The organism is Cytophaga sp. FL35 (genome assembly GCF_014349235.1).
GTDB lineage: Bacteria > Bacteroidota > Bacteroidia > Flavobacteriales > Flavobacteriaceae > Euzebyella.
The window spans coordinates 1-57,671 of record NZ_JACSOH010000014.1; the positions used below are offsets into that span (position 1 = coordinate 1).

Annotated in this window: 59 protein-coding genes (1 of these 59 running past the window's edge); 14 read left to right on the plus strand and 45 right to left on the minus strand. The window is 39.0% G+C overall.

The genetic code is table 11. The features are described from left to right. Nucleotides 1-376: helix-turn-helix domain-containing protein (locus BIZ36_RS12250; protein WP_187458202.1), on the plus strand; the 376-nt coding region annotated here is incomplete at its 5' end. A gap of 209 nt (nt 377-585) precedes the next feature. Here BIZ36_RS12250 and BIZ36_RS12255 read toward each other — a convergent pair. The 3 genes from BIZ36_RS12255 to BIZ36_RS12265 are packed head-to-tail and all read right to left on the minus strand — an operon-like array spanning nt 586 to nt 2,328. Further along, entirely contained in the window at nt 586-1,401 is an 816-nt protein-coding gene (locus tag BIZ36_RS12255) for an ImmA/IrrE family metallo-endopeptidase (protein WP_187458203.1), read from the minus strand. Next, nucleotides 1,382-1,684 (minus strand): hypothetical protein, encoded by a 303-nt coding sequence (locus tag BIZ36_RS12260; RefSeq protein WP_187458204.1) that lies wholly within the window; start codon nt 1,682-1,684, stop codon nt 1,382-1,384. The genes BIZ36_RS12255 and BIZ36_RS12260 overlap by 20 nt, the downstream gene beginning before the upstream one ends. Nucleotides 1,685-1,689: 5 nt before the next feature. Next, nucleotides 1,690-2,328, minus strand: a complete 639-nt coding sequence (locus BIZ36_RS12265; protein WP_187458205.1) for a sigma-70 RNA polymerase sigma factor region 4 domain-containing protein — start codon at nt 2,326-2,328, stop codon at nt 1,690-1,692. A 55-nt stretch (nt 2,329-2,383) separates the two neighbouring features. On the opposite strand from BIZ36_RS12265, the gene BIZ36_RS12270 reads away from it, so the two are divergent. From BIZ36_RS12270 to BIZ36_RS12285, 4 genes are all read left to right on the plus strand, one after another. After that, nucleotides 2,384-2,617, plus strand: a complete 234-nt coding sequence (locus BIZ36_RS12270) for a hypothetical protein (RefSeq protein WP_187458314.1) — start codon at nt 2,384-2,386, stop codon at nt 2,615-2,617. A 6-nt stretch (nt 2,618-2,623) separates the two neighbouring features. Next, nucleotides 2,624-2,896: a hypothetical protein gene (locus BIZ36_RS12275; protein WP_187458206.1), complete on the plus strand. Its 273-nt coding sequence runs from the start codon at nt 2,624-2,626 to the stop codon at nt 2,894-2,896. Between the two features lie 119 nt (nt 2,897-3,015). Further along, a complete protein-coding gene (locus tag BIZ36_RS12280) occupies nt 3,016-3,867 on the plus strand; it encodes a hypothetical protein (RefSeq protein WP_187458207.1) in 852 nt (283 codons plus the stop codon). A 918-nt stretch (nt 3,868-4,785) separates the two neighbouring features. Beyond that, complete coding sequence (locus tag BIZ36_RS12285; protein ID WP_187458208.1) at nt 4,786-5,019, plus strand: hypothetical protein; 234 nt, start codon at nt 4,786-4,788, stop codon at nt 5,017-5,019. Between the two features lie 221 nt (nt 5,020-5,240). Here BIZ36_RS12285 and BIZ36_RS12290 read toward each other — a convergent pair whose 3' ends face one another. After that, entirely contained in the window at nt 5,241-5,378 is a 138-nt protein-coding gene (locus BIZ36_RS12290) for a hypothetical protein (RefSeq protein ID WP_187458209.1), read from the minus strand. A gap of 141 nt (nt 5,379-5,519) precedes the next feature. On the opposite strand from BIZ36_RS12290, the gene BIZ36_RS21140 reads away from it, so the two are divergent. The 7 genes from BIZ36_RS21140 to BIZ36_RS12325 all read left to right on the plus strand — a co-directional run bounded on the left by BIZ36_RS21140 (nt 5,520) and on the right by BIZ36_RS12325 (nt 14,130). After that, nucleotides 5,520-7,184, plus strand: coding sequence for an RluA family pseudouridine synthase (locus tag BIZ36_RS21140; protein ID WP_187458210.1), 1,665 nt, complete (start codon nt 5,520-5,522; stop codon nt 7,182-7,184). A gap of 155 nt (nt 7,185-7,339) precedes the next feature. Further along, entirely contained in the window at nt 7,340-9,520 is a 2,181-nt protein-coding gene (locus BIZ36_RS12300; RefSeq protein WP_187458211.1) for a glycoside hydrolase family 43 protein, read from the plus strand. Between the two features lie 196 nt (nt 9,521-9,716). Further along, complete coding sequence (locus tag BIZ36_RS12305; protein ID WP_187458212.1) at nt 9,717-10,793, plus strand: sensor histidine kinase; 1,077 nt, start codon at nt 9,717-9,719, stop codon at nt 10,791-10,793. Continuing rightward, nucleotides 10,793-12,133, plus strand: a complete 1,341-nt coding sequence (locus tag BIZ36_RS12310; protein ID WP_187458213.1) for a sigma-54-dependent transcriptional regulator — start codon at nt 10,793-10,795, stop codon at nt 12,131-12,133. Before BIZ36_RS12305 ends, BIZ36_RS12310 begins: the two co-directional genes overlap by 1 nt. 254 nt (nt 12,134-12,387) lie before the next feature. Continuing rightward, nucleotides 12,388-12,807 (plus strand): GreA/GreB family elongation factor, encoded by a 420-nt coding sequence (locus BIZ36_RS12315; protein WP_187458214.1) that lies wholly within the window; start codon nt 12,388-12,390, stop codon nt 12,805-12,807. 10 nt (nt 12,808-12,817) lie between these two features. Then, the gene (locus BIZ36_RS12320) at nt 12,818-13,225 is read left to right on the plus strand and encodes a hypothetical protein (protein WP_187458215.1); all 408 of its coding nucleotides are present in this window, start codon (nt 12,818-12,820) and stop codon (nt 13,223-13,225) included. A 59-nt stretch (nt 13,226-13,284) separates the two neighbouring features. After that, complete coding sequence (locus BIZ36_RS12325; protein WP_187458216.1) at nt 13,285-14,130, plus strand: putative universal stress family protein; 846 nt, start codon at nt 13,285-13,287, stop codon at nt 14,128-14,130. A gap of 137 nt (nt 14,131-14,267) precedes the next feature. Here the strand turns inward: BIZ36_RS12325 and BIZ36_RS12330 are convergent, their stop codons facing one another. From BIZ36_RS12330 to BIZ36_RS12340, 3 genes are all read right to left on the minus strand, one after another. Further along, on the minus strand, nt 14,268-14,630 hold the full coding sequence (locus BIZ36_RS12330; protein ID WP_187458217.1) for a hypothetical protein: 363 nt from the start codon (nt 14,628-14,630) through the stop codon (nt 14,268-14,270). 232 nt (nt 14,631-14,862) lie between these two features. Continuing rightward, nucleotides 14,863-15,528, minus strand: coding sequence for a DNA-binding response regulator (locus BIZ36_RS12335; protein WP_187458218.1), 666 nt, complete (start codon nt 15,526-15,528; stop codon nt 14,863-14,865). 10 nt (nt 15,529-15,538) lie between these two features. Then, nucleotides 15,539-17,524 carry a tetratricopeptide repeat-containing sensor histidine kinase gene (locus BIZ36_RS12340; RefSeq protein ID WP_187458219.1) on the minus strand — a complete coding sequence of 662 codons (1,986 nt, stop codon included), beginning with the start codon at nt 17,522-17,524 and terminating at the stop codon, nt 15,539-15,541. A 235-nt stretch (nt 17,525-17,759) separates the two neighbouring features. On the opposite strand from BIZ36_RS12340, the gene BIZ36_RS12345 reads away from it, so the two are divergent. Further along, nucleotides 17,760-18,092 carry a single-stranded DNA-binding protein gene (locus BIZ36_RS12345; protein WP_187458220.1) on the plus strand — a complete coding sequence of 111 codons (333 nt, stop codon included), beginning with the start codon at nt 17,760-17,762 and terminating at the stop codon, nt 18,090-18,092. 66 nt (nt 18,093-18,158) lie between these two features. On the opposite strand, the gene BIZ36_RS12350 is transcribed toward BIZ36_RS12345, so the two are convergent. From BIZ36_RS12350 to flxA, 32 genes are all read right to left on the minus strand, one after another. Beyond that, nucleotides 18,159-19,817, minus strand: a complete 1,659-nt coding sequence (locus tag BIZ36_RS12350) for a C45 family autoproteolytic acyltransferase/hydrolase (protein ID WP_187458221.1) — start codon at nt 19,815-19,817, stop codon at nt 18,159-18,161. Nucleotides 19,818-19,832: 15 nt separating this feature from the next. Beyond that, complete coding sequence (locus tag BIZ36_RS12355; RefSeq protein ID WP_187458222.1) at nt 19,833-20,714, minus strand: cupin-like domain-containing protein; 882 nt, start codon at nt 20,712-20,714, stop codon at nt 19,833-19,835. Then, nucleotides 20,711-22,261 (minus strand): phytoene desaturase family protein, encoded by a 1,551-nt coding sequence (locus BIZ36_RS12360; protein WP_187458223.1) that lies wholly within the window; start codon nt 22,259-22,261, stop codon nt 20,711-20,713. Before BIZ36_RS12360 ends, BIZ36_RS12355 begins: the two co-directional genes overlap by 4 nt. Continuing rightward, entirely contained in the window at nt 22,258-25,935 is a 3,678-nt protein-coding gene (locus tag BIZ36_RS12365; RefSeq protein ID WP_187458224.1) for an MMPL family transporter, read from the minus strand. Before BIZ36_RS12365 ends, BIZ36_RS12360 begins: the two co-directional genes overlap by 4 nt. Next, entirely contained in the window at nt 25,928-27,127 is a 1,200-nt protein-coding gene (locus BIZ36_RS12370; protein WP_353616839.1) for a DUF2062 domain-containing protein, read from the minus strand. The genes BIZ36_RS12365 and BIZ36_RS12370 overlap by 8 nt, the downstream gene beginning before the upstream one ends. Before the next feature lie 147 nt (nt 27,128-27,274). Continuing rightward, entirely contained in the window at nt 27,275-27,769 is a 495-nt protein-coding gene (locus BIZ36_RS12375) for a hypothetical protein (protein ID WP_187458225.1), read from the minus strand. A 4-nt stretch (nt 27,770-27,773) separates the two neighbouring features. Beyond that, the gene (locus tag BIZ36_RS12380; RefSeq protein WP_187458226.1) at nt 27,774-28,139 is read right to left on the minus strand and encodes an ApeI family dehydratase; all 366 of its coding nucleotides are present in this window, start codon (nt 28,137-28,139) and stop codon (nt 27,774-27,776) included. A gap of 3 nt (nt 28,140-28,142) precedes the next feature. Continuing rightward, a complete protein-coding gene (locus BIZ36_RS12385) occupies nt 28,143-28,721 on the minus strand; it encodes a porin family protein (RefSeq protein WP_187458227.1) in 579 nt (192 codons plus the stop codon). Further along, the gene (gene lolB2 / locus BIZ36_RS12390) at nt 28,721-29,329 is read right to left on the minus strand and encodes a flexirubin biosynthesis protein LolB2 (protein ID WP_187458228.1); all 609 of its coding nucleotides are present in this window, start codon (nt 29,327-29,329) and stop codon (nt 28,721-28,723) included. Before lolB2 ends, BIZ36_RS12385 begins: the two co-directional genes overlap by 1 nt. Further along, nucleotides 29,310-29,867, minus strand: coding sequence for a flexirubin biosynthesis/transport protein LolA2 (gene lolA2 / locus BIZ36_RS12395; RefSeq protein WP_187458229.1), 558 nt, complete (start codon nt 29,865-29,867; stop codon nt 29,310-29,312). Before lolA2 ends, lolB2 begins: the two co-directional genes overlap by 20 nt. Before the next feature lie 79 nt (nt 29,868-29,946). Then, a complete protein-coding gene (locus BIZ36_RS12400) occupies nt 29,947-30,741 on the minus strand; it encodes a polysaccharide deacetylase family protein (RefSeq protein WP_187458230.1) in 795 nt (264 codons plus the stop codon). Next, nucleotides 30,735-31,808 (minus strand): beta-ketoacyl synthase N-terminal-like domain-containing protein, encoded by a 1,074-nt coding sequence (locus BIZ36_RS12405; RefSeq protein WP_187458231.1) that lies wholly within the window; start codon nt 31,806-31,808, stop codon nt 30,735-30,737. Before BIZ36_RS12405 ends, BIZ36_RS12400 begins: the two co-directional genes overlap by 7 nt. Further along, nucleotides 31,805-33,004 carry a beta-ketoacyl-[acyl-carrier-protein] synthase family protein gene (locus tag BIZ36_RS12410; RefSeq protein WP_187458232.1) on the minus strand — a complete coding sequence of 400 codons (1,200 nt, stop codon included), beginning with the start codon at nt 33,002-33,004 and terminating at the stop codon, nt 31,805-31,807. Before BIZ36_RS12410 ends, BIZ36_RS12405 begins: the two co-directional genes overlap by 4 nt. A 34-nt stretch (nt 33,005-33,038) precedes the next feature. Continuing rightward, nucleotides 33,039-33,296, minus strand: coding sequence for a phosphopantetheine-binding protein (locus BIZ36_RS12415; RefSeq protein ID WP_187458233.1), 258 nt, complete (start codon nt 33,294-33,296; stop codon nt 33,039-33,041). After that, complete coding sequence (locus BIZ36_RS12420) at nt 33,289-33,912, minus strand: 3-oxoacyl-ACP synthase (RefSeq protein ID WP_187458234.1); 624 nt, start codon at nt 33,910-33,912, stop codon at nt 33,289-33,291. The genes BIZ36_RS12415 and BIZ36_RS12420 overlap by 8 nt, the downstream gene beginning before the upstream one ends. Before the next feature lie 7 nt (nt 33,913-33,919). Beyond that, nucleotides 33,920-34,981 carry a methyltransferase gene (locus tag BIZ36_RS12425; RefSeq protein WP_187458235.1) on the minus strand — a complete coding sequence of 354 codons (1,062 nt, stop codon included), beginning with the start codon at nt 34,979-34,981 and terminating at the stop codon, nt 33,920-33,922. 88 nt (nt 34,982-35,069) lie between these two features. Then, entirely contained in the window at nt 35,070-36,212 is a 1,143-nt protein-coding gene (locus tag BIZ36_RS12430; RefSeq protein ID WP_187458236.1) for a beta-ketoacyl synthase N-terminal-like domain-containing protein, read from the minus strand. After that, nucleotides 36,205-36,654, minus strand: coding sequence for an acyl-CoA thioesterase (locus BIZ36_RS12435; RefSeq protein ID WP_187458237.1), 450 nt, complete (start codon nt 36,652-36,654; stop codon nt 36,205-36,207). The genes BIZ36_RS12430 and BIZ36_RS12435 overlap by 8 nt, the downstream gene beginning before the upstream one ends. Next, entirely contained in the window at nt 36,632-37,900 is a 1,269-nt protein-coding gene (locus BIZ36_RS12440; RefSeq protein ID WP_187458238.1) for an ABC transporter permease, read from the minus strand. Before BIZ36_RS12440 ends, BIZ36_RS12435 begins: the two co-directional genes overlap by 23 nt. Beyond that, nucleotides 37,893-38,636 carry an ABC transporter ATP-binding protein gene (locus BIZ36_RS12445; protein ID WP_187458239.1) on the minus strand — a complete coding sequence of 248 codons (744 nt, stop codon included), beginning with the start codon at nt 38,634-38,636 and terminating at the stop codon, nt 37,893-37,895. Before BIZ36_RS12445 ends, BIZ36_RS12440 begins: the two co-directional genes overlap by 8 nt. After that, nucleotides 38,633-39,628: a BtrH-related acyltransferase DarH gene (gene darH / locus BIZ36_RS12450; RefSeq protein ID WP_187458240.1), complete on the minus strand. Its 996-nt coding sequence runs from the start codon at nt 39,626-39,628 to the stop codon at nt 38,633-38,635. Before darH ends, BIZ36_RS12445 begins: the two co-directional genes overlap by 4 nt. Then, entirely contained in the window at nt 39,629-40,033 is a 405-nt protein-coding gene (gene DarG / locus BIZ36_RS12455) for a flexirubin biosynthesis protein DarG (protein ID WP_187458241.1), read from the minus strand. A gap of 71 nt (nt 40,034-40,104) precedes the next feature. After that, nucleotides 40,105-40,563, minus strand: coding sequence for a hotdog family protein (locus BIZ36_RS12460; protein WP_187458242.1), 459 nt, complete (start codon nt 40,561-40,563; stop codon nt 40,105-40,107). A gap of 1 nt (nt 40,564) precedes the next feature. After that, complete coding sequence (locus BIZ36_RS12465) at nt 40,565-41,002, minus strand: hotdog family protein (protein WP_187458243.1); 438 nt, start codon at nt 41,000-41,002, stop codon at nt 40,565-40,567. Beyond that, complete coding sequence (darB, locus tag BIZ36_RS12470; RefSeq protein WP_187458244.1) at nt 41,002-42,135, minus strand: dialkylresorcinol biosynthesis protein DarB; 1,134 nt, start codon at nt 42,133-42,135, stop codon at nt 41,002-41,004. Before darB ends, BIZ36_RS12465 begins: the two co-directional genes overlap by 1 nt. 3 nt (nt 42,136-42,138) lie before the next feature. Next, nucleotides 42,139-43,062 (minus strand): flavodoxin family protein, encoded by a 924-nt coding sequence (locus BIZ36_RS12475; RefSeq protein ID WP_187458245.1) that lies wholly within the window; start codon nt 43,060-43,062, stop codon nt 42,139-42,141. After that, entirely contained in the window at nt 43,059-43,943 is an 885-nt protein-coding gene (locus BIZ36_RS12480; protein WP_187458246.1) for a lysophospholipid acyltransferase family protein, read from the minus strand. The genes BIZ36_RS12475 and BIZ36_RS12480 overlap by 4 nt, the downstream gene beginning before the upstream one ends. Nucleotides 43,944-44,057: 114 nt before the next feature. Further along, nucleotides 44,058-44,306, minus strand: a complete 249-nt coding sequence (locus tag BIZ36_RS12485) for an acyl carrier protein (protein ID WP_286174736.1) — start codon at nt 44,304-44,306, stop codon at nt 44,058-44,060. After that, complete coding sequence (locus BIZ36_RS12490) at nt 44,306-45,529, minus strand: beta-ketoacyl-[acyl-carrier-protein] synthase family protein (protein ID WP_187458247.1); 1,224 nt, start codon at nt 45,527-45,529, stop codon at nt 44,306-44,308. Before BIZ36_RS12490 ends, BIZ36_RS12485 begins: the two co-directional genes overlap by 1 nt. Before the next feature lie 164 nt (nt 45,530-45,693). Continuing rightward, nucleotides 45,694-46,440 carry a flexirubin biosynthesis SDR family reductase FlxB gene (gene flxB / locus BIZ36_RS12495; protein WP_187458248.1) on the minus strand — a complete coding sequence of 249 codons (747 nt, stop codon included), beginning with the start codon at nt 46,438-46,440 and terminating at the stop codon, nt 45,694-45,696. 23 nt (nt 46,441-46,463) lie between these two features. Then, nucleotides 46,464-47,591 (minus strand): WG repeat-containing protein, encoded by a 1,128-nt coding sequence (locus BIZ36_RS12500; RefSeq protein WP_187458249.1) that lies wholly within the window; start codon nt 47,589-47,591, stop codon nt 46,464-46,466. 115 nt (nt 47,592-47,706) lie between these two features. Further along, nucleotides 47,707-49,239 (minus strand): flexirubin biosynthesis tyrosine ammonia-lyase FlxA, encoded by a 1,533-nt coding sequence (gene flxA, locus BIZ36_RS12505; protein WP_187458250.1) that lies wholly within the window; start codon nt 49,237-49,239, stop codon nt 47,707-47,709. 183 nt (nt 49,240-49,422) lie between these two features. Between flxA and BIZ36_RS12510 the strand changes: the two genes are divergently transcribed. Further along, on the plus strand, nt 49,423-50,673 hold the full coding sequence (locus tag BIZ36_RS12510; RefSeq protein ID WP_187458251.1) for an NAD(P)/FAD-dependent oxidoreductase: 1,251 nt from the start codon (nt 49,423-49,425) through the stop codon (nt 50,671-50,673). Between the two features lie 38 nt (nt 50,674-50,711). Here BIZ36_RS12510 and BIZ36_RS12515 read toward each other — a convergent pair whose 3' ends face one another. From BIZ36_RS12515 to BIZ36_RS12540, 6 genes are all read right to left on the minus strand, one after another. Next, nucleotides 50,712-51,323 carry a hypothetical protein gene (locus tag BIZ36_RS12515; RefSeq protein ID WP_187458252.1) on the minus strand — a complete coding sequence of 204 codons (612 nt, stop codon included), beginning with the start codon at nt 51,321-51,323 and terminating at the stop codon, nt 50,712-50,714. A gap of 60 nt (nt 51,324-51,383) precedes the next feature. Then, nucleotides 51,384-52,673: a serine hydrolase domain-containing protein gene (locus tag BIZ36_RS12520; protein WP_187458253.1), complete on the minus strand. Its 1,290-nt coding sequence runs from the start codon at nt 52,671-52,673 to the stop codon at nt 51,384-51,386. A gap of 59 nt (nt 52,674-52,732) precedes the next feature. Then, nucleotides 52,733-53,566 (minus strand): phosphatase PAP2 family protein, encoded by an 834-nt coding sequence (locus tag BIZ36_RS12525; protein ID WP_187458254.1) that lies wholly within the window; start codon nt 53,564-53,566, stop codon nt 52,733-52,735. A 76-nt stretch (nt 53,567-53,642) separates the two neighbouring features. Next, nucleotides 53,643-54,683 carry a nucleoside hydrolase gene (locus tag BIZ36_RS12530; protein WP_187458255.1) on the minus strand — a complete coding sequence of 347 codons (1,041 nt, stop codon included), beginning with the start codon at nt 54,681-54,683 and terminating at the stop codon, nt 53,643-53,645. Between the two features lie 72 nt (nt 54,684-54,755). Then, complete coding sequence (locus BIZ36_RS12535; protein ID WP_187458256.1) at nt 54,756-55,658, minus strand: histone deacetylase family protein; 903 nt, start codon at nt 55,656-55,658, stop codon at nt 54,756-54,758. Between the two features lie 2 nt (nt 55,659-55,660). Next, nucleotides 55,661-57,671, minus strand: partial view of a Tex family protein gene (locus BIZ36_RS12540; RefSeq protein WP_187458257.1) — the 3' portion only. 122 nt of this gene lie beyond the right edge of the window; the window shows 2,011 of its 2,133 coding nt (coding positions 123-2,133); the start codon falls outside the window, past its right edge; its stop codon occupies nt 55,661-55,663.

Genomic DNA, 57,671 nt, shown 5'->3' on the forward strand with positions numbered 1-57,671 from the left:
CCATATCGGAAGGAAGATCAGCAGGATCAGAGAGCTAAGGGGAATGAAGCAGGAAACCTTGGCCGAACAGTTGGGCATCAGCCAACAGGCGGTATCCAATATCGAGAACAGCGAAAAGGTGGAGGATTCGAAGTTGGGAGAGATAGCCAAGGCTTTGGGAGTCACCAAAGAGGGAATCCAACAATTCAATGAAGAGTCAATTTTCAATTATTTCAATAGCTTTCACGACAGCAGTGCTTTTAATACACACTGTACATTCAATCCACTGGATAAATTGATGGATGCTCATGAGGAGAACAAAAAACTTTATGAACGTCTTGTTCAAGCGGAAAAGGATAAGGTTGCTTATCTAGAAAAACTTCTCGATAAAAAATAATTCCGCCTCGCTCAGTAAATTAGTTTCGGTAAGATTTGGGCTTGCAGCACTTCACTTCGTTTCGTTCGCTTATTTATTTTTACAGGAAATGTGAGCCGATTAAAACTTCTATTCGGCTCAAATAAATGAATAAAATGATTTGAATGAGTTGTCATCATGGCTTGATTTGAAGATTGATCAATTTCTAAGCCATTAATATTCAATGTCATTTATTCTTCCCATATGATGCTTAGGGTATAATCTCCAACACATCGAGCATGCTCATAAAACTTCTCTATTGCCTGTTCCTCAGACTTTATATTAAACCAGTCCATGGCAAAAACTTCTTCAGTAGTTTTTGGTGACCTGCCTAGTTCAAAGTATTCTCCCGCCACTGTATCTTCTGGGATTTTATCCTTCCCATATTTTAACCATTTGTACCTAAAATCATATGAACTCCAATACCACTTTACTTTTCCTTTGAAACCACAGACTACTAAAATTGGATGATTTCCAATCGCACAGAACCTTAAAGCCGTAGCTGACAAACTTGTTCCAAATTTACTTGCAAGTTCTTCTATTATTCTGAACTGAAATTTTTTACTGTAATAAAAGGATTTAAATCGATTTTCAGGCATCAATAGACATGAAGAAAAATAATCGGCTTGCCTTTCTGCTCGGTTCTTGCTAACGAAACCTGTAAATGAACCATGGCTTGGTGACTTGCCTGATGTAAGCGCAACCCTATGGCTATCTATGAAATAGTGTCCAAGTTCATGTCCGAAAGTAAATCTTGATCTCTTAGAATAAGCGTGACCCAGTTTATCAATATTAATGTAGATGTGAAATTTTCCATTAAAGTGTTCCAGTAAGCCATCATAAGAATCATCATAGTTACCATAACTAAAAGTTATTTGGTTTTTTGTTGCGATTACACTTGGATCAATATGGCTCTCAGGGAAATAATAATCAGATATACTGCTTGCCAGCTCATTGATATTTATTACATCATCTCTTGTTAAAAATTCATTCGTTCTCTGCTGCATTACGGTCTTTATTCATCCTTTCCCGGACTTCCTTTGTGATTTTCTTACCGTCCCTTGCTGCCATAGCAAGATTACCCGATGCATCTAACGGTGAATCCTTTTTAATGTCAATAACCTTATTGGATTTATACGCAATAATATCCTTTATGTCTGGCCATTTTGCAGGTGATTCATATTCCTTTTCAAACTTCTCTTCAAATGCCTTTATTTCATCAGAAGTCTGGGGGATGGAATAACCGTACTTATTTAACAATTTTCCTATATCCTTCTTTTTTGATGGCATAATGCTCACTTTATTTTTAATTCCATCTTTTCTTTTATCTTTTTTTTGGCTCGACTTATTATTTGTCTAATATTAAGCCAAGTAGTCTCAAACTGTGATTCCATGAGGTTAATTATGGAATCAGGCATATTCTTTCCTTCTTCATAGTATGAAAAGAACATTTTTATGATGTCCCTGTCTCGTTCTTTAAACTCCATTAGGCACTTGTCCACTAAATTGTTTTTTAAAGGCATTTGGGTTTCCAATTCTTCATATTCCTCCTCCTCCAATTTCCAAAGCCAATCATTGTTCTCATCATCAACTTTAAGTTTTTCATTTTTTCTGACTTCTGCAAAACCTCTTAACTGTTCAAGTCTCTTTAATCGAGCAACTACAGCTAAATATACTTTAAATCCATCTATTTGGGTTTTGTGGGTCTTTTGGTTATAAGACCATTTAGTTGGATTGTTCCAAACATAATTGAAAACATCACTTACCACGGTAGTAGCAATTTCTTCGCGTTGACGCACATAATCAATGTTTTTTACAGTGATATTATATACAAACCTTCTGAATTCTTCGTACAAGGTACCTAATGCCAATTGTGCATCTTTAGGATTTTCATCTTTATCATCTATTTGCAAGAGTAGAAATTCTATATCCATACCCACCTATATATGTCAAAAGTGTTATAAAAAAATTCTGTCACGCTTTAATCATATGATTGTGTGGACCCAAAACCCACGTGACCTATTGTTTAATTTAAATATTGATGCCATGGCAACAAATGGAAAGTCCGGAGACGGCAGGAGACACGGGGCGGTAAAAAATCGTTCCCAAGTACAAAACCCAAAAACAGGAATTTGGGTGAAGCGAGATTCAGAAACGGGGAGATTTATGGATGGTAAAACATCCAGCGACAAACCCTTTAAAGGAGTACGAAAAGAAAAATAAGTAGACATGAAAAAAAACTTTATCCAAGAAAACACTATCCTTTATCCGGAAAACACTTCGGGAAGAATCAAGGTTGAAAAGCTATTAGGGTTATTAGATGAACATCCATACAAGAACGACCTGATAAAGAGTTTGAACATTGAACATATCATGGATGATTACATTACCATAGATTATGTTGATACAATCTATAGTGAAATCAAGAAAATACTTACTAAATATAAAGGTTTAACATTCTTGCGCAAACAAAACACATTGATGTTTTTGAAAAGAGTATAGATGGCGATGATGAGATTGTCTTCTTTTTTGAAGAATATGTTGAAGATGGAGTAGTTGGTAACAAGCTGGATGCAATTTCAATTTATGGAGCTAAAAACTCCTTTCTTGATGAGTATGTATTGACCAAGTATGCTAATAATCTTTTTAAAATTGGCCAGCCGGAATTAGCTCGTTACAACGTGCAATTTTTCAAAAGTTTGGCTTTAACTTCTGATGAATACAATAAAGAGAGGAATTACAGACTACTTTCTGATGGTGAAAATGTCTTTGTCCGTGGAATAGTCTCTACCCAACGGTATCATGAATATGGAGTCGATTTTGCATTTGTTGTGGCCATGATAGTTTTGCATGAGAACATGAAGCAAAATAAAGGTGTTGAATATGAAATTAGAAGTGCGGCGCTTAATGAATCCAAATTGGATATGATAATTGCAGAAAAATATACCCATGAGGCGGGCTCTTTTGGATATGTGTCTACTGCAATAAAAGTTTCCACCAATGATCTTGGAAACGGATCTTTGAATTTCACGAATGTTTTACAGGTTTTGCAAAAGAATCAAAAAGGCATTTATCTTATACCAAGACGTGACACCATTTTCGAAAATGACCCCTTAATTATTCCGCATAGTAAAAAGCCTGAAAACGTTTTTCCTTTGTTTAATGATATGGGATTCATTTTGAATACTTCAAAGGATTTTGTTCAAGAGCTTAAAAGTATTAAAACAATTAAAAATCCTGATGAACTTAGGGTGAAAATTCTTTTCAAATTGAACAATAGCCGAAGTTCTTTTAATGGCATCAAAAAACTATCAGATATTTTTAGCCGTAGGATTGATAATGAAATTAGCAACTTTACAAAACTCCTTGAAATGTGTAATAAAGCTGAAGAACTCAATCTGGAATATGATTTGAAAGAAAAGCTTCGATATATTATATCTGATATTATATTATACGGCAAGGCAAGAGATTAGGATATTGAAAGGCTTCATTTTAAGAGTGGACTGAACATTATTTAAGATTAATTGATGGTTTTGTTATCTTCATTGACAGCCTTGAGTGCCAATCTGCTTACAACTAATCTTACTAGAAATGACAGCAAATTTTACGCTTCGAGATTTTTTAGTTTATTTTTCTTCAGGAGCTTTTTTCATAGTATCCTTTGATTTTCTTTGAGACAGTTCTGAAAATAACTGAGGATTTCTTCACAAGACATAATTTCATTAAAGAGTTTTCTGGATTAATTATAATCCTAGCTGTTCCTTTGGTGTATATTGTAGGCCACTTGCTACATGGTATAGGTTTCCTGTCATTGCAAACATATAAAGTAATTCACTCTAATTTAGATAAATGGGGTTTGAGAAAGTTCAAGTTTGTTGAGTTAATATTGAGTATAACTCATCTCTTCATGTACAAAAATAAGGTTATTAATTCCGAAATTGAGGAAAACAAGAAAAACAAAACTTGGAATAGTCCTGAGGCCTTTTGGGAATCATGTGCGCTACTACAAGTTCAAGGAACCTTTGGCCCAGCAAATTATTGGTATACAATAAATGATTTATTTAAGGGATTGTATACAACAACGCTTTTCGCTACAATAATTTGTCTAATCTGCAGTAAATTGGTTCTTGGCACCATTTTCTGTGGGTTAATGCTCATGTGCCAATTTCGAGCTATACAGTTTGCCAATAGTTTTGTTTTGACTGTAAGAAGATTAAGTAAATTTGAAGTAAAGACTCAACAATAAATAACAAGCTTTAATTGATAGTTCCAAATCGATAATTACAAGATTAATATGACATAGGGATGCTTAGGCGCATATAAAATAGTGATTCAAAAATCCTTCTTAAGAACACATTAATACTTGAAAAATAATATTCAAAAAGAACAATATGCGTATATATAAAAAACATTTTTTGTTATTTAATAATGCGGGTGTTATTAATGCAACTACTCCTAAAAATTGGGCAAGAGCTCATCAAGATAGATTTCCAGATTATTCCTTTGTTGATGCCAAAAATACCCCTAGAACCAAGGAAATCGAAAAATTTCTTGAAGAAACCTTAAAGTTTAGAAGGGTTGAAAATGAAGAAATTGTAATTCTATATCCCTACGATAACCTATAATCTCTAATAAAAATCTAGAACAATCCTACATTCCTCATGTAGGAATTTTCTACAGATATATCAATTTCATACTTCCAAAATGGTGTAAAAGAACTACTTCCATTATCCGGTCATGAAAATGTAAATTTATGACTGAAAGCACTTTATGTAATTAATATTGAAATCAAAACCCTATTGCGTATCAAAATCTATCGTTTTTAATGTTAAATGGTTAAAATTTGTTAAAAGGTGAGCAATTCGGTTCCTCTCAAAAATGCCCCTCTGTGAGACCTTGAAAAATGGGATATTTCAACAAAAAATTCGAGTCCCGTCCAGACCGCAAAAGCCTCAACGAAAGTTGAGGCTTTTTTGGTTTTCATTACTACCCTTTTCTAGACAAAATGTTCCATCTAATGGTAATGAATATGTAGGCCGATTAAAATCCTAAATAAGAGTCGTAAATTTGCAAGACTAATAAAATCAAGCTTAGACTCGAAATCAAATTCTAAAATAGTCAGTTATTGGCAGCCCTTTCACATTCAAAAAAGCCCAAATTAGTTGATCTCAAAACAATAAGAGACTTTCAAATTCCAGAAAGTTTCGAATACCCACATTTCTATAGGCCCGCGCCTGTGGCGCAAGAAGCGGCACGCGACCTTCAAAAGAGATTAAAGTTGGAATTGCCTGAGCTAGAGAACCTATCAAAAGGTAGAATGCTTGGTGTTTTGGTAGTTCAAACAAAAGAGGGAGCATTTGGATATCTTTCAGCCTATTCCGGGGAGTTGCAAGCCGAATTGGAAATTATGCCTTTTGTACCTCCGGTTTATCAACTGCCAAAAGGGGAGAATTTTCCTAAAATGGCACAAATAAATTCCATAGGTAAGGAGGTGCATACCTTGGAATCAAGTGAAGGATACATTAGCGCTAAAATTGAACTTCAACAAATTCTCAAAGAAACGGAGGTAAATATTCTCGAGGCTAAAAAAAAGGCTAAGATTGCTAAGGAAAAACGAGATGAATTAAGAATAGAAGCTGCTGGTCTTCCTGAAAATGAGCGTAGAAATCAGCTTGACCAGCTAAACCTAGAAGGTGCACACCATGGAATGGATTTAAGGAGGTACATCCGGTCTGAAAACCTTAAATTGGAAAAGGCGAAAGAGGTAGTTCGGGAGATTGAAAAACATATTAACGCGTTAAAGGTCCTTAGAAGGGAAAAATCCGCGGAGTTGCAGGAAGTAATTTTCCAATCCTTTGTGTTCATGAATAAATTAGGGGAACGAAAGAACGCTATGGAAGTATTCAATGATTTTGGGGTTGAGGTTCCACCGGCAGGAGCAGGGGAGTGCGCCGCACCTAAATTGTTTCAATATGCATTTAAGCATTCAATGACTCCTATTGCCCTTGCGGAGTTTTGGTGGGGGGCATCTCCCAATTCTGAAATTAGGGAGCATGGAAAATTCTATCCGGCCTGTAAAAGAAAATGTCAACCCATCTTGGATCACATGCTAAAAGGCATGCAGGTAAAACCAAATCCCTTATTGGAGAATTTTGGGGAAGGTAAAGATTTGGAGGTATTATTTGAAGACGAGCACTTGGTCGTAGTCAATAAGCCCTCGGGAATGTTGTCTGTTTCCGGCAGATATATCAAAGACTCGGTCCAGACTCGTGTGCAACAGCGTTACCCAAAAGCTACGGGGCCAATGATTGTTCACAGGTTAGATCAGGACACTTCCGGGGTAATGGTTGTGGCGCTCAATAAAGTTTCCCATAAACGGCTGCAGCAACAATTTTTAGAGCGAAGTATTCAAAAGACCTATATGGCAATTCTCGAAAAGCCAATTCATAAATCCAAAGGAGTAATCAAGCTTCCCCTTATTTTGGATATTAACAATCGCCCCATGCAAATGGTTAGTTATAAGCATGGGAAACCGGCTTTAACCCATTACGAAGTAATGGAGGAATCAGCTTTAAGAACCCTAATAAGGTTGAAACCCATAACGGGGCGTTCCCACCAACTAAGGGTTCATTGCGCGCACAAATTAGGATTGCATGCACCAATTGTTGGGGATAATTTATATGGAACTCCTGAAAAGAGACTTTGTTTACATGCACAACAGATAAAGTTCTCGCATCCAATAACAGGACAAACTTTACATATTAAAACCGACCTGCCTTTCTCCCTGTGAGAGTAACTGATGAAAGAAGGGTAAATGCGTAGGTCACTTACTCAATTTATGAAATCTTACTCTATGGCGTATCTAATATGAGCTAAATACAGCTTTTTTATTTTAAGTGTAAAATAAACACCTTATATTTGGTTGCTTATATTAATCAATTTATTATGTATCCTTACCTCATTCTGCCAAGTTCACAAAAAGGAGCTTTTGCTAAGTCAATTCTTTGCTCACTTTTACTATTGTTTCTTTTTAACGGTTGTAGCTTTTCTTCAAATGAAACATATACCAACTATCTCTTTACCTATTTTGTGGGTAATGGAGAGGGAGAAGAAGCGGTACATTATGCTATTAGTCCAGATGGTTATCATTACTATGCGCTAAATAATAACATGCCTATTTTGGATAGTCATAAAATTAGTGTGACCGGTGGGGTAAGGGATCCCCATATTTTACGAGGTGAGGATGGTACTTATTATATGGTTTTGACGGATTTGCTATCTAAAAATGGTTGGACCAATACAGCTATGATTCTATTGACTTCAAAAGATTTGATTTCATGGACATCTACCGTAATTGATATACCTGAAGCGTACCCGGAAAAATTTGGGAATGTAAACAGGGTTTGGGCTCCCCAGACCATATATGACAAGGAGAAAGACAAGTATATGGTTTACTTTTCAATGTTGGAACCGGGGAGTTATGACAAAATATATTATGCCTATGCCAATGCAGATTTTAATGGCTTGGAAGCTGCCCCCGAGCAGCTTTTCTACAGTCCAAATGAAAAGGCCAATATTGATGGTGATATCATTTATAATAATGGAAAATATCATCTCTTTTATAAAACGGAGGGTACCACGGATAAAGGTATAAAAGTAGCCATCTCAGACAGTTTGACCGGTGGGTATAAGGCGTTGGAGGGTAACGTTGATCAAACAGATGAGGCCGTTGAAGGGTCGGGAGTTTTCAAGTTAATTGATGGTGATGAATACATTCTAATGTATGATATGTACATGAGCGGTACCTATCAATTTACCAAAAGCGCCGATCTCAAGAATTTTGAAGTGGTAGATGAAGAAGTTTATATGAATTTTCATCCGCGTCATGGAACGGTTCTTCCAATTACCCAAGAAGAGACAGAACGTCTATTACATAGTTTTCCGTCTAAAGATTTACCGTCCATATTGTCAGTCCGGTCCCCACAGGCCAAGCCCATCAATCTAGAAATCAATAAAAAGGATAAAGAAATTTACATTCCTGTAGAGGAGGGTACAGACATTTCTAATTTTGACCCTCAATTTAAAATGTTTCCGGGTACGGAAATGCTGCCTGCTGGAGCTCAAGATTTTAGTGGATCCCCAGTTTCTTATGTATTACATACCCTAAATGGAAAAGAAGAAAATTATAAGGTAAATGTCCAAATAGCGAATAATCCCGTTTTAAAGGGGTATTATGCAGATCCAGAAATTATTTATTCAGAAAAAAACCAAAAATATTATTTGTACCCTACAAGTGACGGTTTTACTGGTTGGTCCGGTACTTACTTCAAAACGTTTAGCTCCAAGAATCTAGTTCACTGGGAAGATGAGGGAACTATCTTGGATTTGAAAAAGGACGTTTCTTGGGCCAATAGAAATGCTTGGGCCCCCACCATGGTAGAGACAAAAATTGACGGCAACTATACATATTTTTATTACTTCACTGCAGCCCAGAAAATAGGGGTAGCCTACAGCAATGAACCTACGGGGCCCTTTAAGGATTCCGGCTCGGCCTTAATTGATTTTAAGCCTGACGGTATAACCGGTGGCCAAGAAATTGATCCGGATGTTTTTATCGATCCCAAGACTGGTACGCCTTATTTATATTGGGGAAATGGTTATTTGGCCGTGGCTGAATTAAATCCTGATATGCTTTCCATTAAAAAAGAAACCGTAAAGGTCTTAACTCCAGACGATACATTTAGGGAGGGTGCAGAAATTATCTATAGAAATGGAACCTATTATTTTCTATGGTCTCAAGATGATACCAGAAGTCCTGATTATAGGGTTCGGTACGCAAAGGCAAAATCACCCTTAGGACCCTTGGAAATTCCTGAAAATAATTTAGTAATTAAACGAGATGATAAGTTAGGTATCTATGGTACGGGCCATAACTCCGTAATACAAGTCCCTGATAGTGATGAATGGTATCTGGTATACCATCGGTTTAATAGGCCCAAGGGTATTACAATGGGAGATGCCGCAGGGTATAATAGGGAGGTTTGTATAGATAAGCTAACTTTTGACTCCAATGGGAACATAAATGAAGCCCAACCCACCTTAGATGGCATAGACCCGCTTAGGTAAAAAAGGCTTTTAAAGCCTAGAGATGGCCTTATATTACCCATACGGGTAAAAACTATCCGTTATACAATTTCTTTAGATGTTATATTTTGCTGAAATTCAGTGAGATATAATGAATGTTTCTTTCTCAGATTTCAAGGCATGGCCCTTGCTCTTCTTTCTTTTGCAATATTTCAAGCCAGCGATTTAGAAAGGTCATATGAATATTACCCAAGAGGCATTAAAGGAAAGAATTAAGGAGCTTACCTGTTTATATGAGGTTTCCTCTTTTATAGTCAATGCTTCGAAAGAGAATTTAGATGAAGTGTTAAGAGCCATTGCTTTTAGTGTAAAACGAGGCTTCCATCACCCAAATAAAACCCAGGTCGCTATAAACGTTTCCGGGATGAAAATTATTACCGGTAAAAGTATAGGGAACTGTAGCTTAAGCTCCCATATTCTGGTTTTTAACAAGAAGGAGGGGCATATAAAGGTAACCGTTCAAGATTTTGAATTAGGTTTTCTTGTGGAGGAACAGGCCCTCCTAGATAGTATCGCCCTAAAATTGGGTAACCTTCTTGAAAAATTACAAATACAGGAAAATGAACGTTCCCTTAGAAGGCAAATGGAACGGGCAAGTAGGTTAGCTATTTTAGGGGAAATTACTGCAGGAATTGCACATGAATTAAATACTCCTTTGGCCAATATTTTAGGGTACGCAGAACTTTTAAAGTCAGATTTGCAAGACTGTAATATGGGTATCCAAGACGTTGATAGAATCATCCAAAGCTCCATATTTACACGGGAGGTAGTAAAAAAACTCATGTTCTTTGCTTGCGAAATGCCTCAGGAAATGAACGAGGTCAATATTGTTCCTCATGTTAAAGGAGCAATGGACCTTTTGGATAATTCCTTTAAAAAAGAGGAAGTTAAGTATAAGTTGGTAATGGATAAGGAGAAGATTTGCTTAAAAGCAGATATCATACAGCTTACCCAAATCATTTTTAACCTGATGATCAATGCGCTCTATTTTTCACCAAAGAAGGGCTTGGTCCTGTTGGAAGTCCTGGATGGCAATAGCGGGATAACCATAAGAGTTTCTGATGAGGGACCGGGGTTGTCAGAAAAAGCATTGGATAAAGTTTTTGAACCCTTTTTTACAACAAAACCTATTGGTGAAGGTTCAGGGTTGGGGCTTAGCGTGGTTCATGGTATTGTTGCCAGCCATAAAGGAACTATTGAGGCCGATAACGGAAAGAAAAGTGGAGCGATTTTCACGGTAAAAATACCTAAGTAATGGAATTACGAAAAGAGAACGTACTTATAGTTGATGATGATATTGGTATATTAGAATTGTTGCAAAGGCATTTGCTGTCATGGAACCTCCATTGTTACAAGGCCATTTCCGTTAAGGAAGCGGTAGCTATTCTGCGTGATGCAAAAATTGATTTGCTTATTACAGATTTAAAAATGCCCCATGTAGATGGCTTTGAACTTATCAAATTTGTATCTGAACATTATCCTCAAATACCAAAGTTGGTCATTACGGGATATCCCTCTGTTCAGGGTTCCCTTCAATCCATTAAATCGGGGGTAGCAGACTACCTTACCAAACCTTTTACCAAACAGGAGTTGGCGCAGGCCATAGAAAAATCTATTGGTGGCTTGGAAGAAAACGTTCAACAAAAGGAAAGGGGAACATTACCACAGAATTATAACCAACCTAAACCCTACAAGGAAATTGTTGGAAAGTCCGATGCGATTAAAAAAGTTTTTCAGCTAATGGATCGTGTTAAGGATAATAAGGCAACGGTTTTAATTAATGGGGAAAGTGGTACAGGAAAAGAACTGGTGGCTCAAGGAATACATTTCGGGGGAAAGTTTTCAAGGGCGCCGTTCATTCCTGTCAATTGTGGGGCTATACCTGAGAATTTATTGGAATCGGAACTATTCGGTTATGTAAAAGGAGCTTTTACCGGAGCGGATACCACGAGAGATGGCTATTTTCAGGCAGCCAATGGAGGTACACTCTTTTTAGATGAAATAGGGAGTGCTTCCTTGGCAGTACAGACCAGATTGTTACGAGTTTTGCAGGAAAAGGAAGTAGTTAAAGTAGGCTCTAGAAAACCTGAAAAGATTGAGGTTCGGGTCATAGCTGCCACCAATGAAGAACTCGCCAAGTTAATTGAAGCAAAAAGATTTAGGGAGGATCTGTACTACAGGTTAACCGTTGTGGAAATTGAAATGCCACCCTTAAGAAAAAGGATAGGGGATATTCCACTTTTGGTAGACCGCTTTTTATTCAAATATGGAATGGAATACCGTAACGGTTTTGTCAAAATAGATGATGAAGCCCTGGGAGTGCTTAAAAGATACAGCTGGCCGGGAAACGTCCGGGAACTAGAGAATGTAGTACAGAGAGCGGTAATTATGGGAGATGGTAGCTTGGGACTAGGGCATTTACCGGACACTATTAAATATCAAATAGATTTTCCAGATGAGGATTTAATGCCTTTAAAGGAAGTGGAAAAGAGATACATTCAAAAAGTGTTGAATCGTATGGAAAATAACAAGACCAAGGCGGCTGAAATTTTGGGCATCACTAGAAAAACCCTTAGAAAAAAACTGGTAGATTAATTTCTAGAGAGACAGTGTTTTCCGTTTCAGAGGGTGCCATTATTTAAATAAGATACAAAATACCCAGCTGGGTCTTTAGGTTCCACTCTTATTAATTTCTTTTCAATTACGGAACAATGTAAGTTACTGTAATATAGTAAATTATGTTTGTATTAAATGGATGCTGGTATTACTGGCATAGCTATTGTCTTTTAGTAGGAACCATCATTTTCCAGGGTTAAAATTATCTTTTTAAAGCGATAACAATACGGCATATGAAATACGAAAGACTGATTATAGAGAAGAAAGAATATGTGATGCTCAAACGTCTTTTAAACGTTTCGGGACATACCGGAGATGAAAGCATAAAAACTTCCATTATTAAATTAAGTGCTGAGTTAACAGATGCAAAAATTATTGACAACCATGAGATACCTTCAGATGTTGTTCGGTTTAATAGTAACGTAACTATCTCCTCTTCTGAGGGGTGGGAGCGTACCATTCAATTGGTAATGCCCTCTGAAAGAAATTTCAAAGAAGGAAAAATATCGGTACTTACTCCTATGGGAGCGGCCCTATTTGGGTATGCTTCAGGAGATGAGGTAGAATGGCAATTTCCGTCTGGATTTAAAAAAATAAAAATTAAGCAGGTAGAACAGGAGCCGTATTATAATAGCTTGGATGTGTCCATTTAAATTCAAGGGTATGAAAAATGAATATTTGGAAATATATCATCATGATAGCGATAGAACAGTGACCCACAAGTTAAATTCATTAGAATTACGAGGCTGGATAACTAATTTAAAATATGTACAAAAGGAATTAGGAAGCCTATTAGACATCTGTTCAAATGAAATAAGAAGTAAGCTAAAGGATAGTGATCTTTTTGTAAAATTTGACAAGAAAAAGGAGGAGAACGCCAGAATTCTGGAAATACTCACCCGTTACTCCCATTCAAGGTCGTCTATAACGGAGTGCGATGAAATGGAATGTGATATGGCTTACATTAAAGAACATGAAATGTACAGAAAAAGCTATCACTACCACGTAGATAAGTATAGAATGCTAAAGGAAGAGTTCTTTGCTAAAATGAGGAACAAGCTGGTAGGGTGACCAATCGTACCAAAAAGTATAGATCAAGTCAATTATTAACTAACATAAAAAGTGAACTTATGAGTAAGAAGGTTTTAGTACCCGTGCATCATTTAAAGGAATCTGTAAAGGCGTTGGAATACCTTTCAAATCTTTTTGCCAGACAGGAGTGTACGTTCTACTTGCTCCACACCTATAGTTATAAAATGACCGGCCTTGATTCCCTTCAACTATTACATGAAGACGAAGCATTCTTTGCAAAACCCAAAGAGGCTTCGGAAAATCTTATTTTAAGTATCAAAGCAAGGTTTGCAAGTGCCCACCTGAATAATAGACATACTTACAAGGCTGTGTCTGAATGCTCCAACTTAATATCTTCTATTAACAGGAATGTTTCGAAATTTCAAATAGATATTGTTGCGGTATCCATGCAAGCTATTCAAAAAGGGCTATATAGCTTTTATAATTCCAAAACCAAAAGTATCCTGGAAAAGGTTCGTAGTTGCCCTGTAATGGTGTTGCCGTCTACGGTAGTACCCTCTAAGAGGAGTAAAATAGTATTCGCCTCTAATTTTACAGAACCTATGGGGCAAGGGGAGTTGGTACAACTGATCAATATTTTTGGGAACACCAATATAGATTTTAAAATTGTTCAAGTTGGAGATGAAAATTTTCTAACTGATGAGCAAATAGAGAATAGGGATACTTTGAAGGTTAGTCTATACGGTATTTCAAAATCCCCTGTTAAGGAAGTATTTGTAAACTCTCTTGATAGCCTTAAAGGTTACGGTCATGAACATGCCAAAAGTATTATATGTCTGTTAGACCGTAAGCCTTCATTTTTACGAAGATTAGGCTTTGCCAAATCTCCTATCACAACATTAGGCCCCATTAGTAAAATTCCTTTGATAGCCTTGCATGTATGAGACACAATAAGAAAAAGGATTTTACATTTAAACTTACGCTCATCGTTATTGGTATTATAATAGCAGTGGTATTATGTTTATTGGTGCCCGCTCCCATTTTTGCGAATTAATAACTATTAGGGCTGTTTCCTGTTCTTTTATCTCGCCTCTAACTCGGTTTCAATTCTTTTTTTTAGTTGACTTAGTTTTGCCTCGTTTTCCCGGTGTATGGACACTTCATGAAACAGCTCAAGGGCCAATGCCTTTTTTGCAGGTTGTTCATAGCGTTCTGGTTTGCACCTCTTGATCAGTGATGTATAGGTCTTTTGTATTTCATGAGAGTCTAGGGCTTCCTCCGTGGTAACAACTAATTTCCATTTTTTGATCTCATTATATTTTTTCTTGTCTTTCCTGAAATTTCTTTGAACGCCTATTAAAACACCTGTCATAATAAGTATGACCAGTACTTCTAATAAAATTGTGGCCTGCCACCAATTGATTTCTACCAGTACGTTCAACATGGGTTACTAATGCTATATCTTACTTATTAGGAAAGACCAAGTCCACCATTGTAAGGGATCCCCCAATCCTCTTAGTGGTAGACCGGTCTTATGCTGTTATTGCACTACTTTTAATAGGAATGCTTATTTTGTAAAGCTTTACTGTTTTCGGTTTGTTGGGTAAACCTAAGGAGATAAGAATTCAAAACTTTACGGATTTCTGTAAGGCGGTAAAAAATCTTTGAAAAGAGATTTATATTTTGCCCAGTTTCACCAATTTGGCAATTAGGTGGTGGGTATTCTTTGCGCCAAACTTATCAAAAAGCCGACCTACTTTTTTATCTATGGTACTCTCGCTACTGGGGCTTATTTTTTCATCTTTCAATTTCTGAGAAATTTCCTTTTTGGTAAGGCCTTCAGAAAGGTTTTGAAGAATAAAAAGGTCATAGGAATCCAGTTCCAGAACTTGGTTAGTGGTATTTATATTGATTTGAGGAGATACATAGGTTCTGTTCTGCAAGGTTTCCTGTATGGCCATCACCAGTTCATTTAAACTATTACGCCCTTTGCAGACGTATCCGTTGATTTTATAGTCCTTGAACAGAGAGTTTATTTCCATTGGATTGTCAACCATGCTGTTGACAATAATTTTTATGTTGGAATCCACTTGTCTAATAGCTCCGATCAAATCTTTGCCAGACTTCAACCTTCTTTCTACCGGACCTTCTTGAAAGGATAAATCCGTTACCAAAAGATCAAAAGGGTCCCCATTATTGTAGGCCACCTTTATTCTATTAAAAGCATTGTCGCAATAAAGCTCTTCCTGTATCTGTTCTGCCTGTAGCTTGTTTTCCAAAGTGTTGGCAATACCCTTGTTGGTGTCTTGAAAATCTTCGGCAATGAGTATTTTTTTAAACATATGGAAGGTGTTATCCGGGGATTTCAATGAGAGCTTTAAAGCCCTCTCCCTTGTTGGACTCAAAAGTAATGCTTCCTCCAATGGAAAGAATACGCTTTTCCGTAATGAGGAGTCCGTTTTTTTTAAGTAGGTCTTTTTTCGTGGCACCAACGCCATCATCCATATACTCGATAAGTAGACCTTTGCTTTTGGTCGTAAATTGCAAACCTACTAAAGAAGCCTTACTGTGCTTCTTCATATTGATCATCAATTCTTGAAGTACTTTATAAATGGTTTTTTTAGTTAAATCAGACAGGGCGTTCCATTCAATTTCCTTACTTCCGGTAACCAACAATTGGGCGTCTTGGCAATAGGTGCCCATCATACCAAAAAGCGTCTCTTTGAAATTAGTACCTGTATCTACGTCATTAATTTTTCTGGAGAAATTTCTGCTCTGGTCATATAGATCACCAATGACGTCTAACACGTCATTGGATTGATGGTTGTTTTGTAGCATAATCATTGCATGGTTGAGTTTGGAGCCAAAATCATCATGCATTTTCTTCGAAAGAGACGCCTCCGTTTCATAAATAGCCCGTAATTGAGCATTTTTGCTCTCTTGCTTTAGATGTTTGTTCCGCTGGATGAAAAAATAGGCTGCAAACATAGAAAACACCAACAGTACAATTAAGGTAGCTACTGCTATGATACGTTGATTTTTGAATTTTATGGTCTGTAATTCTTGCTCCGCGTGAGCTTTTTCTAATCTTAAAATAGATTCTTGCTTCTGTTTATCGTCATAGATGTATTTGGCAAATTGTGTCTTAACCTTTAATTCTTGTGCATAGATACTGTCCTGTAATTGGATATACCTATTCTTTAAGGCGATGTTAGTGGGTTCTAAATCCAATAACATTGTTAGGGCATCCATTTCTGCTCTTGGAATCCCCAACCGTTGTGATAGGTGAATGACACTGTCTATATAGATTTTTGTCTTTGAAGGTTCCTGCTTCTTTGAAAATTCCGCTAGATGGGTATAGCTGGCAATTTGTCCTCGGTAATCTTTTTGAATCCTTCTTATCTTAAGGGGAGTTATAAAGTTTTCTTCCTTTATTTTCTCTCCGTTCAACCATTGTGCGTAAGCGAGGTTGTCCAATACTCGAGCATATTGTCTGTTATTCGTTATAAGGAGACTGTCATGTACAATGCTTTTTAATAGCTGTTTGGCTTTTTTAAAATTAGAAATATCAATATAGGTCGTTGCCAAATTATTGGTAAAGACCAATTTGTCCATTGCACTGTTGGAAATTCTTATCGCCTGTTGGTAGGACTCTAAGGCCTCTTCATAGTTGAGTAGTTTTCTATGGTTGGTACCTAAGCTATTATAGCATTGGGCAATCATGGTAGAATCTTTCATAAACCTTAAACCATCTACCAAGGTCTCTTTGCTGCCAAAGAAGTCGTTTTGGTCTTTTTGAATAACACCAATGTTCAATAGGGTTTGGGCCACTTGGTTACTATCCTTTAACTTTAAGTGATAGTTTTTGGCCTTGGTGTAGTGTAAAACGGCCTCAGGAAAATTATGGGTGTTTTGGGATTGATAATACCCTAAGAGGTAATGGTATTTTGCAAGAGCTTTATTATTCTGAATCTTTGACTCTTTTGCTTCCAACAATTTTCCATAATGTAATAAGCTATCAAATTCCTGAAGTTGAAAATGAAGAAAAGACTTATAGGATAGAACCTCGCCTAAGACAGAGTCATTCTCAAGAGTCAATTGTTCTTGGTAAGCTTTGTTAATGAATACCTTCCTCTCCTTTAGCGTAAATTCTTTATTATATGCGCGTTCAATTTGGGAAGCAACGCTGTTTGTGTCAACGGAATTTTGACTGTTTTCAATCGTGTTTTTTTGGGAGCAGGAACCCCAAAGGACGATAATTAGTAATGGGAGAAACGTTCTCAGTTTTTGATTGGTTAATTGGTTGCGAATGATGCTAAGACGGACCAAATTAAGCAAAAAAATGGACTAAGGAAATTTTGGCTAAAGCTAGTTGAGACCTATTTTAGTAATAAAATTAGAAGTAATGCAAATAAATTAAATAATTGAAAATAAGTTATTTAATAGTTTTTAAACGTTTACAAATGAAAGTAATTGTTTTATAACCGAGTGTAGTTTGAATCTCGTTTTATGTTTGCAGTGTCGGTGGTTAAGAATGCCGATAGTATTAACTGTTTAACGTAAAACTTATATTATGAACGCCTTAAAAAACAAAGTACAGTTGATTGGAAACTTGGGTCAAGACCCAGAAATTGTAACCCTGGAAAATGGAAGTAAACTTGCCAAATTTTCCATAGCCACTAGCGAGAGCTATAAGAATGCGCAGGGAGTTAAAGTAGAAGATGTACAATGGCATAATGTAGTAGCTTGGGGAAAAACCGCGGACATTGTTGAAAACTATTTGGAAAAAGGAAAACAGGTAGCCGTAGAAGGTAAGCTTACCCATAGGTCCTATGAAACCAAAGAAGGTGAAAAGCGATACATAACCGAGGTAAGATGTAATGAGTTGTTGATGCTCGGAAAATAATTGCGGAATTTAAATTGGAAAGGGCGGTGTTTACCGTCCTTTTTTATTTTAGAAAATTACTGGGGATTACTTCACGGAACGTTCTAGTTTTTTAATCCGTTTTTGAATATTTTCCAAATCGGGAACGGTTGTAACTTCCATTTGTTGCGCTTTTTTAAATGACTCCAAAGCCAAACGTAGGTAACCTTTTTCTTGATAGTAACGCCCCACGGTGTAATGAGATTCCCAAAAATTAGGATTAAGAGCAATGAGATTGCTTAGTTGTCCTTGTTCCACATTTTTCTTTTCTGCAATAGCTTGGGAGATTTCGGTCTTTAATTTTCTATAGCGTTGGTAATGTTTAAAAGCCAAGCTATTTTCAAAGGGGTCTGCCGCAATGGTTTTTTCTGCATTGTTAACGGTAGAAATTTTGTCTGCTTGTTTTTCTGAAGAAAACACTTCATTTAAATCATAGCTTACAAATTCTCCCAATTGAAATGGATTGCTTGATACCCACACTTTTAATTCTTCCGGTTGAAAAACTATTCCATGATGGGCTAAAAGTTGATTCAAAGCCTTTTCATTGCCGTATCCAATAAGTTCATCATCCAACCCCTCTCGGTTCCTTAGAATGTCAACAGCGCTCCTAGGTGTAACTTTTGGGGTCTGGGCCAATAGCTCTTCCATACGTTCAAAGCGGTATTGCGAGTGACTCTCAAAAATATGTTTTTGATTCTTTTTATCATCGGCGTAAGCGCTGGACTGAAAATGGTTGGAACATATGAGCTGGTTGCCATTGTCAACCTCATAAACTCCAAATTTCTGCGGAGAGACTTCTATTAAAACTGCTTTATCATCTTTGGCACTACCTACAAAAATAGATTCGGACACAAATACTTCTCTTTTTTTGGCAATCGCAATAGCCTCCTCAATATTGGAGGCAAATTGTAAAATTTCTCTAGTAACCAGAGAAATTGGGGTTTTTGCTACCAGGGGAAATTGAGATTTGCCGGCATTGATGGTTACCGTTAATCCTTGGTCGTTCATGCCGCTAACAACACCGATCATTCCTCCCCAAGTAACGGACATGAATTTGTGACCTTCATCCGGGGCCACAAAGGAAATAATCTTATTCTTGGCAAAATCATCGCCTGCATAAAAATCAAAGTTTCGGGCAATGATAAGATTTCCGTCCGCAGAATGGTTTCCCCAAGCGGCAAAGGAAGAGCAGCCAACCAAAGCCAAATCCTGTAGGGCATGACCAATATCATGTGCCCCATGAAAGTACATCACCCTTTGATAGGGCTCTGCAATGTGGTTGTAATCTGATGAAGCATATTGACTAATGCCATAAAGTTCAGCCTTCAGGCGTTCATCCACATGCAAATACATTTTTCTATTGAACCATGCCAAGAACTTTCTAAGCAGCTTTTGTTTTCCTTTGGAAGGTACCAATTCGTCTATCTTTTTTACGAATACATGTTCCTGTTCATTAAAAAGTTCTTGAGTGAGCTTTCCATTTTTAAGTCCAAGTTCATAGGCATTGCCGCTTATGTAGAGCTCCCAAAGACCATGCTGGTTTTTAATAAGAAAGTTATCGTCTAGATGAAATGTAGTGTCGTTTACTTTTACCCTTTCGGGTACATTCACTTCGTATGAGTTCAGTTGGGGTTGGTCCTTTAAGGATTTGGAAACTCCGCAGGAAGCCAAAAGTAGTACGATAAAAATGTAGGTAAAAAACTTCAAGACGAGACGGGATTTTTAAATAAGGTTTTGGGCTTTCAAAGTTCGTTCTGTGCGTTTAATGGCCCATCGGTCTTTATAATCCAACCACTTTTGTCCTGCATATTTTCGCGTAATGTTATCAATGTGCCTCATGATCATTACATTATATAACATGTTTGCAAATCTAGATGGTTTTCTGGGTAAAGCCCTCAGGGTCATAGAAAATCCGCCGTTGAGGTACCTGATAGAGTGCCAATACCCACTTGGCATGTAGAGGGCATCTCCGTGTTTCATTTCTGCACGTATTCCTTCCGCATATTTGAGTGCAGGATATTTATCAAAATCAGGCTTGTCCATATCAATATCCTCTATATTATGAATGGAAAAAGGCACTTTATATAGGTATTGGGTTTGTTCTGGCGAAAAGAGGGTTACTTCTTTGTTTCCGTCAAAATGAAAGTGCATGGCATCTGGTAGATCAATGTCATAATGCATAAAAACTTTGGATTTTCCTCCACCGAAGAAGAGGGCCGGAAGTTTTTTAAAGAACTTGAGACCTAGGTCTGGATACTCAAAATCCTGCAAAAGTTCTGGCATCTCTTTTAGAATATTGTAGAAGAAAATTCTTAGGTCCGTTGGTTCCGTTTTAAGAAGTTCTACATAATCGTACAGCTTCATTTTTTTTACGGGTTCATAAACACTTTGCTTGTCTTTGGCAGGTTCATTATTGTATAAAGGAACAACCTGATCTCCCGCCTTTTCTTGAACATACGATAGTTTCCATTTTTCAAAAGCAGGCCAGTCTTTGGTCAAACCGGTGATTAACACGGGTTTTTGTGGTTTATAGTGGTGTTTGATAAAATCTTCTTTGGAAATATGCTCCACTGTGGTGACCGGACTTACCTTGAATGTATTCATTCTACGCTTATTTTAGTGTCTTTCTCAGAATTGCAATGCGTTATTTTATGGAGGAGATATTCACTGCCCAATATTTCTGAACAAGTAACCACACCGCTAATGGTTACCCCCAAAATACCGTGCATATTAAGGCTTTGTCCCGTTAAGAATAGGTTTTCAACCTTGGTTCGTGTAGATATAAAGGAACGTAACGGGTTTTCAACATCCTTAACGTATCCGTACATAGAGCCTCGATTGCAACCAATATAATCTCTGTAGGATAAAGGGCTAGAGGTGTATACGGATTGTATACATTCTCGAAGGTTGGGGAATTTTTTAGCGACCTGATCAATAAGGATTTCCGCCTTTTCGGCCTTGAATTCTTCATAGGTTTGTCCCCTATCATTCTTTGCTGTTACGGTGTTGAAAGTCTTGGCCCACGGCTCAACTTCATCAAACCTCATATAGGTAATGGCCGTGAGTTGGTCTGCCCATTCATCTTGATTTTTTCGGGTACCCATGGAAATCATATAAGTCTCAGGCCAACTTTTTTGAGAGTATTCAGCTCCTGTCCAAACCTTGTTAGGGTGTTTAAAATGGTAATAATTGTGGTTAATGTATCTGAAGGATTTTGGTTTTAGTACTATGTGTACGCTAAAGGCGGAAATAGTACTTTCCATATTCGCAACACGCCTATTGAACGGTTTTTTAAAGTTGTGTTCACCGGCAAGCTTTATGGTAGTTTTGGGTTCAATATTAGAGATGAATATATCACCTCTAATGATTTGCCCCTTGGCGGTACGGGCAGCGGTAATTTTACCATCTTGGCTATCAAAACCTATAACTTCTTGATGCTTAAAGGCCTCTCCTCCATACTCTTTCAGTTTTCTTATAAGTATTTTGGTTATCTGACTTCCGCCATCCGCACATCTATAAGCACTTTCTATAAATGAATTAACGGAAAGAGCATGTACGTAAAATGGCGTTTTTTCTGGGTCGCCTGCATAAAGCAGATTAGAACCGGCCAAAACTGCTTGAAGTTTCTCGTTTTTGGTTAGGGAATCGATAAATCCCTTCGCTGGAATTTTAAAAAGGTCGGAATCTTTATGATAGGGCTTGCCCAGTTCTAGCTTGTATAACGGGAACCGATTGCATATTTCCTGTAACTTTTCACAATATGTACGAATGGCTTCCTCTTCTTCTGGAAAGAGTTTTGTAAGTTTCTCTATAAAGTTTTCATAACCTTGGGCATGAGGATATTCTTGCTCGTCATTGTCAAACGTTACAATGTCAAAACCATCTATATCCAGTTTTTTAAGGTCAAGCCCCTCTAAAAGACCTAAGTAATCAAAATATCTGTATAGGTTTTGGCCCTCATCCAGGCCACCAATATAATGAACGCCCGTATCAAAAATAGTGCGTTCCCTTACAAAGGTTTGTAGATTACCCCCAAACTGATTGTTTTTCTCCAGAACGCAAACTGATTTGCCTTCACGAGCCAAGATATTGGCGGTAACCAAACCTCCCATACCGCTTCCAACAATGACTACATCGTAGAATTCCTTCACTGGATATCTTTTTTGAGCATTATAAAGGTATCATTTTGAAGTAAAACTTTGAAACCTAAGGGTACTTGGGGAGTTCTTTCTTCTGAAAATTGTACGATGGTCCCAATAGTAGAAAGTATTTCATTTGGAATATTGGACAGGGGAAAAAGTTCCTTTTCAATAATTAAAGTTGTCCCTCTGTTTTCGAAAGTTGATTCCAAATTGTCCTCCACAATTGTTTTACTGTACCGGTGTGTCAAATAATGATGGGCTAAAATAGACCTTTCATGTTCCTGCTCTATATATGCAAAAAATTTACGGTCAATGGAGTCCAATGAAAGCAATAGTGGAAGATGTATATTTCTTTCGGTGATGTACATTATCTGATCTTTCTCCGCCAGCTCGTGCATTAGTTGGTGATAGGCAGTTTGTCTTTTTTTTAAATCTTCCCTCACATATTTAAAGAGAGCATCACCTTTATATCTAAAGTTTTCCAAAATGGTCTTATGCCAGTAGACAGGTGATTCCAATTCCTTGCGCCAAGCCCTGAATTCACTTCTAAAATAGGCGCCAACCTGTTTTGCCCTTTGTGTATATGTTTCACCAAATCGTAAATCTTTAGGAGAAATTCTATCTAAGGATTTGGCTGTTATACTTCCGTCTCTAATAACGAAACTGCCTTTGGGCGAGACTTCGGATGCGCCATGAATCATTACGGGAACAATATCTAAATTCAGTTTTTCCGCTAAATAAAAAGCTCCTTTGTGAAATCTCCCAATTTTGTTGGAATTGGAACGAGATCCTTCTGGAAAGGCAATGATGCTGAATCCTTGCTTTAATTTTTCACTTAAATGGGCTTCACCACCTTCGATTCCCCCGGAAACAGGATATGCTCCTGAAAGTCTGGCGGCACTACCTATTATTTTAGAATTGTACACATGGTCCTTTACCAAATAAATGGTTTTTGGGTGTAACATTCCCATGACCAGGATATCAAGAAAACTACTGTGATTGGCTATCAATAAAGCCGGTTGGTCAAATTTTTTTCTTTCCAGATGAAGTAGCTTCTTTTTTACAAATGGATTGGTGTACAAAACCGATTTCATAAAACTGGAAGTTAGCCGGTGAAGTACCATATTTTTGTTCTTCGCCGCTTTGGGATTTAATTTTAAATAACCCCAAGAGTAAAGGCTTAGGAAGAAACCGCCCAAATCAAAATAGGCGAAGGACAATAGCGAATGGATGAGCACTCTTGGCTTAATAGGTCTTTTATTACGATTACCAATAAAAAGTTGAAACAATAAGGGTTGCACGATAAAAGCGGTAAATGCGGCACAAAAGATTCCAATAAGGGAAACCGAAGAAATGGTATAGAGAACCGGATGCTTGGCGAAAATTAGCACACCTACACCAGCTATTGTTGTAATTACGGATAGAATAATGGAAGTTTTATGGGTAGACAAGGCACGCTCTCCTGTCCTGTATTCCGTAAGTAGTCCGTTAGTAATGAAAATGCTATAATCCACACCCAAACCAAAAATGAAGCTGCAGATTATTATATTGAAAATATTGAATTCCAAGCCTAATAACCCCATAATTCCAACGGTAAGAAACCAAGTAAGAAATATGGGAATAGCAGTGATCAAGGTTAAAACCAAACGCCTATAGAAAAGAAATAAAATTACGATTACCGCAATAAGGGAATAGCTCAAAAGCTCGTTAAAATCGTCTTTAAGACTACCTAAAAATGACTCGTTTACTTGCTGCCTGTCTATAAGAAGGGTGTTCTCCATTTTGGAAAACTTTTGGCGGACCTCTGTTATATATTCCGCATTTATTTTTGCCAAAGAAGTGACCGTAGTTGTTTCCCCGTCCTTTACCAAATAATCTTCCACAGGAAATGCCCTTATGCTTTTTACGTCATCAATACTTAAATTGCCAAAATCTTTCTTTAAATAAGAATAGAATGGACCAAAGGTGGTTTCCTTGAAACCTAACCTGTTCCCGGTTTCTACTAGATTGTTATTTAGGTTTTTTATTTTTTCCGGTGACCAAAATTGCCGCCAAGCATTTGTTTTTTCATTTTGAATTTTATGCGATTTTACCAAAGAGCTTATCGAGCCAAAGTTGAGTACTTTGTTTTCAGCTTTTAATTCATCCAGCTGGTTATATATTTGGTCATTCTGTTCTAAAACTTTCTGAAAATTGTCTCCATAAGTAGCTAGGTAAATGGACTTTGAGCCCATGTCCGTCAATTTTTCCAATCGCTCACGTGCCTCAATAAGGGCCTCGGTCTCATAATTTAACTTCGCAATGTCCTTATTGAACCTAACCTTTTGATAGGTAAAAACACTTGCGACCGTAATTAATAACAGCATTATGATGGCCCATTTATTCCTATGTAGCGAATGTGCCGCCAATCTATCCAAAACAGTATTTTTGGATATAATCGTCTTTTGGGGTTTGTAGGCCAAGGGAATAAAAAGTAGCGCGAATACCGATGCGCCTAATACGCTAACTGCCGCAAATACACCTAAATCCTGCAAGGCCTGTGAACTTAAAAACAGTAGGCAGAGAAATGCGGATGCCGTTGTGAGACTGCTCATTAATACCGCTGGCGCTACCTCCTTATAAACTGAAGTAACCGTATTGCCTTCGCGCAAATGGGTGAGAATATGCAGTCCATAATCCAAGGTGACACCCAGAAGGACGGAACCTATACCTAATGAAATAGCGGAAATATCCTCTCGTACCAGAACGAGGATAGCAATGGCCAAAAGTCCACCAAAAAAGGCCGGTGCAAATAGAATAAAAGGTAAGGCCCACTTACGATAAAAGATAATTAGCAATAATATGAGCAAGGTCATAGCAATGCTTACCGTAAATTGAATGTCACGCTTTATCTGTTTTGCATTGCTTACGGCGCTTAGGGCGGCACCAAAGTATTCTATTTGAACTTTACTGGAATATTTGCTGTTCAGTTGTTCTTGAAGTTGGTAAAGAGCTTCAGCAAAAGGGGCGTTCTTATTGGTCTCATTGGAACCAAATGTTGGAGTGATAAAAAGTAGGATACTTTCCTCGTTCGCATCCAATAAAAAGCCGTTTTTCACTTTAAAACCTTCGCCAAAACCTAATTTTTGTAATTTTTTAAGCCCAATAAAAGATAGCCCTAAAGGATCCTTTACAATATTTTTTTTGGCAACGATACCAGCTGGTGAAATCAAGGTGCGGTAGTTGGCTTCCGTAATCTTTGCAATACTATCAGTCGCCAGTTTGGCCTCTATGGTTTGGTAATCTTCGGCATCCAGGAACAATGGAAGATTTTGGTAGACGAGGTCAAAAGTAGATTGGATGACATTGTTCTCTACCTTGCCCTGGATGTTTTTTACGAACTCGCCTTGGGAAGCATTTAAACTGTCTAAAAACTCACTTGCATAGGTAGTTAAGTCCTCCGTAGAGCCTTTTTTTCCTTTTCGGATGTTGACAATAATCTTATCCGTAAATGTGATGGATTTTAACAGCTTTTGAACTCGTTGAGTTTCCTCGTTTACAGGTATTAGGGCACTAATGTCATCATCAAATTGAATCTGTCTTATAATGGTTCCCAATACTACTAAAAGCAGAAAAAATCCGGTTAGCGCTATCCATTTTTTGGAGGCGATCCATTGATATGTCCTTAAGAAAATATCACCCATTTCCTAGGCTCATTTTTTTACGTTTGGCTATTTGATTGAGGCTAAAATAACCAATGAAACCGCCCAGAACGGAAACACCAACTGCTAAAATAAGGCTACCGATTATATACGCCTTCACACCCTTAAATGCCAATAAATTGTCTTTTAAATTCTCTAGGGATAAAAACTGTTCCTCGCCTAGAATCCATCCGCCTACTTGTAAACCTCCCAATAAAATAAAGGGTATAAAAGGGGGTAGACTTACATTGCTAAAAGCAAAGGCAATGGGTTTGTTAAGTTTGAACAAAAAGGCACCACCAAGTACCAATAGGGTGTGTAGGCCCCAAAACGGACTTAAGCCAACGAAAAGACCTAATGCTATGGAAAGGGCTTTCTTTTTTGGACTGTCCGTATGACCTAGGACATCTTCAAGTAAGAATCGCTTAAAGCCTTTTTTTTTAATTCTTCTAAAAAAGTCCCGAGGTTTTATATACACTAAGGCTATCATTACCAACACGGTGTTGAGCACGCTGATACGTGCAAAATCCGGTACTGTTCTAAAATGCGAGACACGTTCCTCTTCGTTATAGGAAATTTTTACCGGCAGATTTTTTACCTCCGTTCCGCTCCATGCGGCCCTTACGATTACCTCAATTTCAAATTCAAATTTAGGGGTGCGGAATGTGAGGTTTTTAAGGGTATGAAGGGGGTAAAGTCTAAAACCGCATTGGGTATCGGTTAGTTTAATACCTGTTTCAAACCAAAACCAAAAATTGGAAAATTTGTTGCCAAAACTACTTTTCCCTGGAACGTCATGCTGGTTCATGTTTCTAGAACCTATATAAAGCACATTTTTTGTTTCTTCCTCTTTTAGGGCATCTAGAAAAACAGGAATATCATCAGGATAATGCTGCCCGTCAGAATCTATTGTAATGGCAAAATCATATTCTCTGGCCACCGCTTCTGCAAAACCGACTTTTAAGGCGTTGCCCTTACCTTGGTTTTTGGATAGGTGTACTTGCGCTATCTGCTTAAAATCTTTAAGAATAGTTGAAGTGGTATCCGTAGCTCCATCATTGACCACAATGATATCCTTCGTGTACAAAAGAATTTCATTCAATACCCGTTTTAAGGTTCTGTCATTATTGTAGGTAGGTACAAGGACGCAACAATTAAGGAGCTCCATGTCTTTTTGAACAGTAGGGGTATTCACTGGCAAATTGGTCACATTTAGTTAACGGGGGTACATGAATAACTGCCATTCATAAGAATTAGTATCCTTTTTTAGAGGTTACATTCGTACGTTAAAGTAGTTGCGCCCCGTATGTTGGTTCCAATTCAAAGATAAGGATTAGGAAGTCTAAAACAATTGCTTTTCCTCTTCCGAGAAACTTTCAGATTTTTTAATATATCCCTTCACAAAGTTTTTGGCACCTTGGGATTTAAGTTCCTTATAATGTTCTAATATGTAGTCCTTGTCTTCCTCAACGTTTCTGTGATACCCTAGTATTTTAGGTAGATTTTCCTGAATACTCAATCTTAGGCAGCGTATTTCAACATTTTTTGAATCTGCTTCTATGGCATGTTCCAACAACTCTTTCCCATCTTTAAAGTAATCTTTTTTGGCCTTATATCCATCGGCATATCGTGCCATCATGGTAGTAACGGCTCCTTTGTAGGCTACTTTGGTAGGATCGTCATTTTTAGCCACTGAGGTTAAATCACTGTATAACTCCTTTAAGGCCTTTTCGCTCTGGGCTGCATCAATATAAGCTTCACGTATTTCTTCTATGGAGTTCGCGCTAAAAAAGGCGGTAAAGGAGAAAAGCGAGACAAACAGAAATTTTAGGCCCATGTTGTTACAGTGTTTTAAAAGTGGCGTTCAATTTTAGTGCCAGAGTGTCCTCAAAGGATACGGTGGTCTTAACCTTGTATTGATTTTCACTTTCTGTGATTTGTAATTGAAGCTGAATAACGTCATTTTTTTCAGGATTAATGATCGCCATGAACTTTACATTTGATGCTACCGATAAAAAAAGTTCTTTTTCGGTCTTTTTTTCGGTGAGTTCTTTGATCATTTGAATCATACAGACACCGGGCATAACCGGATTGCCTGGAAAATGACCTTCAAAAACCTCATGGTCTTTATTTAATTGTACCGATGCTTCCAGTTGATCCTGATCGGTTTTAAACTCTAGAATAGTATATAAGCCTTCAATTAACATGAATTACAATTTAAATTTATATGCGGCACCTACTTGGAATACACCGTTTAAATTACTGCCAGGTTCCTCGTAGAGATCATCACTTCCAAGAAAATCTACACTTATAGTGCCTTGTTTATATCTGGCCTCAAGGGCTAGGCCAAAAGGAAATTCATAACCTATGCCGCCCAGGACCGCAACATCTACTGGCGATATTTCTTCATCAATCGTAAAATTTGTAAAGTTGATAAAGTTATTTTTTAAGTTGATGTCCAAGCTCAAGCCTACTATAAAATGGAAACCATTGAAGGGGGTAACGTAAAACTTATTAGGGATTCCAATGGATAGATAATTAATGTTGACGTCTCCATAATCCATGGAATTGGATTCTCCCCCTTGGTTGGAATATAAAATTTCTGGTTGAAGAGTGTAATAATCCGTGATAGGTATTTTTAAAAATGCCCCAACATAAAGACCATTTTTAGGTTCCAATGCCGTTTTGCTAATGTTGGAACTGTTCAAGCCTAGCTTTATTCCAGGTCCCACTTGTGCGTACAGACATCCTGAAAACAATAAAAGAACAAGAAGTTTTAACTTTTGCATTATAGTGCTTTAAATGTTAACTGTAGTGGTAGATTGTTATGGATAATTTGAATGGATTTTGCGAAATCGCCCTCCACACTATTAAAAATGTGGGCTACTTTTTCCTTACCATTTTTAGTCCTGCTTATTCTCTTTAATTGGTTTTGTTGAAAGTAAAAATAATGTTTTTTGGATAGGAGCTGTGATTCAGAAAGAGTTTGCTGGCCTTTTTGGTAGTGCTGTGATACCTCCAATTTCTCGGTAACTAAGGCCGTCAGGTCTTGCTGTAGAATATTCAACAAAATTTTCCGGTCCATATCCTTAAGGATTTTGTGAATCGTGAACTCCTGATTTTTTATAGAAAAGTCGAAAATGGTATTTCCCATTTCCGTGGTAAAAACCATTCTATGGTTATTCTCACCAATCTTTTTGACAATGAATAAACCGCCAAAGGAATTTCCAAATGCATCTATGTTCGCCTTGTAAACATAATCTTTTGAAGTATCTGAAAAATAAGGGTTAATGATATTATGCGTAGAGGTAGTAACCTGTGTGAACTGTTGTTTTTTAGGGAAGGAAGCACAAGCGACGAAGAAGATAAATAGAATACTACTGGCTAAAATCCGCATCTGATAAGGGTTGATTGGTAGTTCTGTTAGAAAAAACAATTTGGGTGTAATCTCCAGAAGGCTCTATCATTTTTACTTCTACCACATCGCCTATCTTGCTAAACTTAATGTGGAAGGCATTAATGAATTCTGATAATTGGGGGTCTTTGGGTAGAAAGTGAACAAGCTGTTCATCACCGTCTTTAAAAAACTCCATATCAAATTCATTGGTATTGAACATATCACCTCTTATACTGCTGGCAATAAGGTTGTTGAGGCGTTCAAACAATTTGTTTCCGCCTACATCCAAATTTTTCTTGTTGCCATCATCATTAATATAAACGGTTTGGTCCTTAAAAATTATTGAATAAGTGTAGGGTTGGGTGTATTCCCATTTAACCTGGTCTGGTTCTTTAAATGTTAATTTTCCCTTGGATTCAATATCATTGGACAAAAAGTCTATATGCTTATACTGGGTAAAATCGCTTTTAATGGTCTGAGTGTTCCCTGCCAAGGATTTTACTTTATTCTTTAAATAGTTGGCCTCTGTCACGCTCATGGGGCTTTGGGCCATTCCGCAAAATGAAAAGCTAAGGCATAAATAGTAAAGGAAGCTTTTGATATTGTTTCGCGTATTTTTAGTCTTGAACATAGGCCTTGATTCCTAGCAATTGATCCACAGGAACAGATTGCAGATTTTTCTGCTGCAAAAATACCAATAACCGTTCCAAAACAGCTACTGATTTATCGCTTGTATCATGGAGTAAAATTACATCGCCCTTTTTTACTTTGGAAGTGATTCTTTTTAGGACCATATTTTCTGTACGCGGCGTAGTATCCAAAGAACGTACATTCCAGCCAATGGAGACAACTTTTAGTTTTTTTACCACTTTTTCTATGGATGGGTTGGTAACCCCAAATGCCGGTCTATACATATTCATTGTGAGACCGCTTATTTCTTTAATGGTATCCTTGGCTTTTTGCAGTTCTTGTTCTACTTCTGTTACCCCATAGAAACCAAAAGACCGGGAATGGCTATAGGTATGGTTGCCAACTGTATGGCCTTCCGCAATAATTCTTCTTACTATGTCTGGGTGTTTTTCAACCTTGTTGGCAATACAGAAAAAGGTAGCCTTGGCCTCATACTTTTTTAATAGGTCTAGCATTATTGGGGTGAAACTGGGCTCAGGGCCATCATCAAACGTAATGGATACCCAATTTTTATCCATGTTTTTATTAGAGGAGATAGAGGTAAGGTGAAAATTCCAACGCACAAAAAAGGAACCGCACAGGGTAATTAAAAACCAGGTTAAGACTACCAGTACATATATGAACCAAGGTATGTGGTAGAAATAATCATAAGCAATTAAGGCTGTTAGCACCAGGGCCGTAGTTGGATAAACTACCCTTCTTGTAAGCAGACCGCCTAACATTTCCTTAGTAAAAGTAGACTGTGGTTTTCTCCTCTATATTGGTTGTAGATTAAGATGGTTTTTGGGCTAGTGATTTCATGGTTATCCCTCAAAACAGCACTAGGTACTACACCTTCTTTTAGAATTTTGTTGGCTAACCAAAATCCAAAACCATTAGCGGTGTCATACTCCCCGCTTAAATGTTTGAAGTACGCTTTTGAGTGACTTACAAAAGTACCTTCATTCAGGGTTTGGTAGTACGTATCAAATTCTACATCGCCATTATTCCCCAATAATAGCAAATCTATTTCTTCCGGGTCTAAGATATTTTCATTTAGAAATTGAAGGATTTCATTTTCTACCTCTTCAATTTGTAGGGTGTTAAAGGTTTTTATACCCAATAATTCGGCATAACTTCCGGCTTTTTTCTTATTGGATAGCACAAAAAAATGGGCGCCTTCAGAAAAAATAGCCCCTTTAGTTTGACTTTTTAGTACATTGAAAGTTTCAGTTGGCTCTTTTTTAATATGTCCTATAAGGTGGTGTGTATTTACATGATGGTCTACCAATTCATCAACTGCACCCACGAGTATGGTCTGCGCTTCGTCTTCTTCTAATTGCAATTTGGCATCCAATAGCGAGGATTCCAATGAAATGGAGGAGTGTACGTAGGTAAAATTGTGTCCTTTGCAACCCATTCCCAAGGCAATTTGTCCTGCAACGGTATTATGTGATGATTGAATAAAACGGGTAGGAGTTAAAAACTGTTCATCGTTATCGATTATGTCCTTGACAAACTTTTCCGAGTCTCCAATACAACCCAGACCGGTACCTACAATAATCGCATCTACCTCCCTTTCTTCTAGGTCGGCTTCGGTGAGTGCGTTTTTTGCGCTTACCGTACTCATTTTAATGCCTTTTGCCATACGTCTGGCCGCCGCGGGAGGTATGTATTCCTTGTAATTGGGGTCAATTACACGAACCGTGGTGTCATTATACGTAATAATATCCTCTAAAAAAGAGGAACTGTCAAATGTTTTCTGCGCGGAAACGGAGCCTACACTTTGTATGTACACCGGTTTTTTCATGCCTCTTTAGAAAAAATTAGTGTGGAACAGTTGCCGCCAAAGCCAAAAGAATTGGAAAGTACCGTTTGTAACGGCTTTTCTTTTGTTTCGGTTATGGGCGTTAGGTCAAACTCCTTCATGGGGGTTTGAAAATTCAGGTTGGGGAAAATAAGGTTGTTTTGTAGTGCCAAAACCGAATATACAGCTTCAACGCCTCCTGCAGCTGCCAACGTATGTCCGGTAAATGACTTGGTTGAACTAAATTCTGGTACCCCATCCTTGAAAATACGCAATAAGGCCCTACCTTCGGAAAGGTCGTTATTGGGTGTCGCCGTTCCGTGGGCATTCAAATAATCAATAGATTCAGGTAAAAGTCCAGCCACTTTTAAGGCTTTTTGCATGGCTAAAACAGCGCCGTCGCCATTTTCGGAGGAAGCGGTTTGGTGGTAGGCATCATTGGCATTGCCATACCCTTTAACATAGCCCAAAACCTTTTTCTGTTTTTTTTGAACCATGGCATCCGACTCCAAAACCAAGTAAGCGGCAGCTTCACCCAAATTTAATCCCTTTCTATTATCATCAAAAGGTGTACTGTAGGTATCGGATAGAATCATCAACGTCTTAAAACCGTTGATAGTGAATTTTGAAAGGCTATCCGTTCCCCCAACAATAACACGGTCCAATTGTCCGGATTTTATCATTCTTGCGCCTAGCATAATAGCATTGGCGGCAGAAGAACAAGCCGTGCTAATGGTGGTAACAAAGCCTTTTTCAAGACCTAGATATTTTGCTATTTTATTGGTGGAGTCCCCGGCGTGCAGCCCAGTAATATGTTGTCTTATTCCAGGGTTTTTCTCGTAGTCATAGAAATACTGTTCAGATTTGTCCATACCGCCCACAGTGGTGCCGGAAATGAAACCTGTACTTACTTCGTTGATATCTGTGATTTCTGCACTTTCAAGGGCTTCTTTTGCTGCTATTGAACCAATAAGCACGGTACGTGACCATTGGTTGGCCTCAATTCCAAGCTTTTTTTCCAGAACAGGATTGGTATCTTCAATTTCCCCCACCATAATCTCATCCTCGTGGATGGTCTTAATTTGGGTGATTTTTGAGATGCCAATTTTATTAGAAGTAAGCGACCGCAGATTTTCCTGCACATTGTTGCCAATGGCGGAAATAATACCCATTCCGGTTATTGCTACCCCTCTACCCATTATTTTGTACGGAACTTTTTAGCCGTGAAAGTTTTTATCTGCTCCTGTTGGCTTCTATGTAAGCGGCCATGGTTTGAACCGATTCAAAAATTTTCCTTCCCTCCTTTGGGTCGGCCAATTTAATCCCGTAATCCTTATCCAACATTACGATCAATTCCAGGGCATCTATGGAATCTAGCCCCAAACCTTCGCCAAAGAGCAGGTCATTATCCTGAATTTCATCTACGGCAACGTCTTCAAGGTTTAATTGCTCTATGATTTTCTCCTTCAGCTCTTGTTTTAACTCACTCATTGGTAAAATATAATCTAGTTATTTCTTCTTTTGTATGATTGAGGTTTCCGTTAGCGGAAACCACATATAAAAACGCTTCGTAAGAGTCTTCATCTACATCTACCCATCCACATAAAACAGAATCAGCCTTTTTATTCTGTAAAAGACTATTGGTATATTCCCATAAATAGTCCGCATTAAATGCGTCAAAGATAAAAAAACTATTTTCAGAATACAGTTTATGCCTAATGCTAATTTCGCCCATACAAATGTTAGGCAAAGTGTAAACAAAAACGGCGGGACTGGGAAAATAATTGTCAGCGTCCTCAATGGATTTTTGATATTTTCTATCGGTATCTAAACTGGCGCTTTTGTTGGCTAGAACTATTGCCGTATTTTCTTGAAACAGATTGTTTTCCTTAAGGCTGTTGAGAAGTACATCGGCACAAAGAAACCCCAGTTTGCTAAGTCTGTCCATTTTAAAGAATTTGGAATAATCCGTTTTAAAATGTTGATAAGCGAGTTTCAAAAATTCATTAAGCGTAGAGGTGTCCTCGGAAAATAGGAGTTCCTCGTTTTTTAGGACGGTGTTATCCTTAATACGGCAATAGCCTTGTATGAAATTATTCTTGTTCAAGAAATGATTAGTTCTTTTTGCAGACCAACATGGTATGAAATTCACCAATGGCCAAGTCTTCTGTAAGTGTTAGTCCGGCCTTATAAATTAAATCTATAAATTCTACAGCTTTGTACATTTTGCTATTTCCGTTGGCCATTGCGGTGAAGTATAAAGAAGTGGCTTCCAATGTAAAACGGGCATTCGCAAATTTTTGCCTGTCCGTAAATGTTTCTATGATAATAAGTTCTGTATTATCATCCATAGAATTTACACAGGTTTTCAAAATGTTGAGTATTTCCTCTTTGGAAAAACAGTCTAAAAATTGACTCATCCAAATGGTATCCGCCCCAGCGGGAATGGTCGGGTTTGATGACAGCCAGTCAATTTCCTGTCCTGTAACCCTATTTTCCAATCCGTTGTTTTTAGTATTGGCCAGTGCTTTTTTCAATTGTCCGGGCAAATCGAAAATTTTAATATGCACTTCTGGGTCAAAATTGGCACAAAGAACGGCAAATTTACCGGTGTTCCCACCAATATCGAAAAGGGTCTTTGGTTTACGTCTAAAGACCAAGGGTAGGGCTTCGCCAAAAATCTCATCGGAATAAAAATGATCAAAGGCGAACCAAGATTGCTGCACTCTTTCCGGTAATTGTGAAAGACCTTCATATACGGTAGGCCAATTACCCAACTCCTTTAAGCCGGCAGGTTTGCCTGTTTCTATGGCTTCTGGTAGATGGTAGAGTCCTTGGTAGCAAACGTCTTGGGTGAAATTTAGATTGGCCTCGGTCATTTTGTTATAATTCAGGAAATACCCAATTTTAGTGAGGTCATAATTTCCGTTTTCATCTTGAGAAACGATATCCGAGCTTTCTGCAACTTCGAGCAAAACACTTAAGCCATATTCCGTTAAATTCAATGCCATGGCAAGATTTTCTAGGGAGGTCTTCCCCTCTCTTGAGTGCTCAAAAATATAGTCCAAAACACCAAGTTTCCTTAAAGAGACCGTAGTTTGAAATATAAAGGGGGCAAAAGCAATCTTTTGGGCTTCTTCAAGCGCTTTGATAGCCTTAATGGGTTTTTTGGCCATTATAAGTAATAATCTATGTGAAGGGTAAATTTAGGCATTGAGACTCAAATAGAAAACAAATGTTAAATTTTTAGAAGCTCATATAGCACTATATCTTTTTAAAGATAGCTGCCGTGTTGGAACCTCCAAATCCTGATGCCGTCTTTAAAAATATGTTTAGGGGTGTTTCTTTTGGTTTCTGAATAATGTTCAATGAATGCGAAACTCCTAATTCTCGGAATCCTACGGAAGGAAAAAGGGTATTTCTTTTAAGAGAATGCATTCCTATAATAGTTTCCAGAAGTCCCGAAGCGCCAAGGGTATGACCAAAATATCCTTTTAAACTGTTAATGGGTGTTTCTTGCATACCACAACGGTTAAAGGCAATAGACTCCATTTCATCGTTGTATTGGGTGGCCGTACCGTGTGCGGATATGTAGTCTATTTCACTAGCATTTAGCTTGGCTTCTTTAAGGGCGGATTGAACACTACGGTAAAGACCTTCCCCCGTTCTAGAGGGGCCAGAAATATGATTGGCATCGTTACAGGAAGCATCACCTACAATTTCTACTGATTCCTCAATTGCCAACGAATGGTGTTTGGTTACCAAAACGCTGGTAGCTACCTCCCCAATATTGATTCCTGTCCTGGTCTTGCAGTACGGTCTGCAGGGTTCGTCACTTAAGGCTTGAAAAGCATTGAAGCCAGAAATGATGAATTTTGTCACCAGGTCTCCCGCAACTACAAAAATGTGGTCAAATTTTTGGCCGTTTACCAATCTCTTTGCAATAGATAAGGCCAATACTCCGGAAACACAGGCGTTGGATACTACTATTGGTTCTGTTGTAAAACCGAAAAAGTTTCCAATTTCTAACGCTAATTTACTTAGATACGCCCTTTCACGTGAAAAAGGGTTTTTGTTGTCAAGCACGTCTATATTTCCCTTAGTGGTGGATATGATCAACCCTACGCGCCCGCTCAATTTTATATTTGCTTTTTGGATAGTATCAGATAGGCTAACCAGCATCATTTGCTCCAAACGGGTGTGGGGCGATGTAGGAGCGATTTTTCGGTAGGCTGCTTTCAGCTTTTCTGGGTCCACCATGGAGCTGATAAACGGTTTTTCAAGAATAGTGGGTTTGGTTATGGAACGTAATCCGGTTTTACCTTGGGCAATTTGTTCCACTACCTCTTGGCTGTTGAAACCCAGAGAGGAAATGATGTTGTTGTATGATATAATGGGATTACTCATCCAGCAGACCAACTTTTATTTTCCATTCCCTGAAAAAATCCGGTAGGGTAAGGGAAAGTTCTCCGCCCAACGCCACAAAAACCTGTACAGTCTCACCGGTGCAAACTACTTTTCCAGAAGGATTCAGCAATTCATATTTAAATATCATCTTGGCAGCGGCAGAATCAATATAGGTTGTTTTAATTTTTGCGATATCCCCATATTCCAAGGGAAGTTTATGTTCACATTTTGAAGAAACTATGGGAGTAGAAAAATTATGGCTTTTTTGGTCTAAATAAGATATGCCATGGTGTCTACCAAAGGCTTCCCTGCCATCTTCAAAATACTGAATATAGTTACCATGCCATACAATGCCTAAGGGGTCGCATTCTGAAAATCGAATGCGTACCTCGGATGTTAAACTTAAGTCCGGGGTTTTATTAGACGGCAATTTGTCTCTCATTGTAAAATATGGCTATTCCTGTGGTTATAAGAAAGAACAAAAATAACAAAGCGATTTCGGGAAGCAACTCCAATATTCCAACATTTCTTAGGAATACATCATAAAAAGCGCTCAAACCCCAATTCATAGGAGATACATTCGATAAAGCTTGCATGAATTTTGGCATGGCAAAAACGGGCACCCACACCCCGCCCAAGGCGGCCAAAATAACTACAAAGGTTGCCCCAAATGGTGCCGATTGTTCTTGAGATTTAGCTACTGTACCCAATAAAAGTCCTAGTCCCACCGCTGCCAGACCGGCAAAAAAGGCAACAAAAAATAACATAGGCAGTTTTCCGGCAACCGATAACTCGGGAAGGCCCAAAATAGGGAACAGAAAAACGCCCACTAGTAACATGAGCGCAAATTGTATGAGGGCTACCGTTAGAAAAACTATTGTTTTTCCTCCCAAAACCGTTCCGTAGGAAACAGGATTGGTACGCAATCGAACAAAAGTGCCCAAGTTCTTTTCATTCACCATATTTATGGAGAGGGGCAGGATGATAAAAAAGATGGCAAATAAGGTCCAAGCCGGTATATTGTGTTGTGTAGAATTTGGAATGGCAGATTTATCAGGAACATCGCCGGGAGCAATTTCAGAAAAAGTTATAAAGGGTTGGGTGTCAAAAATTTCCTCCGTAGGGTCATCTGTAAGTTCTTCTTGGAACGCCTTATAGATAGATTCGGTTTCTATTTTGGATACCATTTGGTTAATGCCGCTCTTGATAGAGTTTCTAAAAGAAAGCTGGGTAGCCGGGTCAAAATATAACTTTACTTCTTTCTTGCTATTTGCGGACGTTTGAATGGCTTCGGCATCATTTCCATTGAATTTGCTAAGGATACCCTCCACATTCTCCAGTACTTTACGGTTTAAGGCAGACGAGAGATTTTCGGGAATTACAATTGCCAGCTGATAATCGCCGTTTTGGACGAGTTGTTGTGCCTTTCTTTCATTTTCTTGGGGTACAATTTCAAACTGTTGGGCCGCGGCCATATTTTCCCTGATTTGTTCGGAAACACTTCCCTTATCCTTATCAACCAATAAAATGGGAATTTTTGATTCCTTCAGTGTTTTGAAAGTACCATCTTGAATGGTGGTGATGGTAATCACCAAAAGCAGTGGCATTAAAAATAAAATGGCCAGCCCACCAAAATCCCTAGTGAGCAATAAGAACTCTTTTGTTGCAGAAGCCCAAAGTTTATGCATAATCCCTTAAAGCTTTTCCTGTTTTTGCCAAAAATACCTCTTCCAAGTTTTTGGCTTCCGGTTCTTTCCTTATCAATTCTTCCGGTTTTCCTTTGCATATAATAGTACCAAGGTCTATTATGGCAATTCTAGAACAAAATTCTTCCGCTTCATTTAAGTGATGGCTGGTGTACAGGATGGTGGTGCCATTTTTGTTCAATTCTTTCAAAAAGCTCATAATGGCGTTTTTAGACTGTACATCAACTCCTACGGTGGGTTCATCCAAAAAAAGGACTTTGGGTTGATGCAATATTCCGGCAATTAGATTGATGCGTCTTTTCATACCTCCGGAGAAGGTTTTTATTTTCTTATGGGAGAAAGGTTTAAGGCCCAAAATATCAAGATGTTCATTTATTTTTTGGGTGAGCACCGTACCACTTAACCCATACATGCTCCCAAAATACTTGAGGTTTTCAAACGCTGTGAGTGTAGGGTAGAGGGCGTATTCTTGAGGAACAATACCGATCATTTGTTTTAATCGGGACATTTGCCCCTGATAACTTAGTCCATCTATGGTGAAGGATCCTGATGTGGGTTTGAGCAGGGAGCTCAACATAGAAATCAGGGTGGTTTTTCCTGCCCCATTGGGTCCTAAAATTCCAAAGACCTCACCTTCATTAATAACCAGGTCCAAATTATGAACCGAAAACCTTTCGGCATTCTTATATTTTTTTGAGAGCTGGTTTATTTGAATCATACGGCTTTACGTAGGGCTTTAAAAAAGGCCTCTTCCCTTTGGGCAATGGACATTAATTGATCGGAAATGGAATCATAGTTCTCTAATTGGCCGCTCCTGTTCTTGTAGATTCGGGATGCTTCCAAGGCAAAATCACGCCAAGCGTCTCCAATTTGGGTCATTTCCTTAGAGAAATCCTTTAGTTTTTCATTTTTAAGTACATCACTGGCTTCTTGAAGAAAAGCAGCATAAATGTATCTGAATCCACCGCCACCAGTGCCAATTTCCTCTTGCATCCGTACAATTTGGCCTAAATAATGGTTGGCTTTTTTTGGGCCGAGCTTTTTGGGCCATTTTTTAATATTCTTGGCCACCCAGCGCATGGCCCTAACACCAACTATGGGTGCAGGGGCGAGCATATCTCTACACGTGTGCTTTATGCCCTTTACAATGGCTGTTTCCAATTCCAGTTTTTGGGGAAATGAGGTAGGATAATAGATATGGCCCTTTGGGGCGAAAGCTCCTTTGGCAAAGCGTACTTTTTCAAGTTGTTTTTCCGTTAAGGTGGTAACACCTTCCATTACAGGGTCGCTAATAAGGTAATTGCCGTTTTCCTTTCCATAGACCACCATATTATGGGCGTTGAAATGAAAACGATACTCATCCGGAAAGTATATAAGGTTGTATACCCCAACTTGAAGTCCTACCGGGTTGTTATTGTTCAAATTATGGTCCAATCTTTCCTTGGCTTTTTTGGGATCTTTGAACTTTTCCCTTTTTACCTTTACCCCAACTCGTTTGGCAAACCTATTAAAAACCAGGCCGGGCATGACCCTATAGGTGAAAACAGGTGCGTAATTGACCTTTATGAATGGCAAATAACTAAATAGGAGTCCGGAGCCAATGCCAAATACCATGGGTTCGCTTACTTCAAAACCATTATGGCGCATAAGGTTGGAAACCACACCGTTTTCGCAATGTGCCGATTGCTTGTGGGTAAAGTCTATTTGCATTTATTGATCTTTAATGTGCTTTAATTCGTCAATGCCAATCTCAAAAACATTGGCATATTTTTGAAGTGTTTTGGTTGATAATTTTTTAAAGACCGAAGGTTTAAAGTGACGTTTTACTCTCCACTGCCATAGCCCAACATAACTTGCCAGAATGGGTACATCCATCTTATGGAGCTCCATGTAATATTCAATGGGGCTGGTCTTCTTCTCGATTACACGTTGCTTTGCTTCCTCTACACGTTCTTCAATTTCCTTTATGGCATTGTCCAAAGCAATAGTTTTTGGTTCCCAACCAGTACTTAATTCGGTAACATAATTGCCATTTTCATCAACTGCATACACCATGTCTTTAATGTTGGCTTTTTGAAGCTGACTTTTGTCCTGGGGTACCTCTTTCTTTTTCATAGTAGCGAAGTAAACAATATTTTAACTAAGCTTTTTAGGGGATTTCAATGTTGCTATAACCGGCACACTGACTAAACTTCGTGGATTAAAAAATTAAAGGTACAATCTACGATTAAATCATCATTTGTAAAAGTCGAGGAGGTAATCGTGCATACACTCATGGTGCCAGTGTCAAATCTGGAGATGAGTTTGGCCTTGGTAACCAATAACTCGTTGACCTTTGGAAGTTTTTTTATTTCAACTTTTTTAATGGCACTAATGTAGCCTACAAGCTTATTGCCAGACCCTTCAAGATCCTCATCATCAAAATAACTTTGGCCTACAATGGCAGTACTTGCTTGGGCAGCATTTTCAATAAGTCCCGCCTCGGCTAAATATCCTTTTGAATTGATAAAAATGCAGTCCTCAGTAATTTCGTAATGGGTAATTACAGAGTCCTCGTCAAGATATGGGGTCACCGTAGCCATAAGCATGGGAGGCCTATGGGGTAAAAAATTCTTTATGTTGATATCGTACCTGGCCTTTTTCATTCTATTTGGCCAAGGCCGTTTTCATTTCACTATTGGCGATAATCCTACCATCACATTCTACCTGTGCTTTTACCAAGGTCACATCCATAATATCATGAAGAATTTCAACAGTAGTTACCAACTTTTGTGAATTTCTAGGTAAATGGAAAATTTCTGCTTTCTTAATAGCTCCAATGTACCCTGTTGGTGCCGGTTTTTCTAGTAAGTAATATTTGTATCCTGTATGTAGGGCAATCGTTTGTGCCATATTTTCGATAAGTCCGGCAGCAGAGAAAAAATCTTCTTCTGCCAAAATGTTGGTAGGACCTATGGTAAAGTTTGATACAATTTTTTTATCTGCATACTCAACTAAAGAATCTACCATTACAAATGGTGATTTTTGAGGTATTAGCGATAATAAGAAATCGCCAGAGGCAATATGGTCATTTGTTTCTGCCATTAACAGACAGTTAAATAGGCATACATATATGAAAATCTAGCACTCTCCGGAACATGGAAAAGAATTTTATCACCCTTTTTTAATTGTCCGGAAGCGACTAATTCCTCTAACATAACGTAAATGGAAGCAGCTCCAATATTTCCTACTTGTTGAAGATTCAAGAACCATTTTTTCCAAGGCATTTCTATACCTTGCTCCTTCATTTCGTCATAAAGGCCTTGCTTGAAATAATAGGATGAAATGTGTGGCAGATAGTAATCTACGTCATCAGGACCTATACCGTGCTTTTCGTAGGTCATTTTTAAACTGTGAACTCCCTTTTTAAGGATATTATCACCTAATAACCTTGTATCCTGTTTCATGGCGAACAAAGACCTTTTTCCCCATTCTTCGGACGGAAATTCACTCCAGGGTGTCAACTGGCCATTTTCTTCCTTTTCCGCACCGGCATACATGCAGGTTTCCATTTCAAAGGCATATGAGTAACCGTCCATCCACTCGATTTTGAGTGGTTGCTTTCCTTTTGGCTCACTTTCCAATAACACAGCTCCAGATCCATCGGATAGCATCCATCTTAGAAACTCCTTGTTAAAAGCTAATATAGGACTCTCTTCCAGTTCTTTTAATTGTTCCACCTCATTTTGAAAAATTCGCTCTTTCATCCAAGAGGAAGTTCTTTCAGAGCCGGCGCAGGCAGCATTTTGTGTTTCTCCCGCTTTAACGGATAAATAACCGTATTTAAGGGCGTTCATACCTGAACAACAGGCTCCAGAAGACGAGTTTATTTCCATGTTCCTATTTTTAAGGAAACCGTGTACCATACTGGTGTGGGAAGGAAGCACCTGGTCAGGGCTAGAGGTACCACAGGATAACAGTTCAATATCTTGGACTGTAAATTCATCGTCACAAAGACCCTCTACCGCCGCTGCGGCCAGCTGCGCATTATTGTGAGTGGTCTTACCCTCATCATCAATAGCGTAATATCTCGTTTTTATTTGATTGTTTCTTAGGACAATTCTTCTTGCCTTGGAAGCTTTTCCATCAATGACCCCCAGTTTTTCCTCCATTTGGTCATTGTCTACTGGTTTATTCGGTAAAAATTTGGAAATTCTGGTAATGTAAACGTCCTTCATCAATTATTCATTTAAAGCCACGGAGGAATAGTATTTTCTCTCCCTTCTCCTCTTGGCCGTCATAGGCAAATAAGTCAGCAAAAATACGATAAAAACTATAGGGGCTATGACCCAGATGGCAAATAACAAATAATATTTGAACAAACCAATCCATTTTGTTCGTTTAGGATTTCCGGCCTTTCCCTTTTTAATAATCTGGTTCGCCCATTTGGAAAAGAGCACATTGCCACGTTCATCGGTTCTTACCAAATAGGGGTTTACCTTTACGGCATCCAAAGCCAATAACTGGTTCTGTAATTCATTAAACTTACCGGACAACAAAGCTTTTTTAATGGGGGTGCCAAATTTGGAAGCTCCTTCAATCTCCTCATCTGAAACCCCAGGCTTGGGAAATATTCCAAAAAGTCTATCTTTTTTCCCTTTCATCATCCAATGCTGAATGGTGATTACGCTTATATGGTTGATGTGGCGATCTACCATGGCTATGTGACCCGTTAATTGGGCTCCAGTTTCTTTAAGTAAGCGCTTCACCTTTTCTTGCGCCTGTATCCACATATTTCTACAGGCCACAAGCGTTACTACTGGCGTATTATTAAGTAATTTTTTTGCCGATTCTGAATTTAAAAAGGAACTAATAGGGCGGGAAGGGGTAAGGAACCAAACTTGGTAGCCTAAAATGACCAAATCATATTTTTTGCTCAAAATTTCTTCTGGCGGTCTTTCCAATTCTTGAGGGACCTGTAAGAAAGATTCTGGAAACACCTCATAAAAATCCTCTGCTTTCCATGGAAAACCGTACTCTTGAGATGGGGTAATTTTATAGTAGGAGATATTTATTTCTTCGCCTTTTAGAGTGGTTTCAATATTTTTTAAAATATCTAAAAGTTGCCCTGTTTGGGAGTAGTAAACGATCAGTACTTCTTTCATTCCTTATCTAGTTCGTTCCAAAAATCAAAAAAATTGAACCATTGCAGGGGGTATTTTTTAATGATCCACTCCATACTTTGTGTGTACTCATCCAGCAGGCCCTGTGCATCCCTTGCCTTAAAATCTGCCTGTCTAGCGTAAAGGCTATAATGTTTCTTGGTCTCCTTCATCACATAGACAAACAATACGGGCATATTAAGTCTCGATGCCAAAAGGTAAGGGCCCAACGGAAACTCTGCTTCCTTTCCCAAAAGTTTGCTGCTCATAGTTTTGGTTCCCGGGAGATACCTGTCTCCGGTAAACACCACTAAACCGCCCTTGTCCAGAGCCGAATGTATTTCAAAGATATGGCTCATGTCTTCTTTTACCAAGATGAATTCAAGCTGGGATTTAACCACAATACTATCCATATAGTCTAGAATGCTCTGTTGTTCATCCCTGGTGGTCACCATGCTTATCTTATTGATACTATAACGGTTTTCAAGAAAGTAATGTGCAATTTCAAAATTGCCTACGTGGCCGCTCAATAAAATGCCTCCTTGGTTCTTTTTCAGAAGATTATCTATGTATTCGATTCCGTCATGGGTATAGGTGAACTTTTCCCGGAGACCCGTAGAAATTGCTACCCTGTCTATGAGAATTCTACCTAGGGTATAGTAGCTCTTATAAATACTGAGAACGCTTTTGGTTTTAGAATAACCCAATCTAAGCCTAAAATAGCGATAGATACAGCGAGAGCTTTTTGAGGAAAACAAGAAATAGTAAAATGCTACAAACCTAAGTACAAAGTATGCGACACCAATCCCTAAGTTTTTTAATAGAAAGATAAATATCTTATAGCCTAGGAGATTGCCTCTAGATTGTCCTTCCCATTCTGCCATTTAGGGTCGCTGCTTAAGGTGATTAGGCGTAAAAATAGGTTTTCTAGCGTATTTAGGTAAGTAGAAGTTCAAGAATTCTTGACTTTTAAGATAAGGAGATGCCTTTAAGGTTGGTTAGGCCAATTTTGCCTCGATCAGGTCGTAAAAGTTTTGCAACGTATGAACGTTTATAAAGTCTTCCCCTACCAATTTAACACCAAAATTGCTTTCTACGGCAACAACAAGGTCCACAAAATCCAAGCTGTCCAAGTCCAAAGCTTCTTTTAGATTGGCTTCTGGTTTGATCTCATCCTCATCTACTTCAAATTCATCGATGAGAAATAAGTTAATTTTCTCAACAATTTCTTCCTTGGTCAATGTCATTAGTTACTCGCTTTTTTTAATATGAGAGCGGAATTCGTTCCGCCAAAACCGAATGAGTTGGACAAAAATACATCAATTTTTTTATTTAAGGTTTCCTTAACAATGTTTAATTTTTCAGAGTCCTCATCCGGATTTTTAAGATTGATATTAGGGGCTATGAACGAATTTTCCATCATAATTAGGGAGTACACAATTTCGCTTGCTCCAGCCATCCAACATTCGTGGCCGGTCATGGATTTAGTGGAGCTTACATGTGGGTTGCTTTCCCCAAAAACATCATATATGGCCTTTGCCTCATTGGCATCACCTACGGGAGTTGAGGTGGCATGCGCATTTACATAATCCACCTCAGAGGCTTGCATATTGGCATCTTCCAGAGCTCTTTTCATTGCCCTTGCCGGTCCATCTACGTTTGGTGTGGAAATATGGTCGCCATTGGATGAAAAACCGTATCCCACTACTTCGGCGAGGATCGGAGCACCTCTTTTTATAGCAGATTCATAACTCTCTACAATTAGCGTAGCACCACCTCCACTTGGCACAAGTCCATTTCTGTCCTTATCAAAAGGTTTGGAGGCCTCCTCAGGGTTTTCCGTATTAACGGCAAATACACCCAGACCGTCAAAACTAGCCATTGATTCTTTATTGATTTCTTGGGCACCTCCGGCTATGATACAATCTTGAAGGCCACTTTTAATTAAATGATATGCTAGGCCAACGGAGTGTGATCCACTGGCGCAAGCTGCGCTTATGGACAAATTAATTCCCTTTAATTTGAAAATAGTAGATAGGTTCATGGTTACCGTGGAGTTCATGGCCTTGAAAATGGCTCCTGAACCTACCAACGTTGTATCTCCTTTTTCCCTGATGATGTCTATAGATTCTACAGTTGCTTTTGCTGTACTGTCATTGCCATAAAGAATTCCGATTTCATTTTTTTCCATGAAATCCTCATCTATTTTGGCCATTCGTAGCGCTTCAATGGTGGCCATATATGCGTATTGAGCTTCTTGGCCCATGCTAACGCGTTGCCTTTTTGAAAGTAGTTTTTTTAAATCCGGTTCCTCGACAAAACCTGTTATCGGGGATCGGTAGCCAAAAGAAGCTCTTTCGGGATCATAGATGATTCCGGATTTTCCTTCGTATAGCGATTTTTTTACTTCTTCTAGGTTTTTTCCGATGCATGAATAAATGCCCATGCCCGTAATTACTACTCTCCTCATTCTGTCACTGTAGATGTTGGTATGCTAACCTAATATAATAAAGTTCTTGCTTTTAACGGTTTATTAATACGAAAATTGCCAAGCTCTAAGATATAAAAAGACACTGATAGTTAATTGTCAAAGAGGTAGGGTCTTAACTATCAGTGTGATATCATAGATGGGTACTAGGAATATATTCCGCCGTTAATATTGATTACTTCGCCGGTAATGTATCCTGACTTATGGGATGCAAGAAACGAAACTACATGGGCAACTTCTTCTGCTGTTCCAAATCTGTTGGCAGGAATCATTTTTTTAAGTTCCCTTTCATCCAAATCTTCGGTCATGTCCGTTTTGATGAAACCAGGTGCTACGGCATTTACCGTCACTTTTCTTTTGGCCACTTCTTGTGCCAAGGCTTTTGTAGCACCAATTACCGCACCTTTGGCAGCGGAATAATTGGTTTGCCCTGGGGTGCCTTTTTGTCCGGAAACCGAAACCATATTAATTATCCTACCGTATTTATTCACCAGTAGGTTCTGGATGAGGGCGTTGGTAACGTTATAGAATCCGTTAAGGCTGGTCTCAATAACCTTGGACCAATCTTCCATTGGCATCCACATGAACAAACCGTCCTTGGTAATGCCCGCATTATTGATTAGCACCTCAATGACCGCATTTTTATGTTGCTCATGCCAGTTTTCTAAAACGCTTTTTACCTTATTGGCTTCGGTAACGTTGAATTGAATGAGCTCACCGCTTCCACCAGCTTCTTCCACCAATTGAAGTGTTTCTTTCGCCGCTTCGCTATTGCTATTATAGTTGATAAGGATTTTATAATCTAAATCTTTGGCCAATTGCACACAGATGGCACGGCCTATTCCTCGTGACCCACCTGTTACCAAAGCGTACTTCTCCTTTTCTTCTTTCATCCCCAATTTTAAATTTATACAGCTTACTCTACAGATGTGAACGGCTCCGCATTTTGGAACCATTTATCCGCCAGTAATTTTCCGTTTTTATCCAAGAAACCCCAACCTTTTTTGGTTTTTACCCTGGCGAGACCATTGATGAAGCCTTTTGAATCATTTCCTGCCAAAAATGCCAGACCTGCCGTAATATCATATTCCAACGGGATAATTTCTTTTCCGGAAGTGTCTATAAAGCCCCATTGTTTCTGCTTTACAGGGGCCATTCCATTTTCAGCGAATACTTCTGCATCCCTATATTGTGCTTCAATGACCATTTCTCCCTTTTCATTTATGTAGCCCCAGCTTTTGCCTTCCGCTACGGGAGCCAACCCTTTGACAAAGGCTCGTGCCTTATCAAATTGCGGTTCTATTTCCCATTTTCCCTGGTTGTTTACAAAACCTATTTTTTTGTCCTTTCTAGCATAGGTTAAATTGGAGTTTCCATAAAAACCCCAAACCTTGTCCGCACCTTCTATGGGGTTGAATTTGCCATTGGCAATGATACCGTAAGAGCCACCTTTCATTCCTTCCACACCATTGGTATGATATTCGTTGCCAATTTCTTCATATTCCACGGGTATAACCACTTTACCTTTAGAATTGATCATTCCCCACAAATCACCTTTTTGTATCTTGGCGTGTCCATTCCTGAATTTTTTAATAGCGTCATAAGTAGGCTCCAGGATAACTTTTCCATTCGTGCCAAGTAATCCTATTTTGTCCCCATTTCTATATAATGCCACCCCATCTTCAAAATCGTAATATTTTTCCGCGGCGGGTACATCCAACTTCTTTCCTGTTTTGTCTATGTAATGCCACTCACCATTTTCTGAAACCATGGCATATCCTGAATCAAAATACTTGACCTTTTCAAATTTGGGTTCTATCGCCCAGTCACCATTGGGTTTAATGTATCCCCATTGCTTGTCCTTAATCGCGGCCGCCAAGCCATTGGAGAACGTTTTGGCATTGTCAAACTTGGGTTCAATTACATAATTTCCCTTTTTGTCTATGTAGCCGAACTTTCCATCTTCCCGTACCAATGAAAGTTCTTGGGCGTAGATGATAACCGAATTGAATGCCAGAAGCAGTAAAAAAATCTTTGTTTTCATGATGTTAGAAATTTTAAATAACAACTTGTTTCTTTTTTTGAACCGAACCATTGCGGCGAAAAGAATGATAGCTGCTTTAAAAAGACCAAGGGGTCAATTGCTTTCCGCTCTATAGTTACTTGTTCCTATGGTTAGTGATAAATTCTTTCACTTGGTTAACATAGGGATACATAATCATATCCTCTTTGAACGGGGGAACTATTTTTCTGACGGCATCATACATGTTTTTTGTTTTCGTAGATACCTTATCTTGAACACTAAGATACTCAATTGCCTGTACTACTGTAATCATTTCAATGGCAATAATTTCAAAGGCATTTTCAATCACTTTTTTGGTGATCAAAGCGGCATTGGTACCCATGCTGACAATATCCTGATTGTCGTTGTTATTGGGGATGCTATGAACGTACATTGGGTTGGAGAGCATTTGGTTCTCTGCGGTGGTTGAGGTGGCGGTAAACTGTACTCCTTGCATGCCAAAATTTAGTCCTAAAGTTCCTAGGTTAACGAAAGGGGGCAGGATGTCATTTAATTTGGAGTTCATTAAATAGTTCAATTGGCGCTCTGCCAACATACTCATTTTGGTGACTACAATCTTAAGTTTGTCCATTTCCAGTGAAACATAGTCCCCGTGAAAATTACCGCCGTGGTAAACGTTCTTTTTATCAACATCCACAATAGGGTTGTCATTGGCGGAGTTTACTTCTTCAATAAGTATGCGTTGTACATCGTTAAGGGTATCCAGTACGGGCCCCAAGATTTGAGGTACACATCTTATGGAATAGTATTCTTGGACTTTTTCCTCAAAAACCGAAACATGCCCATTGGTGTCCGTATAAAGATGGTGTTCTCTTTTTCTTGTTAGTGTGCTGTCCTTTAAATGGCTTCGCATGGCCCTTGCAATTTCACGCTGCCCTTTATGCATTTTAGTGAAATTCAGTTCTTCGGACAGGTGGTCATCATAAGCTTGCATTATTTCGTTAATAGCAGAGGAACATGAAATCATCCATTCCAGAAGTCTACGGGTGTAAATGGCGTTTACAATTCCAATACCGGTCATAACCGAGGTACCGTTGATAAGGCCCAGGCCTTCACGAAGCTCCACTTTAATGGGCTCAACACTTTCCTCTTTATAAACCTCCGCTGTTGGTCTCCTTTTTCCCTTGTGAAAAACTTCGCCCTCACCAATCAAAACCAAGGCTAAATGGGCCAATTGTACGAGATCCCCGCTAGCTCCAACCCCTCCGTGTTCATAAATGAGCGGGGTAATGTTTTTGTTGATCAAATCTGTCATGGTCTGCATGACAGAAACATGAACTCCAGAATTACCAAGACTCAAGGTGTTGAGCCGGGCCAGCATTGCGGCCCTCACATGTTTTTCCGGAATAGGGTTACCGCTACCTGATGCGTGACTACGAATTAAGTTGTATTGTGACTGAAGCGTTTCGGAATCTTTTATTTTATACTGTGCCATTGGGCCGAAACCTGTATTGACACCGTAAATAACTTTGTTCTTGGAGAACTCCTTTAAAAAATCAAAACTGTTTTTTACGTTCTCAAGGACCTCTTCATTAACGGAAAGGGGTTCATTGTCAAAAATAACACTATAGAACTCTTCAATTCCTAACTTTCCTTTTATTTCTGGCATTTTCTGGTTGGTGTTCGCTTATGATTCTTGTATTTCGGGAGGGCTAAAATAAATAATTCAAGATGCAAATTACTAATAATTAGGTAAGGAATATTGTATTTTTACTCGAGAATTGAATGAAATTGTAGTTCTGGCTTGAATGAAAATTTAAGCGGAAGCTGTTTCTTTTTTAAAGAGGTGTACATGCAAAACCAATCAGTAGATGTTTTAATAATTGGGGCGGGACCGTCTGGGGCGGTTTCTGCTGCTTATCTTCACAAGCAAGGGCTCCAGGTGAAAGTGGTGGAAAAAAGTAAGTTTCCCAGATTTGTAATAGGGGAAAGTCTTTTGCCTCGATGTATGGACCATTTTGAGGAAGTTGGACTGTTGGACGCTTTAAAAGCCAAGAACTTTGAGGTGAAGGCGGGAGCGCGGTTTATGCGAGGTGAGAAGATTTGTAATTTCGATTTTAGCAAAAAGTTTACTGAGGGTTGGGATTGGACTTGGCAGGTGCCACGGGCCGATTTTGATAAAACCCTTACCGATACTTTGGAAAGTTGGGGGGTTGATATCGCCTTTGAACAGGAAGTGGTTGGAGTTGATTTTAAAGGAAGCGATTCTATAACTACCTTAAAGGACAAGGATGGAAGCCTTTCGGCCGTTGAAGCGAAATTTATTATAGATTCCAGCGGCCATGGTAGGGTCTTGCCAAGGCTTTTGGATTTGGACAAACCTTCTGATATTGGCCGACATTCATCCATTTTCACCCATGTAAAAGATACCAAAAGGCCGGAGGGACGTGAAGGTACCATCATCACTTTTGATATTGTAAGTTTAGATACTTGGCTGTGGGTCATACCTTTTTCCAATGGTTTCACGAGTATTGGCTTTGTAGGGCCTTCGGATTATATCGATTCTTTTTCTGGAAACAAGACCGAAAAACTTCAAGAAATGATGAAGTTGTCCGATTATTACTTTGATAGGTTTGATGGTCTTGAGTATGAATTTGAGCCGGTAGTCATTAAAAATATCGCCAAATCGGTCAAAAAACTATACGGTGAAGGTTTTGCCCTAACGGGAAATAGTGCCGAGTTTTTGGACCCTGTTTTTTCATCAGGAGTTACCTTCGCTACGGAATCTTCGTTGGTCGCTTCTAAATTGATAGCCAAACAGCTTTCCGGTGATAAGGTGGATTGGGAAACGGAGTATTCTGATTATATGAAACAGGGTGTAGAGGTATTTGCAACCTATGTGAAAGAATGGTATACGGGCAATTTGCAAACTATTTTCTTTGATAGTAATGACAATCCTGTGATTAAGGCGCAGATTTGTGCGGTTTTGGCCGGTTATGTTTGGGATAGGGAAAATCCCTTTGTTAAAAACCATCACCGACTGGTGAAAACAGTGGCCCGAATAGCTGAGATGGAAAAAGAGGCCGATAAGTCCATAGGTTGAAATATATTTCTTTAACGACCTCGAAATAGTTTATCGGATTAAAAAGATTTCGTTTTCTTGAGAATCAATCTGGCAAAAGACTTGCCGGTTTTGGCGTATCCTTCACCCAAGCGGTCTTCATTGCTAAAACTACTGCCCCATTGGTCACCGGGGGCGTTTTCGCTGCTCACCTCTGCCAGTAGGTTATTTCTATTGGAAGTTTCCACAAATTTAAGGTTCGTGGTCACCTTTGCCGGTTGTTTCATAACTCCGGCATCCCAACCTGGGTAGACCCAAACGGTTTCAACGATTAAGGTGTATTTGGCTTCGGGTACATTTTCTTTAAAGGCAATGCCGTGGTCATCGTAGAAATATCTGTTCATAAGCTCTAAAAATTTGGGCTGCCAAATAAGTTCAGGGGCTGCGGCCCATTTTTTCTTCCAAGCTTCCCCTTTGCCTGGGGATTTCTCTTCTAATTCGGCCGAGTGTTCCTGAATGTACTGCTCTTGAGGTATATTCTTTTTAAGCAGTTTCATGTCGTCATAAACAAACTCGACGTTTATTTCATTTTGCCCCGGTAAATAATCGAAATTTCCTTCTTGAATCTTCATTTTTTGCGAATAGCCGAACGCAGCTATACAAAATAGTAGGATGGTAATGCTATTTTTCATAATAGAGTATGTTGTTTTCTTTTTATGGAAAAAGGCTCAAAAGGTTAACGTGGAGTCTTGTTAATCGTCAATGGCGGCAAAAACCATTTGACGAAATTTCCATCTGGTTTCGTCACTAACTTCGCCTTGGGTCTGTTTCATTAGAATACCGATTACCTGCTCTTCGGGGTCCGCAAAGTATTGGGTGTTGAAGTACCCTCCCCAGTCAAAAGTTCCGTTACTTCCCCAGCCGCCAGCAGCTACACCTTTTGGTGTTACTACGCCAAAAGCAAGGCCGTAATGCCTGGTGCCATCACCAAAAAAATCTTTAGATTGGTTCTGCATCATACTTTCAATAGTTGTTCTGCTAAGAATTCTGGTACCGTTCAATTCGCCACCGTTAAGGTACATCTGTAGAAAAGTAGCGTAATCTTTGGCCGTACTTGATAATCCCGCTCCTCCGGAAAAGAACTTTTGAGCTCCTTTCTTGGGGTAATCGGTATCATAGAAAGTGGTTGGGTATTTCTCCCATTTTCCATTGTTGATTTGCTGTACGGTAACGAGTCTGTCATGTTTGTCCTTGGGTAAATAGAAATAGGTGTCATCCATCCCAAGAGGGTCGAAAATTCGGGTTCTCAAAAACTCATCGAAAGTAATCCCTGATATGACCTCGATAAAATATCCCAAAACATCAAGGCCTTCGCTATAATAATAAGCGTCTCCAGGATTATGATGAAGCGGTAGTTGGGCTAATTTTTTCACGCTGCTTTCAATTGAAATATCTTCTGTGGTGAAAAGGTCTGTAATACCGGCTTTTTTATAGATTTTCTTGAAGCGTTCATCACCATCGATAACCCCGTACCCCAAACCGGAAGTGTGCGTTAATAAATGACGGATGGTAATTTCGTTTTTGGCCGGTCGGGTTGTGTAGGTATCATTTAGAATGCTATAAGAATCTAAGATTTGCGGGTCTTTGAATTCGGGAATGTATTTTGAGATAGGGTCATCCAATTTAAATTTACCTTCTTCCCAGAGCATCATCACCGCTGTAGAAGTTATGGCCTTGGTCTGCGAGGCAATTCGAAAAATGGTATTTTTCTCCATTGCTTTCTTAGACCTGTTGTCTGCCATACCAAAAGCTTCATGAAAAACGATTTTACCGTCTTTGGCAATGAGGGCAACAACGCCAGGAATCTGTTTTTCGTCAACGGCCTGTTCCAACATGTTGGCAATTTTGTTTAGCCTTTCTTGAGACATACCCACTTCCGAAGATGTGGCTGATTGAAGGGGTGCCGATTTTTTAACGGACGGGGTTTGACCAATGGAAACAAAACAAAAAAGAGAAAGTAATAGGGTGGTTAATTTTTTCATGTTGGAAATTTACCTAAAAATAGGTTATTCTAGCATGAAATAATCAGGTTGGCGACATATTAAAAATTCACGGTCACTCCCAAGGTGCCGGGACCAAAGTTGAGGTTCCAACTGGTTCTCTTGTCTTGGTTGTTGTATTTTTCGTTGTACTTTCTATCGAGATATTTGTCAATCGACTCTACTGTTGCGACACTAATGGCAATGGCAAAAACGAAGTCGCTCAACCAATGTTGTCCGTCCCATATTCGTGAAAGTCCGGGTATGGCTCCAACGGTATAAATACCAGCTTTTGCCCACGGACTTTTAAATTGTTTCCCGATGGCATACGCATTGGTAAAGGCCAACAATGCATGTCCAGAAGGAAAAGAATGGAAATTACGGCTTGAATTAAAAGGGTCAAAAGTGTCTTTACCAAGCATGGCAACGGGTCTTGCCCTGCCAACTGCTGATTTTAATACCTGTTGTAAAAAGCCAGCTGAAGTGGCCGAAGCAATCAAAAGCACTCCGGTTCTTCGTAATTTTTTATTTTTGGCAATTAAACCTGTAAGGTATACCCCTGAGGTGACCAAGTAATTGTTTTCCGGACTACCGTAAAAAGTACCATACGAACGAATGACCTCCGGTACTCCTTCCTTTTGAAGGCGAATAAAGCGAGAAGTGTCGTCATCAATTAAATAAACGGCAGCCGTCCCCGCTACTACACCTCCAAATTGCGCCCATTGTTTGCCTTGCCAATGGAAAGGTCTGGCGTAGGAGTAGCCCACACCCTTGAACATATTTACAAAGTCATATTTAAACATGTCCCAGCGTTTTTCGCTAGGTACCATAATGCTATCTTGGGAAAAGGAGTTACTAAAAGCTAAAAAGGCCAGAACGAACAAAATCTTTTTCATAGATTGCAAAAATACAGTGTTTGCTTATTCCGGTACGAGTGACTTGCAAATAAAAAATAACCCATTCAATTCAATTTTAATGCTTTACTAGCACGGGATCCTTGAGAGTGAGAAAAAAGTCATCAAGAATTGCTTTCTTTTCAAAATTTTCCCAAACCGTAATTTTTCGTTCATTATTAGGGCGCTCCACCCATTTGCCGTCTATTAGAATGGGAGCTGGTATCTCTTTCGTTGTTCCCCAATTGGGTTCTTTTAGAATGGCCAAGGCGACCATATCGAACAATGGCCTTGATTTTTTTGGATTGCTACCAATATGGGCTTCATCAAAAATATGCTCAAAGAGACTGATAGAGTAGTCGCCAAATGTATGAAATTCACCTCCGTGTCGGCCAACAATAGGGGTGCTTGCCTTCGGACCCAAACCGGGCATTTTTTTGTTGATTTCCTCTTGGGTAATGGCAACGGCATCGGTACCAGAAGGCTTCCCGTACCGCACCGTAACCATTTCAAAAGGAATCTTGCTGTTAAGAACGTAATTCATGGAAACAGTATCGTTTACCTGATTATACTCACCCGGATCGGGATAATTGCTTCCCAGCCAAACAATTTTAGTGCGTTTTGCAAATGACGGGTCTTTTTTTAGTGCCAAGGCAATGTTGGTAAGTTTGCCTACTGCTACGATAATGGTGTTTTCATCTTTGGTTTCTTCCAGTAGAAAGTCAACCCCTTCTTTTCCGTCAAAATTAGTAGAATCAAAATCAGCGGAAATTTCCTTGAAATTGGCATCCGCTCCTTTTAAAAGAGGTAGTTTGCCCTTAATATTACAGAGCTGCATGATTCGTTCCGCTTCATCATAATGGCTTTGTATTTTTTTGCCGTTGTAGGTGGCGTTGACCGTTATTCCTTTTACATCAAAAACATCCCCATTTAAAAACATATAAGCCAAAGCATGTTGGTCATCAAGTTCATTATTGGCATCGGTATCAAAGATTACTTTGATTTTTGGTATGTCGCTGTTTTCGGCTGATTTTTCTTCTGGGGCAATTGTGGTAGGTTTTTGCTTGCAAGCTGTTATTGTTAACGAAAAACTAAGGACAAGAAGAGGTAAGTGTTTCATAGTAAAATCATTGAAGTTGAATCCTTCAAATTACAAAAAAATGATATCACAGAGTCGTGATTTTATATTTAGCTAAAAGAAAAGATCTTGGGCCAACCTAAAAGTATTGGCATGTGCCTCTACGATGATTTTTATATCAGGGGAATAGCCGCCGCCCATACTGCATTGTACAGGAATTTTGCGCTTGAGGCAAGTGGCAAGAACAAAAGCATCCCTTTTTTTACAACCTTCCAGCGTGAGGCCAAGTGTGCCTAGCTTGTCGGATGCCAAAATATCTACTCCGGAAAGGAAAAAAATAAAATCAGGTCGAACCTTATCAATTAGTTGTGGCAATGTCGTTTGCAAAATCTCTAGATATTCTTCGTCTCCGGTGCCTTTTTTTAAAGGGATGTCAAGATCAGATTTTTCCTTTTTAAACGGATAGTTGCCTTCGCCATGCACGGAGAACGTAAAAACGGAAGGGTCGTTTTGAAATATTTCCGCGGTGCCGTTTCCCTGATGTACGTCTAGGTCAACTATCAAAATCTTTTCTGCAAACCCTTTGCTTTGTAAGTAACGTGCCCCAATGGCCTGGTCGTTCAGCATGCAAAAAGCTTCGCCTCGGTTGCTATAAGCGTGATGGGTACCACCTGCTATATTCATTGAAACCCCATATTCTAATGCATATTCACAAGCTTTCATGGTGCCATCTGAAATAATACGTTCCCGTTCTACGAGGGCTTCGTTAAGTGGAAAGCCAATTTTTCTAGCCTCGCGAGGGGGAATTTTGATGTTCAATAAATCGTAATAATATTCTGGATCGTGAACGGCCACTAGGTATTTATCATTGGGTATGACGGGTTCAAAGAAGTTTTCTTGGGTACAGGTGCCTTCATGTAACAGTTGCTTGGGAAGCAATTCGTACTTGATCATGGGAAATCGATGACCTTCCGGTAATGGGTGATTATAAATAGGGTGATAGGCTATTTTTAGCATGGCTATAAATCGCCTTTATGTAGTTTTAACTGAATCCGTTTTCTGGGAATATCTACTTGCAACACTTTTACGATGATCTGTTGGTGCAAATGCACATGTTCGTTCACATCTTTGACAAAGGCATCGGCAAGATTAGATACATGAATAAGCCCACTTTCTTTGATGCCAATATCCACAAAACACCCAAAATTGGTGATATTATTGACGATACCGGGCAGCAATTGACCTTCGCGCAGGTCATCAATGGTTTTGATGTTCTGGTCAAAAGTAAAAACCTTCGCTTTTTCCCTAAGGTCCAACCCGGGTTTTTCCAGTTCCTTTATAATATCTTGAAGGGTAGGTAGACCGATTTCATCGGTGCAGTAGTTTTCGAGAGGGATACTCTTCAAAACTTCCTTGTTCCCGATGATTTCGGATAATGGCATCTTTTTATCCTTGGCCATCTGCTCTACAATACCGTAACTTTCTGGGTGAACGGCAGAGTCATCCAAGGGATTTTTGGCATTTTTTATTCGAAGGAAAGCGGCGCCCTGTTCAAAGGCCTTTTCTCCTAATCGAGCCACTTTTTTTATGTCGGAACGTTTGCTGAATGGGCCGTTTTCGTTACGATGAGCCACGATGTTCTCGGCCAGCTTGGGGCCAATTCCTGAAACATAACTTAAAAGCGGAACACTGGCAGTATTGATGTTTACGCCAACGGAATTCACACAACTTTCTACGGTTCTGTCCAATGAAGTCTGTAATTTACTTTGGTCCACATCATGCTGGTATTGCCCCACACCGATAGATTTAGGGTCTATTTTCACCAACTCGGCCAGCGGGTCTGCCAATCTTCTGCCTATTGAGACCGCACCGCGTACGGTAACATCGTAGTTCGGGAATTCTTCTCTTGCAATTTTCGAGGCGGAATAAATAGAGGCACCGGCCTCGCTTACCACATAAACTTCAACCGGATTTTTAAAATGTACCCTCTTTACCAAACGCTCCGTTTCGCGGGAAGCCGTACCATTACCAATGGCAATAGCCTCAATTTTGTAGGCGTCTGCTAATGTACTCAGTTTTTTCAGGGCACCTTTGGTATCATTTTGCGGTGCATGTGGAAAAATGGTTTCATTGTGCTCCAAATCCCCGGTGGCACTCAAACAGACCACCTTACAACCCGTTCTAAAACCGGGGTCAATGGCCAAAATTCGTTTTTCCCCTACCGGTGAACCTAGCAGCAATTGTTGTAAGTTCTTGGCGAATACTTTAATGGCATCATCATCGGCCTTCTCTTTCGCCTTTTTTAGAAGTTCGTTAGATAGGGAAGGGAATAGCAACCGTTTATAGGCATCTTCAATGGCTATTTGAATGTGTGACGTACATGAATTGTTCGGTTTAATGGTACGTTGCTCGATTTTAGAAAGGATAAAATCAGTATCCAATTCTAATTTCACTCTTATAAAACCTTCGTTTTCAGCTCTAAGAATCGCCAATAACCGATGCGAAGGGCAACGGTTGAGCGATTCGCTCCAATCAAAATAGTCCCTGAATTTTTGGGCACCTTCTTCCTCTTTTTTGGTAGAAACCTCCTTTGTTGTCAGCATGGCCGACCTTTCCAATTGTGAACGGATGAGGTTTCTAATAGAGATTCGCTCATTAAGCCATTCGGCAATGATGTGTCGCGCTCCCTCCAAGGCGGCATCCGTATCAGGAACTTCAGAATTAATATACTGCTGGGCGGCCGATTCAATATCCCTATGGTTTTGGGCCATGATGATTTTTGCCAAGGGCTCCAAACCGTTTTTACGAGCTGTTTCGGCTTTGGTTTTTCTCTTTTTCTTAAAAGGAAGGTAAAGGTCTTCCAAGCTCACCAAATCTTCGGTTTGGGAAATTTTGTTCATGAGCTCATCGGTAAGAGAGCCTTGCTCCTCAATGGCTTTTAGAATGGTTTCCTTACGCCTTTCAAGGTTTTCAAACTGCGTTTTGAACTCTACAATTTGCCCAATCTGTACTTCATCTAAATTGCCGGTC

Coding starts and splice junctions, on each gene's coding strand:
- BIZ36_RS12255 (WP_187458203.1), bottom strand. CDS start 1,401: ATGCAGCAGAGAACGAATGAATTTTTAACAAGAGATGATGTAATAAAT.
- BIZ36_RS12260 (WP_187458204.1), bottom strand. CDS start 1,684: ATGCCATCAAAAAAGAAGGATATAGGAAAATTGTTAAATAAGTACGGT.
- BIZ36_RS12265 (WP_187458205.1), bottom strand. CDS start 2,328: ATGGATATAGAATTTCTACTCTTGCAAATAGATGATAAAGATGAAAAT.
- BIZ36_RS12270 (WP_187458314.1), top strand. CDS start 2,384: ATGATTGTGTGGACCCAAAACCCACGTGACCTATTGTTTAATTTAAAT.
- BIZ36_RS12275 (WP_187458206.1), top strand. CDS start 2,624: ATGAAAAAAAACTTTATCCAAGAAAACACTATCCTTTATCCGGAAAAC.
- BIZ36_RS12285 (WP_187458208.1), top strand. CDS start 4,786: ATGCGTATATATAAAAAACATTTTTTGTTATTTAATAATGCGGGTGTT.
- BIZ36_RS12290 (WP_187458209.1), bottom strand. CDS start 5,378: ATGAAAACCAAAAAAGCCTCAACTTTCGTTGAGGCTTTTGCGGTCTGG.
- BIZ36_RS12300 (WP_187458211.1), top strand. CDS start 7,340: ATGTATCCTTACCTCATTCTGCCAAGTTCACAAAAAGGAGCTTTTGCT.
- BIZ36_RS12305 (WP_187458212.1), top strand. CDS start 9,717: ATGAATATTACCCAAGAGGCATTAAAGGAAAGAATTAAGGAGCTTACC.
- BIZ36_RS12310 (WP_187458213.1), top strand. CDS start 10,793: ATGGAATTACGAAAAGAGAACGTACTTATAGTTGATGATGATATTGGT.
- BIZ36_RS12315 (WP_187458214.1), top strand. CDS start 12,388: ATGAAATACGAAAGACTGATTATAGAGAAGAAAGAATATGTGATGCTC.
- BIZ36_RS12320 (WP_187458215.1), top strand. CDS start 12,818: ATGAAAAATGAATATTTGGAAATATATCATCATGATAGCGATAGAACA.
- BIZ36_RS12325 (WP_187458216.1), top strand. CDS start 13,285: ATGAGTAAGAAGGTTTTAGTACCCGTGCATCATTTAAAGGAATCTGTA.
- BIZ36_RS12330 (WP_187458217.1), bottom strand. CDS start 14,630: ATGTTGAACGTACTGGTAGAAATCAATTGGTGGCAGGCCACAATTTTA.
- BIZ36_RS12335 (WP_187458218.1), bottom strand. CDS start 15,528: ATGTTTAAAAAAATACTCATTGCCGAAGATTTTCAAGACACCAACAAG.
- BIZ36_RS12345 (WP_187458220.1), top strand. CDS start 17,760: ATGAACGCCTTAAAAAACAAAGTACAGTTGATTGGAAACTTGGGTCAA.
- BIZ36_RS12355 (WP_187458222.1), bottom strand. CDS start 20,714: ATGAATACATTCAAGGTAAGTCCGGTCACCACAGTGGAGCATATTTCC.
- BIZ36_RS12365 (WP_187458224.1), bottom strand. CDS start 25,935: ATGGGTGATATTTTCTTAAGGACATATCAATGGATCGCCTCCAAAAAA.
- BIZ36_RS12375 (WP_187458225.1), bottom strand. CDS start 27,769: ATGGGCCTAAAATTTCTGTTTGTCTCGCTTTTCTCCTTTACCGCCTTT.
- BIZ36_RS12380 (WP_187458226.1), bottom strand. CDS start 28,139: ATGTTAATTGAAGGCTTATATACTATTCTAGAGTTTAAAACCGATCAG.
- BIZ36_RS12385 (WP_187458227.1), bottom strand. CDS start 28,721: ATGCAAAAGTTAAAACTTCTTGTTCTTTTATTGTTTTCAGGATGTCTG.
- lolB2 (WP_187458228.1), bottom strand. CDS start 29,329: ATGCGGATTTTAGCCAGTAGTATTCTATTTATCTTCTTCGTCGCTTGT.
- lolA2 (WP_187458229.1), bottom strand. CDS start 29,867: ATGAGCGTGACAGAGGCCAACTATTTAAAGAATAAAGTAAAATCCTTG.
- BIZ36_RS12400 (WP_187458230.1), bottom strand. CDS start 30,741: ATGTTAGGCGGTCTGCTTACAAGAAGGGTAGTTTATCCAACTACGGCC.
- BIZ36_RS12405 (WP_187458231.1), bottom strand. CDS start 31,808: ATGAAAAAACCGGTGTACATACAAAGTGTAGGCTCCGTTTCCGCGCAG.
- BIZ36_RS12410 (WP_187458232.1), bottom strand. CDS start 33,004: ATGGGTAGAGGGGTAGCAATAACCGGAATGGGTATTATTTCCGCCATT.
- BIZ36_RS12415 (WP_187458233.1), bottom strand. CDS start 33,296: ATGAGTGAGTTAAAACAAGAGCTGAAGGAGAAAATCATAGAGCAATTA.
- BIZ36_RS12425 (WP_187458235.1), bottom strand. CDS start 34,981: ATGGCCAAAAAACCCATTAAGGCTATCAAAGCGCTTGAAGAAGCCCAA.
- BIZ36_RS12430 (WP_187458236.1), bottom strand. CDS start 36,212: ATGAGTAATCCCATTATATCATACAACAACATCATTTCCTCTCTGGGT.
- BIZ36_RS12435 (WP_187458237.1), bottom strand. CDS start 36,654: ATGAGAGACAAATTGCCGTCTAATAAAACCCCGGACTTAAGTTTAACA.
- BIZ36_RS12440 (WP_187458238.1), bottom strand. CDS start 37,900: ATGCATAAACTTTGGGCTTCTGCAACAAAAGAGTTCTTATTGCTCACT.
- BIZ36_RS12445 (WP_187458239.1), bottom strand. CDS start 38,636: ATGATTCAAATAAACCAGCTCTCAAAAAAATATAAGAATGCCGAAAGG.
- darH (WP_187458240.1), bottom strand. CDS start 39,628: ATGCAAATAGACTTTACCCACAAGCAATCGGCACATTGCGAAAACGGT.
- DarG (WP_187458241.1), bottom strand. CDS start 40,033: ATGAAAAAGAAAGAGGTACCCCAGGACAAAAGTCAGCTTCAAAAAGCC.
- BIZ36_RS12460 (WP_187458242.1), bottom strand. CDS start 40,563: ATGAAAAAGGCCAGGTACGATATCAACATAAAGAATTTTTTACCCCAT.
- BIZ36_RS12465 (WP_187458243.1), bottom strand. CDS start 41,002: ATGGCAGAAACAAATGACCATATTGCCTCTGGCGATTTCTTATTATCG.
- darB (WP_187458244.1), bottom strand. CDS start 42,135: ATGAAGGACGTTTACATTACCAGAATTTCCAAATTTTTACCGAATAAA.
- BIZ36_RS12475 (WP_187458245.1), bottom strand. CDS start 43,062: ATGAAAGAAGTACTGATCGTTTACTACTCCCAAACAGGGCAACTTTTA.
- BIZ36_RS12480 (WP_187458246.1), bottom strand. CDS start 43,943: ATGGCAGAATGGGAAGGACAATCTAGAGGCAATCTCCTAGGCTATAAG.
- BIZ36_RS12485 (WP_286174736.1), bottom strand. CDS start 44,306: ATGACATTGACCAAGGAAGAAATTGTTGAGAAAATTAACTTATTTCTC.
- BIZ36_RS12490 (WP_187458247.1), bottom strand. CDS start 45,529: ATGAGGAGAGTAGTAATTACGGGCATGGGCATTTATTCATGCATCGGA.
- flxB (WP_187458248.1), bottom strand. CDS start 46,440: ATGAAAGAAGAAAAGGAGAAGTACGCTTTGGTAACAGGTGGGTCACGA.
- BIZ36_RS12500 (WP_187458249.1), bottom strand. CDS start 47,591: ATGAAAACAAAGATTTTTTTACTGCTTCTGGCATTCAATTCGGTTATC.
- flxA (WP_187458250.1), bottom strand. CDS start 49,239: ATGCCAGAAATAAAAGGAAAGTTAGGAATTGAAGAGTTCTATAGTGTT.
- BIZ36_RS12510 (WP_187458251.1), top strand. CDS start 49,423: ATGCAAAACCAATCAGTAGATGTTTTAATAATTGGGGCGGGACCGTCT.
- BIZ36_RS12515 (WP_187458252.1), bottom strand. CDS start 51,323: ATGAAAAATAGCATTACCATCCTACTATTTTGTATAGCTGCGTTCGGC.
- BIZ36_RS12520 (WP_187458253.1), bottom strand. CDS start 52,673: ATGAAAAAATTAACCACCCTATTACTTTCTCTTTTTTGTTTTGTTTCC.
- BIZ36_RS12525 (WP_187458254.1), bottom strand. CDS start 53,566: ATGAAAAAGATTTTGTTCGTTCTGGCCTTTTTAGCTTTTAGTAACTCC.
- BIZ36_RS12530 (WP_187458255.1), bottom strand. CDS start 54,683: ATGAAACACTTACCTCTTCTTGTCCTTAGTTTTTCGTTAACAATAACA.
- BIZ36_RS12535 (WP_187458256.1), bottom strand. CDS start 55,658: ATGCTAAAAATAGCCTATCACCCTATTTATAATCACCCATTACCGGAA.